The sequence below is a fragment of the Ferrimonas pelagia genome (assembly GCF_039543565.1).
Classification (GTDB): Bacteria; Pseudomonadota; Gammaproteobacteria; order Enterobacterales; family Shewanellaceae; genus Ferrimonas; species Ferrimonas pelagia.
The window spans coordinates 1-57,671 of record NZ_BAABJZ010000009.1; the positions used below are offsets into that span (position 1 = coordinate 1).

The window sequence follows — 57,671 nt, forward strand, 5'->3', positions numbered from 1 at the left end:
TTACGACGATTACAGAAAAGCTGGCGAGCACTGCTGCAGCTGGGCAGTTATCGGTGCAGCAAACGATACAGGGGGCGCTGTGAACATTTGCTCAAGGACGACGATATGGTGTGGACGTTCGCCCGCCTTGCCGAGTTGCCACTAACCAACAATGAAGCGGAGCACACCCTTCGAGGCTACGTACTATGGCGAAAGGGAAGTTATGGCGTTTCATCGCACCGTGGCGAGCTGTTCCGGCAGCGGATCCTGTCTTTAGTAGAGACAGCTAAGCGGCTGAAACTCAATCCACTGGAGTGGCTTCAACAGATCACTCGAGCCTGTATCGAGCAACGTCCGTATCCGATACCAGAAGGCCTCATGATCTAAGGTCAAGTCCACTCGGGTGAACAGTTACCCACATTCAGTCAGCACAAAGTCCAACCCAGTGTTATGTAAGCCAAACGCTGGCGGTGAGCAGAGTATGTGGGGCAAACAAAACGGACCGCCAATGCGGTCCATATGGAGGCTTAGAAACGGAAATTAAATCCGGCGTTGAAGCTGCTCAGATCAAACTGATCATCACTGAAGTATGAGACATACTCCAGATTGAGCGAGAAGTACCGGCTGGAGGAGAGGCTCACCCCGCCGCCGTAGGAAAAGTCGGTCTGAGTGCCAGAGCCATAGCCACTGGCGCTGAATCGACCGTTGGTTACCCCCAGCAAGACGTATGGGGTAAACGGCGTCGGATTGGCCCAACCGCCTTTGAGAAAGGCACCCGCATGGTAGGTCAGCTTGGCATTGTGATCGCTGTCGACATTGGTGCCGATCCGCCCTTCCAGCGAAAAGTAATCGTCGAACTGATAGCCGGAAATGAAGGTGACGGCTCCAGGATTGGCTGTGCGCATCTGGCGGTGATCGTACCGCATCCAGTTATATTGCAAGCCGTTATAACTACCACGATTAAGTGCTGGCGCTTGGCTCGGGTAATGCACCGCGCCTTGCGCAGGCACATAGACGTCCCCTTGAGCCGGTGCATTGATCTGGATATTGACTTGTGCCTGCGCGGCAGCACTGATCAGGCCTAAGGCCAGAAACGGAAGCGTGGTTTTCATCGACGAGCGATCCTCTGGAATATGAACAAGATATTCTATCGGAGCGGCCAAAGTCTGACCGTGATTGCCAAGACAGTTCCCACTGTTAAGCGGCTCCCACCAGACGCTTGCAGACATTCAAATAATCAAAAAAAACGCCCGCATCGTTCGATGCGGGCGTTTTCTCAATCGGGCAGGGGCTACCCCTTGTACCCGTGTGGGTTGTCGGATTGCCAACGCCAGGTGTCGGCAGTCATCTCGGCGATCCCTTTTTCGGCGGTCCAACCCAGTTCATTTCGAGCCTTGGCTGGATCGGCGTAGCAGGCCGCGATATCGCCCGGGCGCCGTGGCGCGACCTGATAGGGGACCGCTTGACCAGATCCCGCCTCGAAGGCTTTGACCATGTCCAACACGCTGTAACCGGTGCCCGTGCCGAGGTTGTAGATCACCACACCCGGATCGGACTTCAACCTGTCCAGTGCCTTAAGATGACCAATCGCCAAATCAACCACATGGATGTAATCACGGACGCCTGTGCCGTCATGGGTATCGTAGTCATCGCCAAATACAGACAACTGTTCGCGCTTACCGACCGCAACCTGGCTGATGAACGGCATCAGATTGTTGGGGATATCATTAGGATCTTCCCCGATAAGCCCGCTCTCATGCGCGCCAACCGGATTGAAGTACCGCAGGATGGCGATGTTCCAACGGGCGTCGGAAACATTGAGATCCTCCAACACGCGCTCGACCATGTACTTGGAGGTACCATAGGGATTGGTCGTGCCACCCACGGGCGAGTCTTCCCGGATCGGCAAGGCTTGTGGATCGCCGTAGACGGTGGCGGACGAGGAAAACACCAGGTTAAACACCCCCGCCTCTGCCATGGCTTCACAAAGCACCAAGGTGCCGCGTACATTGTTGTCGTAATAGCGCAGCGGTTGGGCCACCGACTCACCGACGGCTTTCAAGCCGGCAAAATGGATAACTGAGTCGATGTCATGCGAGGCAAACACCGATTGCAGTACCGCCTTGTCGCGGATATCGCCTTGATAGAACACCACTGCTCTACCCGTGATCTGCTCAACCCGCTTTAACGATTCTTCCGAGCTGTTGGAGAGATTATCCAACACCACTACTTGGGTACCGGCTTGCAACAACTCCACTACGGTATGTGAGCCGATATAGCCGGCACCACCGGTAACTAACACTGCCATGGTTATGCTTCCTTGCTTATTTCGATTGAGTCGCCGCCACAAATTCGGCGAATTCGGCACCAAATTCAGGGTGGCGCATGGCGTAGATCACGTTCGCTTTCATATAACCCAGTTTATCACCACAATCGTGGGACACACCGGTCATGTGAAAGGCTTCAACGGTCTGCTTATCCATCAGCATGGCGATGGCGTCAGTCAGTTGGATCTCGTCACCCGCACCGTGCGGGGTCTTCTCCAGCAGTGCCCAGATATCTGCAGGCAGCACGTAACGGCCCACAACCGCCATGTTCGACGGTGCGTTCTCCACCGCAGGCTTTTCCACCACGGCGGTCATTGCCGCGCTTTCACCGGCTTTGAACTCTGCGCCGTTGCAGTCGGCAACACCGTACTTGGACACATCCGCCATTGGCACCGGCTCAACCATGATCTGAGCCGATTGTGTCGCGTCAAACCGAGCCTTCATCGCCGCCAGGTTCTCGACTTTCTGATCGGCGGTGTATTCATCCAAGATCACGTCCGGCAAGACCACGGCAAAGGGGTTATCGCCGATCACAGGACGTGCACACAACACCGCGTGGCCCAAGCCTTTTGCTTCGCCCTGACGCACGTGCATGATGGTCACGCCTTTGGGACAGATGGCCTGGACATCCGCCAACAACTGACGCTTCACCCGTTTCTCTAGCGTCGCTTCCAGCTCGAATGAGGTATCGAAGTGGTTCTCGATGGCGTTTTTGGACGCATGGGTCACCAGAACGATCTCGGTGAAGCCCGCTTCTACACACTCATTGACGATGTATTGAATAAGCGGCTTATCTACCAGCGGCAACATCTCTTTCGGGATGGCCTTGGTGGCTGGCAGCATCCGTGTTCCCAATCCCGCCACGGGGATCACAACTTTTGTAAGTGACATAATTAACCTTTGCTCCCAGCAAACAAGCCACGCTGGGATCTAACAAACTTGGTGTGATTCTATCGCGAGAGACAAAAAAGGCCCAGAGCCGAACGCAACAAGTCACTAAGACGTCACATCAGCTAAGGGCCCTATATCTATCGTATGACTTAGTCTGAGCCAAACAGGTCGCGGGTGTAGACCATATCCGCCACATCTTTGATCTCATCCACCATGCGGTTGGAGATGATCACGTCGCTTTCGGCCTTGAACTGCTCGAGATCTTTGATCACGCGTGAGTGGAAGAACTCATCCTCCTCCAACACCGGCTCGTACACCACAACTTCAATGCCCTTGGCCTTAATGCGCTTCATAATGCCCTGCACCGCAGAGGCACGGAAGTTGTCCGAGCCTGACTTCATGATCAAACGGTATACGCCCACTTTCTGCGGGTTACGTTTGATAATGGAGTCCGCGACGAAGTCTTTACGGGTGGTATTAGCATCGACAATGGCACCGATGATGGCGTTGGGCACATCATCAAAGTTGGCCCGCAACTGCTTGGTGTCTTTTGGCAGGCAGTAGCCACCGTAACCAAATGACGGGTTGTTGTAATGACTGCCAATGCGCGGATCGAGGCCAACGCCTTCAATGATCTGTTTGGCGTCCAGCCCGTGAGATTCGGCATAGGTATCCAACTCATTGAAGTAGGCGACGCGCATCGCCAAGTAGGTATTGGAGAACAGCTTCACCGCTTCCGCTTCGGTCGAGTCAGTAAACAACACTTCGATGTCTTGCTTGACCGCACCTTCGACCAACATCGCCGCGAAACGCTCGGCACGTTCGCTGCGCTCACCCACAATAATGCGGGACGGATGCAGGTTATCGTACAGAGCCTTACCTTCACGCAAAAATTCCGGCGAAAAGATAATGTTGTCACAACCCATTTCTTGCTTGATCCGTTGGGTATAGCCCACCGGTACCGTCGACTTGATGACCATCACCGCGTCGGGGTTGATCGCCATTACGTCCTTGATCACCGCTTCAACCGACTTCGTGTTGAAGGTATTGGTTACCGTGTCGTAATCCGTCGGAGTGGCAATCACCACATACTCAGCGTCACGATATGCCGCTTCTTTATCTAGGGTCGCCGTCAGACTGAGCGGCTTATTGGCCAGGAAATCTTCGATCTCGGTATCGGCAATGGGGGATAGCCGATCGTTAATCAAATTCACTTTTTCGGCAATGATATCCACCGCCACCACTTCATTGTGCTGTGCTAACAGCACCGCATTAGATAAACCGACATAACCTGTACCAGCCACTGCTACTTTCATTTTTATTACATATCCATTAACTGAATCAAGAAAAGCGTTCATAAAGAGACTTCATTCTGGCTGTGTTTTTATCATACGAATATTTACCTGAAATTATTCGTTTGTTAACTTCCAGCCAACTATTACTCAGTGAAAATCTCTCAATGGACCTTGCGATAGCAACCTCAATCTGACTAGGCTCCCAACCTTCGATGAAAGTCGCGGTTTGGTCATCAAGGCATTCTCTATTGGCATCAATATCTGACACTATCGGATACAATCCAACCCCCATAGCCTCAAGCAAAGAGAGTGGAGTACCATCCCTTGTTGGGATACTTACAAAAATATCCATAGTAGATAAATCTTTGAGAAGCACATTGTATTCACAATAGCCTTTAACTACCACTTTATCCGTTACGCTAGCGTCATAGTTACTTAGGATAGTTAAAATTCTTTCTCTATCCGAAGCTCCTCCTCCGCCGTACAAATATAGAACAGCATCAACCTTGGAATTTTCAACAAACCTGCAAAACCCTTCTACAAGTTTATCGATGCAATAAAGATCTTGCCAATTACGGGTAGATACAAACCTTATCGGATGTCTCATTTGTGGCGAAGACTTTACGAGTTCGGTTGGTATAGTTACACCATACTGAAAGGTCTCAATCAACTCTCGATTTGCGCCTAAGGAAACAAGTTTATCTTTAATGTGCAATGCAGGACTATTAATACAATCAAACCTAGCCAATGCAGCTTTTATTACTGACTTTACAATCAGATTCTTCTTCAAGCTAAGGTTAACATCACTCCCCCAAGCTGACAAAATCCGACTAAAGCGACCTGGTATCAATGCGAACAACCCATAGGATGACAAAAAGTGAAAATGCACAATGTCAGGTTTCTGCTTAGCCAGAAGACGCCACACCGTAAATAAATTTAACAGGAAATCAAGTTTGGTACCAGTATACTTCCTTAGCGATATAACCTCACTTGCCGTAAACCTCGCCCCGCCAGGATGCAATGTAATAACAGTGGAATCAATTTCCTCCTCAAATGGACCGATCCATTTTTGGATGTGCTGACTTGAGGTGGGACCTAAGCTAACAACCTTAATTTTCTTCATTAATTCTGACTTTTTACCTTATCCAGTTCTTTGCTTCTCACAGCCGACTTTATGGCGCCTGCATTGTAACGTGCAATAACTTTAAAAATGGACAACAACTTAAAGTCTTTATCTGCCAAAGCCAGGCAGAATAACCTCACCGACCGACAAGCACGATAAAAAACACCTCTAAAATAACTAAACCTTGTGATATCCTTATCCGACAAGACGAAATTTTTTACATCTAGTTTACCGATACTATTGAAATGTTCAGATATTAGCTTCCTTGTCATTCTGGATTGACTATCTTTTTTAGTAGAAGTAATGCTCTGCGAGTTAATTCTGTAATAAAGGAGTCGTTCCCCTAGATTAAATACGGAATACTTTCTAGACAATCGAAGCCATAACTCAAAGTCTTCTGCGGTTTCAGCTGTTTCGGCATAATACAAATCATCACCAATCAAGTCTCTATTGAACATGATGGATGGATGGCACATTGGATTACCTATAATGAAGTAGGCAGTGATATCAGCGTGTTTACACAGAACGTCTCGATGCCCAATGTGATTCCCCTGCTCATCAATAAAGATGTACGAAGATCCGACTAGAGCACAACCTAAATTGTGCTCTAGCCATTCAACCTGGCGCTCAAATCTTTCAGGCCGACAAATATCATCAGAATCCATCCTGGCGATATATTTACCGGTGCAGTACTTCAGACCTTCATTAAGCGTATAAATCAACCCTCTATTTTCGCGAGAGTAGACCTTGATCCTAGAGTCTCTCTCCTGGTACTTTTTAAGCAGCTCTAAGCTATCATCGGTCGAACCATCATTCAGAGCTATGATTTCAATATTTTTATAGGTTTGCCCAAGAAGGCTTTCTAAGCAACATTCTAGATATTTGCCTGCATTATATACAGGCAAAAGAACAGATACTTTTTCTTTCATTTTCTGGTTAAACCCGTTCAGAACTATTAGGCTTCCAAGAAACCTTAAGCATGAAATATATTATTAAAGCAGGAATCAGAGACTTAATAATAAAAACCGCACGAAACGGTTCTGGTCCGCCGGCTCTCATAAATCCAACTATATCTGACAAAAATAAACACAGCAGAAGGAAATAAAAGAGCCTAAACCTTCCATTCCCAAAATATGACAGATAGTGTAAAAAGCACACTAAAAGTCCCAGAGAAAAGCCCCCAACAACAAGGCCAATTACACCTAGGTTAAGATACCAACCCGTCGGGTTACTAATGCTAAAACCTTTGAATGGGTCTGGCCTAACTCTTTCTATGTAATAACCATATATATCCTGAGATCTATTATCTAGAATAAATCTAGGTAACACCGTCGTACCTAAAAATAAAAAGCTATGGCCATAACTAGGTTCCACTTTATTCAATAGGACGCCATACATAGACATGTGAGAATAAACAAACTCAGACGAAGAGGTAATATTGATAACAGAATCTGAAACATGATTCCAGTCAACGTGCTCCAAGCTAACTTCCTTCATTTCTCTGATCACATATATTGACATCACCAAGCTTATAGCCAATACAAATGACAAGGTAGCCTTAATGTAAGTCGACACTTGAAATTTCTTTGCGTCAAAAAATAATAAAAAGGTAAAAATAATTGCCGATATTAGGATGTGTCTATTGCCCAATACAGTCGATGACGCAAAGATTAACAAAAGAAGAGCAAAAGATAGTAGTTTTATTTTTTTACTGCCGAGTGCGAAAGACAACAAACTCGCGATTAGCGCTATCCAAGATATTAATGTATATAATGGTTTTTCCGATCCTGTATTGAACCGGCTATACATGTAAGCCGACATTCCTGCACTTGCAGCATCACTTGCCATATTAATTGCAAATTTAGCGTAAACGAGTGTTGTCAGTACAGATATTGCAATTAATAAAAAGTTAGCTTTCATACCTTCAAAGCTAATATGTTTAATTTTCCTTTTCCTTAGAATGTACACATATAAAAAGGCGAACATTGCATACGAAAAAAAGTACAAAAAATACATAAGGTAAGAAATAGCATAATTACTATCTAACTTTACTGGAAAAAGCTCACTTTCATACCTTAATTGTATGCCATATTTGTGTGCAATGACAAAATCAATGCCCCCCTTAAAAAGCCAAAGCATCATTATCCAGCATGGGACTGCTAAGGAAAAGGTATTGACCGTGCGTTTAAAATATATAGTAAGTGCGATACAGCTGCTTAAAACCAATGTGAATACTGCTGTCACAAAAAACGACACTGTCATCTAATTCTCCAACTAATGACGGTTAGCTAGCGCATTGTTGCTCTATATGCATAGTTACAGAAGTAAAAAGCAGATTTAAACAATCCAATTTTTTCTATCTCTCGATAGATCTGCCACTGCCTCATCGCCTTCTTCACTTTGTTTCTAGAAATTGAATCTGAAACAATGCGATACTTAGTTAACGGTACCGGTAGGCAAAAAGCTCTGTGTCCAGACTTGAGTACATTAAGCCAAGTTGCATAATCTTGCCCAGTCCTTATCAAGGGCATTCTAATCTCTCCGACAACATTTTTATTGATCATTACGGTAGAGCATCCCAGCGTTGCACGCTTCATCAGCATGTCTTTGTATCCCAGGGAGTTAGGCACTGAATGGTCAATTATCTTGTCAGTACGATTTCCATTTTCATCCATAATTTCATATGATGTGAAGCTGAAAGCGATTTCAGCTTCATGCATGAATTTTATTTGCTTCTCTAACTTGCGGTTATCCCAGATATCATCTGCATCGATAAAAGCAAGATAATCCCCCCTCGCTCTACTTAAACTCGCGTTTCTCGAAGAAGCTGCCCCTTGATTCACATCTGATTTCTCTAGCTTAATCCTAGAATCCTTCTCAGCAAGTTCCCCTAGTATTTGCCAAGTATCATCAGTAGAACAGTCATCGGTAATCAACAACTCCCAATTTTTGTATGTTTGACCTTGGATTGATTTAACAGTTTCTCTAATAAATTTCTTTGAATTATATGTCGGGGAAATAATAGAGATTAATGGGTTATAACACACAGTATTTATAATTTTATGGTCATTCATCGAGCTTTACCTCTTAGCTTCTGTACAACATTAAATAGCCCTATGTGCTTCAGGAAACCGGCTGTAGAGTATTTCACCTTGGTTCTAGCGCGCAGGGTAACAACTCGACATTTATTAGTTGTATCTTTCCAAAAGGACCGGTCGCCGATCGTACCGATGAGTTCCAGATCTATTTTATCCTTTTGCTCTCCGCGATTGGCTTTAAAATCTTTGAGAAGCTCAATGGTCAACAATTTCACTCCCCAAAGTTTAACCCAGCAACGATCGTTTTTTACCAGTTCATCCACTGAGTATTTAAAAAATCCCGAATACTTGTTGTGGCTGTCCATCACTTCATTGTGTGGCGCACTAGTGCAATCCACTGATGAGGCATGGATGTAATCAATGTCATCAGCCTTTCGTAAGTTATACAATGATAGTGGCAAACTTCCCACGACCAAAAAATCATCTTGCTTCTGCATACATTTGGCAACTTCAGCTTTAAAACTGAAAATGTTAGATATTTCAGAGGATGACGATTCCATATTTAACTGATTGAGAATTTCTACTCCATCATCCTTCAAGAGCAAGTCCGAAATATCACGAGTTTCATACTCATCATCGGTCATATGAACTGAGTGCTTGCCCGTTCCAATGATACTTCTAAACTTTTCTTTTAACTCCACTAAGTCTCTGTCATTTCTTTCGAACCAATATACCTTTGTCTTGCCACCCTTTGCATAACATGGGATAGCCTTTCCAACTGATCCACTAAATCCAGAGCTCGGTGTACCAAGCCAAGGTTCACCCTGGTAAAATTGACATACTAAGTTTTTGACACCGTTTAAGCCTAACTCTAATTCTTTTTCGTAGACGACTGTGCCTTCAAGAAGTTTTAGCAACTTGTCACTGTGAGTACTAGCCGAAGGCCAAAGGCATGCAACTCTAATATTCTTAGAGTAAGAAGTCAGCTTTCTAACGCCGAGTTCTATTTTAGAAATGTCAACACCACGTTCAAGGAAGAAGTTATAATCGTAAGACTTGCTTTTTTCTTTTGTCTGTTCGATCACAACGGAGTCGCCCAAGTAAGCAGCTGATGAGACTCGGTGAGCTCCGTTAATTATGCTTCCATCTAAAGCAACCGGAACTTTAGATTTGGAATCATCAAATCCATGTTCCCGGATCGAGCTAAACGTTTCTTCAAAACTAGACTCAAAAGAATCATAACTGTTCTTCGATTCATTTCCATTTTCTAACAAAGTACCTTCAGTTATGGCAAAAATATGAGAGCGATAGGCTTCTTTGTAATATGTATCTTGATATTCTTGGCTAAGACTCTCAGCAAGAGCCATTTTGATGCCTAAGTCAAGACGATTCCAAGAAATAAGGTCGGATGCTTTAACTTTCACTTCTACACCATTCAAATCTATTAAAATTATTTCTTATGTATAAATGATTTGCCAATAGATAGGATATTTCAAAAGCAACATAAGATAGTACTGCAAACTTATAACCACTAGAAACTGCAAGGGTTAAGATAAAAACAATGAATGATATCAACACGGTCCTAAAGTATACACTCTGCTTACGCCAAATATTCAAGACCACACCGTCCGCACAGAACAAAATTGCCACTACCGGTACAAGTAATATAGATAACGAAGAACTAATGTACTCTGATTCACCAGGGAAAGCATGAATTATACTTTGGGAAAAATATAAAGCCATAATCACAAGGACTGATAATGGCACAAGCAACAAGTTTGTAACCCTTGTGAGCCTTAAGTAAAAGGCTGGCCCTGCTTTCACCAAAAGGATCGTAAGTGGAGATACTAATACATTCCTTAATGTCAAAAATACATTCGCAATTCTCATGTACAATGAAAAAGTACCCACGGCACTCAAACCATAACTTGTTCTTACATGGTGACTTAGAATTATAAGGGCGCCATTCTGTGTTATTTGGACGGCTAACATATTTAGCCCTTGAGACAAGCAGTTTTTACTAAAAGTAGGGCTATATCTTCCATTAATCACATCACGGATTATCCAACTGCCAAACGTAAACAAGCAAATGCCAGTTGTTATGATCTGTATAGTTCTAACACCGACTGCAGTGATGCCACCATAAACAGCAATCCAAAGATACACTAACAGCGCTGTAGTAACGAAAGAACATAGATAATAAGCAGATAGTTTTTTGGTCTTTCCCCTTCCAATAAAGTACCATTCCCATACTGAACTAATCAGCATTGTGAATGTGAAGTTTAAAACTAGAAGAAGACTAAAACCGTCCAACAAAAACAAATACAAGTGCCCAACCAAAGCCAGCAGAATTAAAGCAGGATACTTTAACGCTACAAATGTCCTAGCAACCAGTTCAGAATTTCTAGTTTGAAGTTCTTTTGTTAGAACACTAGACAGCCCAAGGTTGGATACAGAAAAGCAAAATAACGCGATGTAGTCATAGAAGGAAAATAAACCATATTCATCCACCGCCATATAGAATGCAAAAAACAAGTTTATGATCATCATCATAAATCTTGATGATATGATTATAGTACTGTCTGACAGGAATTTCTTCTTGTCTTTCTCCTCGACCAATTTAATATCCCCTGAAAAAATTTACATTAGATTTATGGAAATACTCGCTTTAGTCCCTGACTAAATTCTTTCGTCAATAGTACTTACGAGATATCCAATCAGATATGGGTTGGTCGATTTAGTTCATCGCACAAACTGCCTTGGCCCCCACTAATCTGAGCTAAGGCACAGCAGAGAGTTTACAAGATTCTAACGGCTTAAAGGTCACTGTATTAGAGGAGCAAACCACACGGCGGAAATGATCACTATGCCAACTCCGTTTTCGATGCCTAAGTGATGTATAAAGTGCTGTCCTTGAGACGCTCTCCACCTCAAAATGAAAGCCTCTTTAGGCTAAAGAGGCTCAGTAAGTCAGTCGCTTAGTCATTGTGTGGAGGACGACTGTGGCCTCCAACCGTAAAATCATCAATTATGGGCACGTAACCATTTCACTACGATCCAAATATGTTGGATCGCCCAAGCGTACACGGTAAATAGGGCAACAAATCCAGCCAGCATCAAATACTCAGGAATGGCAAGCAGGTGCCCTGCTATACCTATCCCAGCAAATAGGATGGCAATAGCTGTGATATAGCCTAATGCCTGCCTAGGGTTCAATCCGGCCCGCATAAAGATATGATGCAGGTGATCTCGGTCTGGCTTAAAAGGGCTTTGGCCCTTTTTCTTACGCCGATACATGATGGCGGCCATATCCATTAGCGGAACCGCGATTAACCAAAGCGCGATGACGGGGCTAAAGGCAACTTCTTCGTCGCTACCGCTCTGGCTTCCCAATACCAGCAACCAGACGATGGTGAGGCCGATGACCATGGAGCCCGCATCCCCCATGAATATCTTACGCAATTTACCAACCGGCCATCCCAGATTGAACATTAGGTAAGCACCGATAGCAGCGATGAACAGCAATGGCAACATAAACCATTGATTTCCGGCTATCGCCATTAAAATTGCGATGGCCGAAAAGCTAACAATACTCAACATGCCCGCCAAGCCATCGATGCCATCGACCATATTGAAAGCATTAATCGCACCGATCACCGCAATCAAGGTGATCACTGGGCCAAACCAGCCTAAGTGAACGACTCCAAACCCTAACAAGTTACCTAGGTCAGATAGATACTCGCCAGCACCGAAGATCATCATCGATGCGGCGATCGCTTGTGCAAATAGGCGATAGGAGACTTTTAAATCGTATCTATCATCTAAAACACCGATAAACAGCATCAGAATGGCAGACAGTAGGTACATTCGCAGGGTCATACTGGTCGGAAAGAACAACAGTGCAGAGCTCAGCACGGCTAGAAAGATAGCGATGCCACCGATCAGCGGGATCGCGCCTTTGTGCGTCTTTCGACCACCCGGCTTATCAACCAAACCCACTTTAACGGCCAACGGCTTACCCAAGCGGATAAACGAATAACTGGCAAAAAAAGCAAAAAGTAGCGGAATGATCAGCTGAAGTTGATGGCTGGCAAGGAGATCCATGAATTACCTTCTCAATCTTCTTTACGGGTGAAATAACGAATAAGCACAATCATGATACTGAGCATACCACCGAGCATGGTACCCAGTACGCAGATCAATGCACGCCCCGGCTTAGCTTTCAGCTCCGGTGCGATAGCCGGGTCGACGGTCTTAAATGCGTATTCATCGCGCACTTCGGCGAACATCATGGTTTTCGATTGCTCTTCGATTAATTGGTACAAGATGGCTTGCATCTCGGCAACACGTGTCTGTGCGATCTGACGCTCTAAGTAAGCAATACTGCGCTGAGCCTCTTCTAAATCACGACGCTTCATCTCTTCGTTAATCGCAAGGATGAGCCACTCGACCCACAGCTTAGCGACATGAGGCGAGTAGTGCTCCACTGATACCTTGACTAGGCTTGTTTGCTTGTCTTGAGACACACTGAAAATGTCTGAGAACTCTTTATAGGCCTCTTGCTCACTTGGCGCCGCACCTCGTGGTGGATTCGGCTCACGCACCCAAGCACTGGTGTTGGCATCATAAAGATCGGCATCAATCTCAAGCTCATTGCGCGTGACATTCCAGCCTTTAGCAGCCATCAGCGGCACCAGCAAATCATGCTGCTGCACAAATTTTCCGACAAACTCACGGGATTTCATCACTTCCATCGCCATGGTGGTTTTATCAATACCGCCGCCACCGCTTAGATTGATCCCCGCTAGGGAGGCCAGTCCACCAAACTGGCCAGCTAAGGCTCCCATGCCTCCGCTGGATTCAGTATGTGCTGGAGCCAATAGCGCTTCAGACTTATAGATATTGGGGAGGGAGATGGCGAATACCACCGAACCAATGGCGAACACGGCAGCTATCGCTGTAATGAGCCACTTGCCCGCCCAGATAGCTGAAAAGAGTTCACGTAAATCAATTTCATCATCCGCTGCAAACTTCGCGTCATATTGCGCAGTTTGAGGCGATGGGGAGGAGACGTTTGAGTTCATAGTTTTAATTCAAAAGTTGGTGTTGCATTCCAGCTACAGGGAAAACCAAAGCGAAGGTACTTGGAAGTGCCTGAGCTTAGCCGTGAGGAGTTAGGGTTAAGCTCATTCTTAAAACCTAGGCTCTATTCCTAGAGCCTAGGTTTCCCTCGCAATCGCGTTAAATCACATTCAGCGCAGAGATAGCGACGGCGGTATTGTAGATAATACCCGTGACTTGGCTCCACAACGTCAGGCCATCTTTGTAGCTGGTATCCAACGGCATGATGATGGTGTCACCCGGTTGTAGGCCCTGTCGGCCACCAAACCAGCCGGTCTTTGGCAACATCACCGAGCCATCGGCGCGGACGATATACATGCGCCCGGTATCTGCCCGTCGGGTGCTACCGCCAGACAACTTCAGGTAGTCTTTAACCGACAGTCGCTCATCAAAGCGATGTGAAGTTGGGTGCTGAACTTCCCCCATCACCGCAATGGTTTGACGCATCGGCGGGATGTAAACCAGATCGCCACGCTCGGCGATCAGGTTATGACGCGGGTTCTCCCCTAAGATCTGCTCAAAATCCACCACCATCCGACCAGTCGCTTCCAGCTCTTCAAGCTGGGCCAGCATCGTATTGGTATCAGCAACCGAGGCGTAGCTACCGGTTTCGGACAGAGTGCGATTCGCCAACTCCTTACGCAGCGCGGTAACAACGCGGGTGATCTCCAGTTGCTCCTGTCGGCGCACCGCTTCGCGGGTAAATACGCCACCATAAGGGTAGGCATACTCGGTAAAGCCACCAGCTCGCTTGATCACATCCGCTAGGGTTTCCCCTTTTTGAATGGCATAGACCCCAGGGAAACGCACTTCACCGCGCACTTCGATCGTTGGCGTATCCTGCCAATCCGGCTTGGCGAAGACATTGAGTCGGTCGCGCCCTTGCAGCGCAATATCTGCATCCCCTTCACCGCTTACCACTTGGGCTAGCTTCACAGGCAGGTGCAGTACACTGGTACCGGACACATCACTGGCATCGGTACGGGACAACTCCGCCTGGATCAGATAAGCACTCTCTTTCAAACCACCCGCCAGGCTAAGCAGATCAGAAACATTCGCACCTTGAACCAAAGGATATAAACCCGGGTTGGTCACTTCGCCGTCGATCGCCACCACACGAACGCCTTGATCGTGGCGCGATTGGTTACTGAGCTTGGCCAGAACCGGGAACAGCAACTCTCGACGATTCAGCTGGGGTGACATCAGGATCAGCGAGTCGTGCTGGAACAGCGCCAATAGCACCCGGAACTTAAGGCTGTTGTTCGCCTCCATGTCATCAACATCAGATCGACGGTCACTTTCAACCGCTACACCTGCGACTGAACTACGATTATTCAGCGTCGTATTGAGCGCCAATCCTCCAAGACCTGCATTGGTGTCGCCACCACTGGTTTGGCCACTCGACTGTAGCTCCTGCTCTTCCAACAGTGCAGCAAACATCTTGCCCAACTCGCGGCGATCCAGTACCTCATCGCGCTCGTTGAATACAATGATCTTATCTCGCGGCAACAGCAACAGATCCTGCTCTGATGCAGGGTGACGCAGCGCTTGCTCGAGATGGAAGCCATGAACCTCAATGTCACCGCGGAAATTGGTTTCACGCACCACTAGGGCATAGCTGATGTCCGAGTTCCAGATCAGATCCGCAGACAGCGAGCGCAGAACGCTGGAGATCCGCATGCCATCCTGCCACTGATAGTTACCTGGGCGCGCCACGGCACCCACCAAGGTCACCGCACCGTCCAACTCATTTGTTGTCGCACGCACCTGAACACGGTCACCGTCACGAGCTTTCATCGCCTTGCCGGCGGCACTGGTCAGATCCAGATTAACGATGCTGCGCTGATGGCGATCATTAAAACGTTCCACAACCGAAGCCGAAGGGTAAGCACCGGCCAATGCGCCACCCGCCATGGCAACCACGTCTGCCATGGTTTCATTACCAGCCAACTCATAGATAGCTGGACGACGCACATCGCCATCAACGGCCACGGTCGCATTCAGAGTCGGAATAAAGACGACATCGCCGGACTGCAATCGGATATCACCGGACGCATCGCCCTTAAGCAGTAGGTCGTACGCATCGAATGATCCCACCAGCTTACCATCGCGCTTTACCTGAATATCACGCAGCGAACCGATCTCTCTCAGACCACCCGCCATGGTCAGCGCGTGAGAAACGGTCGACAGAGCGCTTACGGTGTAAGAACCGGGTTGGAAAGCGTCACCGGCAACGAAGATCCGGATAGAGCGCAGCTCACCCATGCTGATCGTCGCAGACACGCCGATCATCTGCTCCTTAACGGTCTTTTGCAGTAGCGCTCGGGCTTCAGCAAAGCTCAGGCCCGCCACATTCATCGGCCCCACTTGCGGGACGGTAATGCTGCCATTGCGATTGACCAGCAAGGTGTGGCTCTCAACATCCTTACCAAACAACTGCAGGACGATCTCATCTCCAGGCCCCAACACGTAATGCGCCGGGATAGGTGCATCGGTCGTGGGTGCAAAGGTCGATGGTGTGCCTGCAAACAGATCGTAGCCAAAAGGCTTTAACTGCCCCTGCACCACTTGATCCTCTGCTGCCATATCCTCTACGGCACGCTCCTCTTCAACCCGCGGCGATACCACTGGCGCCGACGCGTTCTGTAAGGAAGCGTTCGCCGAACCGCCACCCAGAGTGCTTGGATCGATGCCGTATTGGCGCGCCAAACGCTGCTGCTCAGACGCAGGCAGGTTTTTAAACTGCTGCATCATTTGCGGAGAGATCGAGGTCGACTGAACGCCCACCGAAACCATCAGAGGCAAAGTGGCAGCCAAAGGCAGCAACCACCGCTTGAGTCGTTGATTCATAATGAAAGAGATGTCCATGGCTAAAGACGCCGCACCCGATAAGTTAGTGGGCACTAACAAGTATGCGGCTGATAATTAATGATAATTTATTTTTTGACGTCGAGTCTTAGGCAGGCTGCCGCAGGGAAGTTAACCCAAACGTTACAGCTTTAAAGCCCAAATACAGCAACGCGAAAGCGCCTCAGAGGATAAGGCGCATTCGTGAGAATGTGTGTTATGAGCGCTTGAATGAGAGGTTGTCTACACTCAAGCGTTGCTGTTGGCCCATCATTTCGAGCATCAACAGGCTACGGCGTTTCCCATCCGGCTCAGCGTATATCGCTTCCAGATCGACAAAAGGGCCATCCGTGATGGTGACCCGGTCACCGGCTTGTGGCAGCTCCGTCTCTTGCACCTGTTGCTGGTGCAAACGCTGTCGTAAGGCCACCACTATCGCGGTCTCGACCGGCAAGATCTGACCGTTAGTTCGCACTAACGAGGACACGCCCGGTGTACTGCGGATGCTTTGAACCGAAGTAATAAAGGGATCGAAACGGACGAACAGATAGTTGGGAAACAACAATTGCGTTTCCATGACCGGCTTGCCGCGTTTGAGCTTTTCCACCTGAAGCTCAGGCAAAAAACAGCTGACACCGCGCAACTCAAGGTGAGTGCGTGCTAAGGCTTCTTTGCGCCCCTTGCAATACAGCAAGAACCAACCCTGCATACTCACTCCCCAGTAAACCGTTATCAACACCGCGCCAAACCAAAGTCGTCAGCGTTGTGCATGATACCAGCGACCAATAAGGGTGCAAGCCTAGGAGTCACGCTCAGCGTATTTTCACCATTGATCCATTCAATATTCGATCAGCTTGCCGCATTTACAAACACCTCCCTCAGAGATCTCTTACGTCGAGGCGCTCATTCGCCCGCATGTCGTTACAAAACACCCGCACAAATCCGCATCCTCTCGCTTTCAATGGTGCAACAATCTGGTTAAGGTAGGCACAATCTCCATTCAGCCCAATCAAATGACAGAGGCTGAACTGGCGCAGACACAGCCGGGGTGGATGCCCGGACACACCAAAAATCAGAACGAATCAGGGTAGACTCGCACAATGACTTCACAAAACTTTGATCGTGGCGAATTTCTTGGCCACCCAAAGGGGCTATTTCTCCTATTTACGACCGAGCTGTGGGAGCGCTTCAGCTACTATGCGATGCGCGCCATTCTGGTGCTTTATCTGGTCGACCGCGTCTCGGCGCAAGGCGGCGCTGGGCTCGGCTGGACGCAGGCCGATGCCCTGTCACTGTACGGAACCTTTACCGGTTTGGTGTATGTGACGCCGCTTATCGGCGGCTGGTTAGCCGATAACTACCTCGGCCAACGTAAGGCCATTATGCTCGGTGGCGCCTTGATGGCCCTCGGTCAATTTACTCTGGGCGCGCCTCATGCCTGGGTCCCCGGTATGGAAACCACAATGTTCTACATCGGGCTGGGCACGTTGATCTTGGGCAATGGCTTATTTAAGCCCAACATTTCCACCATGGTGGGCGATCTCTACCCCGAAGGCGATCATCGCCGCGACGGCGCCTTCACCATCTTCTATATGGGGATCAACATCGGTGCAGCCATGGCCGGTTTCCTTGTTGCCTGGGCCTACACCAGCTTCGGCCATGACGCGGTGTTTGAAGGGAAAGAGGTGTTCGTCAATAACTGGCAGGCCGGCTTTATCCTAGCCGGGATCGGCATGGTGATCTCCATGATCATTCAGGCACTCTGGGCACAAAAACTGCTGGGCAATATCGGTACCATCCCCGCTGCTCAGTTAGACAAACAGAGTCAGGCAACGCCCCGCAAAGAACCGCTGACTGCGGTAGAGCGTGATAGGCTCAAGGTGATCCTGGTAATGGGCCTGTTCACCATTATCTTCTGGGCTGGCTTTGAGCAGGCCGGTGGCTTGATGAACCTGTTTACCAATGAGTTCACCGATCGCACCATAGGTTCGTGGCAGGTGCCTACCGCCTGGTTCCAATCATTGAATGCCATCTTTATCGTGATCTTCGCGCCGATCATCGCCTCTATCTGGGTCCGGCTGGGCAACAAGGAGCCGAACTCGCCGGTTAAATTCGGCTTTGGTCTGGTGCTACTGGCGGTTGGTTTCCTGTTTATGATCGGTGCCGTCATGGAGATGGGCGGCGATCCCACCATGAAGTCCTCCATGTGGTGGCTGGTGGGTGCCTACCTGTTCCACACGTTGGGCGAGCTGTGCTTATCCCCTATCGGTTTGTCGATGGTCACCAAACTGGCACCGCTGCGGATCGCCTCTTTGATGATGGGCGCTTGGTTCCTGTTTATTGCTGCCGCCAATAAGATCGGGGGCCTTGTCGGCTCATTGATCGGCCACGGTGGCGAGAAGGAAGAGCAACTGGCCAACGCCCTGTCGATCTTTGCCGGGATCGCCATTACCGCTGTGATCTCCGGGGTGATCCTATTCTTTATGGCCAACAAGTTAGTGGACTGGATGCACGGCGCAGAAGATAGCCACACCAAGGATGAACTTGAAGCCTTGGAAGAGGAAGTGGCAGTGACCGGCGAACACGAAGCGATGCCACGCAATTGATGCTCTCGGCTCACTCAAAGTGCTGACAAAGACAACGCCCCCGGACTGAGGTCCGGGGGCGTTTTTACATCCAGCAGGCGCAATCTGGTGCTAACCGGTGGCTTTGAGCTGCACGCATCCGCCTGTGCTTTTGCTGTCACACACCCCTTGGAACCGGTTATTCAATAGGTCGCGGCGAACGTGCTCTGCCCCTTCCAACAGTACCAAGGCCTGACCCGGCGCCAGATCGCGGAAGTGGCTGTGCGGCCGATTGTCACCTGCAACACCGATAGGGGGCGTTTCCGGCAGGATGATGCGAGACAGTTGATCCTCGTTTCTGAGGAACACCTTAATATCGGTTCCCGCACGGCCAATCGCCACCCGGCGCGATTGCAGATCAAGCACCATGTACGCCATCTCCAGCGCACAGCTGAGGCCGGACTTCACCAACTGCTCATTGAGATAACTGAGCATGGCATAGGGCTCCAACACGGCGGTACTGCCACCTTGGCGGAAACGTTTTAGCTTTTGATTAAGGAAGCTGCGCAACAATACGCTGACGAAGGCGCTGACGTTGCCGCTTGGCGAAACCTTGGCTAAATAGGCGCAATAGTGATGCTCGCCGCACTCAAAGCCGTCGCACAACAGGGCACTGACTGGCTCCGAACGATACAGGTTGTAGGTGAAATTGCAGTTAGCAAAGGTCTGGGAGGTCGCAGGAAACAGCTGGGCCTGCACCAGCTGCGCTGTTGCCGTATCGTTTTGCAACGCCTCGAAGTTTTCTGACATCACTAACGACTGCTCAGGACTTTCCCACTCCGTCCCTATGCTATTGGTCCGTTCGGGCGGCTCCAGTCCGCCTGACTCCCTTAAACAATCCACCATCGCATTATGAAGCACCTGCAGATCCGCCAAGGGCTTCATCAAATAATCCCAGGCACCATTACGCAGTGCTTCGACCACATCAGACATCGCCTTATTGGCGGTGATCACGATACTTGGTAGCTGTGGCGCCGTCTCCGCAAGCTTTTGCAGAAATTCCAATCCACCCATTCTGGGCATACACAGATCAACCAAGGCAATGTCCGGTCGGCTCAACGCGAATTGTTCGAGTCCATGCTGCCCATCCTCTGCCTCCGCAACCGTCATTCCTTGTTGGCGACAATAATCGCTAACCAGCTGACGAAAGACTGGATCGTCCTCGACAACCAATACTTTAATTCCTTGTAAAGCCATGGCTCACCCTAGCCCTTCGGACTTGTTGTTGTTGTTGTCAGTCAATCTCATCCAGATAATCATCAAGCCAATCGTCGTCCTCTTCCTTCAGTGGAGGATTGCCGTCGTACAGCTGAAACTCTATGTACTGAAAATACGCTTCTCTGGTGAAGGCGTAGGGGTCCAGCGAACTGTCCAATAACGCCTCCTGCTCAATCAGTTTAGACCGCGTCGCCAAACCGTCCAGAGTCCAGCGCCCAGCGGCCTGCCAAAAGTTAAATAGGCTATGTGGGAAATACAGCTTATCGACAACGTCGCCGGCCTCATCCCGAACCGAACTCGGCCCCAGTACCGGCAGCATCAAATAGGGGCCATCCGGCACGCCCCAATAGCCAAGCACCTCACCAAACTGATCCTGCTTGCGCTCCAAGCCCATCTCCGTAGCGACATCCATCAACCCCACGACGCCGATGGTGCTGTTGATGAGGAAGCGGGCCGTGGCATTGGCCGCCCAGGCTGGCTTGAGCTGCAACAGGTTATTCACCGCACTAAAGGGCTCATCCAGATTTCTGACAAAGTTCTCTACGCCATTTTGCGCCGGCCGCGGCACATAGTCCGCATAGACGTGTACGACAGGCCGGACAATATAGCGATCGAGATAAAGGTAGTTTAGATCCCAAACCCAACGGTTAAACGGCTCGATAGGATCCCGTGGATCCTTATAACTTTCCTCGATGCCGAACTCATCCATTTCGGCCCAAGCGGTAAAACTCACCGCCCAAGACAGTAGCAAGAGCAGAAGAAAACGGCATCCAACGGCAATCACTCTCAAAATTTATCCCCTACTGGCCGATATCCCTATTAACAGCAAACGGGTTGTGTCAACTGACGTTATTGCCCAAAAGTTTACCACCTCAACTGCGGAGTTAAACAATTATCAACCACTTACCGAACAGTGCGGCCACTCTGTGTTAACCATAGGTGCCCAATTACCAGTTAGCCAGCTCGGTCAGCGTGCAGCGACTGCTCCTTTACTGCCGCTGATCAGCGCTCGCCCGGTTGAGCATGCGTTGATCGTGGACCGATCTGGCCCGTCGCTCGCCTTCCAACGTCCCGCAACCGGGCTGGCTGGCCCCTACCTACTGCAACATCAGCAGGGCCAACCGGTACTCCATCAACTCAAAAGCCATAGCACCACGCTGGCACTGACGGCCTTGCCACCCGCCACAGCCAGTGCCATCCGTGCCTTATTGGCAGGCGGCCATTCGGTCGGCCAACTGCGGGCCGACCCACAAGGCCGGGCAATGCTGCTGACCCCCTCCAGTGGGATCCCCCTGCCTATCTCCCTGCCGCCCAATAGCGAATGGCTGGTGAGACTCCTAGAGCACGGCAGTTCGCGCCTGCAGCTGTACCAGCTGGCGCAGATCTTAAAGGCGCTGCCAAACACCCCGCAGCCCCATTCTGGCTCACAAAGCCAAGCTGCGCCCCCAGCCGCATCCGCTCATCGCCCATTCGATGGGTTCGGCCAAGCGACGACCGTGCCAAGTGATGGCAAAGATCCGCTCTCCGCGCTCGCCCGCAACCTGGCACCCATGATGGGCAACAGTCAGTTAACCCCGCTGCCATTACCCAGCCTGGCACAGCTGGCCAACCCCACGCTGCTGGCCATGCTGCTGACGCAGATCGGTCAGTTTCCCGCCAATAGTCGACTCGCGCCACCGCTCGGCCCCATCGCCCAGCTGTGGCAGCGCCTGTTGATGCAACGCCGCAGTCGGACAGAGGATGACAGCACGTCCGATGAACACTCGCTACTGGCGTCTGAGGCGCAGCTGAACACCTTGACGCCGATGATCCGCCAGCTGACCGACTTTCAGCAGCAGAGCCAAGCCGACAGTGAGCACCCACTACTTTTTCTGGCCCTACCTTATGGGCAACAACAGGAGCAGCGTGAGTTGCAGCTGTCGCTACAGCGCTATCAGTCCGAGCCACAAGCTCAGCAAAGAAGTTGGTTGTTGACGCTGCGTTTCGAATTGGACCCAGGGCCATTGCTGGTTAAGGCTCGCTACAGCGAAGGCACGCTGCGCCTGGATATGACCGCCAACAGCAGCGGCCTGTGTCAGCAAGCCGAGCGCTATGTCGATGCCTTGACCGAGCGATTGGAAAGTGCCGGGCTGCGGCTCAGCAGCGTGAACTGCCAAGTCGGCACCGTCCCCGACAAATTGACTCAAGGGAGGCCAATGCTGATCTATGGACGATAAACCCAAAAAAGCGGTGGCTGTCCGCTATGACGGCCAAGACGCCCCGCGGATCACCGCCAGCGGCGAAGGCCATGTTGCCGAGCAGATCCAAACCCTAGCGCAGGACGCCGGTGTCCTCGTCCACCACGATCCGCAATTGGCCGAACTGCTGGCTAAGCTGGAGCTGGGTGAGCAGATCCCACCACAGCTTTATCTGATCATCGCCGAGCTGATCGCCTTTGCTTACCTGATAGAGGGTCGCTTTCCTGAGCAATGGCACAATATCCATCAACGGCTCAATACGAAGGCCTAAAACTTCACATCAGACTGAGCTCGGTCGATCCAGAGCCCTTAGGAGAGTGTAAAGTTGATCCCGTAAAGACCCCGCCTGGCTCACACGAGCCTACTTTAGGTGCACAAATTGACTCTGCACCCCAAGCTGCTGCGCCGCCTCCGTCAGGGCCTCCTCCTGACTGTGGGCGTGCAGCTTGATGGTACTGCTGTGAAACAGATCATTGGTGTACTGATCCCAAAACACCCAACGCGCTTGCCACCCCTCAGTATCAACCACATTGCCATCATGAAACACTTCAACACTGGCATTTTGATGCGCCATAACGCCTCCTACAACCGGCTCAACCTCATATTAAGTATGACCCATTTCGTTTTAACCGCAGTGCCGCTGCCCACTCCGCAGGCTCGTTCTCGGGCACGCGCCGCCAGCCACTGCGAGTTCAAGCACCTAAGCCAATGGTTTAAAGGCTTTTGTGACTCAGACTCAGCGTTTACACTGAGACTCTCAAGGATGACTCTTGGCACCGAACATGGATAAAAAGCGGATCCTCATCGTCGAAGACAGCGCGACGGTCACCAAAGTATTGCGTCACCTGATCCTGCAATTTGGCCACTTTGAGGCCCTTTTTGCGCAAACATTGGCGCAAGCACAGCAGCTGTGCCTGCAACAGGCGGACGCATTGTTTGCCGCTGTGGTCGATCTCACCCTACCCGACGCCCCCAATGGTGAGATCGTCGAACTCACTCTGGCGCACCAACTCCCCACCATCGTCCTAACCGGCAACTTTGACCCCAAGCAACGTGCCCACTGGCAAGGCAAAGGCGTGGTGGACTACATCACCAAAGAGGGACGCTATAGCTACGAACTCGCCCTCAAACAGCTGCAGCGCCTGGGCAACAACCATGAGCACAAGATCCTGGTGGTGGAAGACTCCCGTCCGGTCCGCAAATTGATCGTCGCGGCGCTAGAGCGTCAGCACTATCAGATCTTTCAAGCCGAGCACGGTGAACAGGCACTGCAACAATTAGCGCAGCAGCCGGACATCAAGCTGATGCTGACAGATTATCAGATGCCGCACATGGACGGCTTTGAGCTGATCCAGCAACTGCGGCGCACGCGCGATCCCACCCAACTGTGCATCATCGGCCTCTCCACCAACAGCGATGCCGCCCTCTCGGCCAAATTCATCAAATATGGTGCCAACGACTTCCTACTTAAGCCCTTTCTGCATGAAGAGCTGTATTGCCGCGTCAACCAAAACATCGAGCTTATCGAGCGGATGGAAGCCATGCGCGATGCGGCCAGTCGCGATTATCTCACCGGCCTCTATAACCGCCGTCACTTTTTCGCCCACGCTGAGGCACACTATCAGAGCCTGAAGCAACAGAGGCACAAGGTAACAGTTGCGGTGATCGATCTGGATCACTTCAAGCAGATCAACGACCGCCATGGCCACCTGATCGGCGATCAGGTGCTCAAAGCCATGGCCGACGCGTTAACCACACACTTGGGTCGGTTTCTGATCGCGCGAGCCGGAGGCGAGGAATTTTTCCTGATGATGGCCGGGATCGGCAGCGAGCAAGCATTGCGCCTGTTGCAGCCTCTACGGCAAAGACTCGCGGCTGAGCCTATCATGACCGACGCAGGCCCCATCACCGTCCGATTCAGTGCCGGTGTGTCGGAGCGCATAACAGATAAGATCGAGCAGCAGCTGCACCAAGCCGATATCCTGCTGTATCAAGCCAAGCAAGGCGGGCGGGATCAAAGCATCGGCGATCACGGCGCTGTGACCATCAGCAGCGGCTAATCAATAGCCGATCCGGATCGCATTTCCTGTGCCCGAACTTTGACCCGTTCACCGGCGCTGCCAGAATGCCGTTTTGTCCCTGCCACAAGTGACTATGCGTAACTGGATCCTGCTTTTAACCTGCGGTGCCTTGATGCTGCCCGCCGCCTCTGCCAACTGGCGCATCGACGAAACGCCGCGGGGCGCACAACTCTCGCGCGTGCCTTACGTGATCCTCGCGGCCGATCACTTCAACATGGCCGATGGCGAGCTGTGGGGGATCACTCTGGCCCCACACCACTTTGATCCCAACTATCCGGAATGGGGCTACTACGGCGGCTTTGCTTGGGGTGGCTCGAGCAATGTCACCACCGAGGCACCCGGTCGCGCCAAAACCAGTCGCTATATGGGTCGGTTTGGCCTCAGCTATCGCATGCTGGCCGATCTCAGCCTGTATGGCGGCGTCGCCCGCCTCACCGATGAACTCAAGTCCACCGACGGCACCAGCCAATACTGCACCGAATGTGAGCCGGTATGGCGTACCGAAAAAGATCACCGCTGGGGCGCCGAGGCCGGGGTACGGTATGCGCTGCCCGGCAACATCGCCATCGGGATCGGCTACAACTGGGCCACCGACTCGATGATACTGACGCTCGGGTTGCATTAACCAGCATGATAAGCGCAGCCGCCGATCACGCTAGCGCGCGGCGATAGAGGGCTGCGCCCTTGGCCTTATGTTGCGAATGCGACGGCCGTACGGCCAACGCCTCGCGCTAAGCGCTGCGCACGTAAAAGCCAAAGCTAAACACGGCGCTTGCTCTGCCCGCCCTGCTCTTACTGATCGCTGACAGCTTAAAGCTTAAAGCTTAAAGCTGCTCTGCCTGCTCTGCCTCGGCGCAGCCGATACCGCCGCGACGAAGTCGCCTAAGCCCGCGCGCAGCGCATACCGCCGTGCCGAAGGCACATGCAGCCAGCGCTTTGCTTTTGCTTTTGCTGACAGCTGACCATCAATATCCCCGCTGTGTCGCAGCCGGCCAGTGGTCTTTCACCTGCTGCTCGATAAAGCGACGCTTCTCATCTTCCAGCTCAGGCAGGTGGATCCCCAGCGCTTGTTGCGCGCTTTGCTTACTGGACAGATCTGGATACGTCACCTCGTCAACACCGTACATCTCCAGCACCATTTCCAATCGGGCCCGCGCCATGTTGGCCTGACGGCGTGCGGTCGCTAACAAAGCCAAGCCTTCTTCCGGGTTATGGGCATAGGTGCCGTGAGACGACGTCGCGAAATCCCAACGCCACTGGGCATGGCGGATATCGGTCAGGGCCGGTTGCATCTGCTCCCACTGTGCGCCCGCCCCCCAGGCGGCTCCGGCCTCAAAGTGCGCCTGTACCAGCAGCGCTTCCACCTCGGTCCGCGCCGCATCGATGGCCGCTTTACTCTCGGCCAGGCGCAATTCCAACTGGCTTTGGCTGCTGTGACAACCGGCACAGGCGACATCAAAATTGGCCATGGCTGAGCCGATCTGATGATCCTGATACACCCGGCCGTTATCATCCTGACGCTCCGGCATATGACAGGTTACGCAGGTCACCTCCAACTTGGCATGCTGGCTGCGGCTCCAGTGCTCATATTCCGGGTGGCGGGCCTTGATCACGGCCACACCGGACACCGGATGAACCCAATCGTAGAAGCGCCGGGTATCAAGATATTTCTCAATATCATCGGCCGTACTGCCAAAGATCCAGGGGATATTCACCTTATTGTCTTCTTCCGGCTGGAAGTAATAGGTCACATGGCACTGACCGCACGTTTGCGCCCCCTGCATCGCCACACTTTGCTGCTCAAAAGGCTGCTTGACCTTATTCATCGCGTTGACGGCATGCGGCCGCGATAGAGCCAGCTCGCCGCTGCCAGGCGCATGGCAATCCGCACAGCCCACCGCATTACCCATCCCCTCACCCAGCTGGGCAAAGGTATGCGCGGCAAAGCCATTTTCGCCATGAAGATCCATCAAGCGTGGCACATCCGGTGTCTTACAGGTCCAGCACGCTGCATCGCCGCTACCATCCGCAGTCCGCAGCGTTTGCGTCACGTCCGCCACCGCGTATTGATGCCCTCGAGGCGTATGAAACTCTTTGGCATAAGGGCTCCCCGCCCATAGCGCCACTAAGGCCGGGCGCTGAGCCAACACGTCTTGCCGCGACTCCGTCAGTTCGGTCTTCGCCCAGCTGTCGTATTCCGCGGGAAAGCTCCCCTGCCAATCCTCGCTCACGCTGCCATTAGGTGGCTGGCTCGACCCAAAGCAAGCCGATAACAGTGGTAAAACAGCAAGTGCGATGAAACCCTGACTTCTTGTGCGCATAGATCCTCAATATCTGTTGGCTAAGGTGCGTGCGGCATTGTTGCGTTTAACTTACACCTTTATGGTTTCACATCCAGCCACCGAAACGCATTTCCCTCATGATAAAGTGTGACAGCCTTCGAGCGGAGCGAGGTAATATATCCCTAAAGGAGTAGTCATGTTCAGCACCATTGCTGCCATCTTGTTTCCCCTCTTCGCAGTCGTCCTCTGCGGTTATGGCCTGGCAAAAACCGTTGCGCCAGACTTTTCTCCGCTCAATCGCATCAACATGGCAGTGTGTGTCCCCGCACTGATCTTCACCTCCCTGCTGCAGCTGGATCTGACCCGTGGACTCTACGGCCCCTTGCTGCAAGCGGGGCTGATCGCACTCCTGCTACCCGGCCTGCTGTTGTGGCCACTATGCCACTGGTTGAACCAACCCTTTCGGTTGTGGGCACCGCTGAATATGTTCCGTAATGCAGGCAACTTGGCGATCCCCCTCTATGCCTTCGCCTTTGGCGAGGCGGCGCAAGACGCGGCGGTCCTGCTGTTTGCGGTCTCTGCGCTGCTGCATATGACCGTCGGGCTGTTGATCTACCAAGGCCGCTTCTCGATACGATCCCTATTCAGCTCGCCGTTGGCCCCTTCGGCCTTGCTGGCGATCGCCATCAACCTGCTGCAGATCCCGGTGTGGCCGCCCATCGTGCAAAGCGCCGAACTCGCTGGCCAAGCGGCGATCCCGCTCATGCTGATTGCGCTTGGCGGCCAGTTGAGTCAATTGCGCTGGTCCGGACTCTATCTCGGCCTGCTCGGCACAGGGATCAGCCTGTTGACCGGTGCCGTCAGCTTTGGCCTGATCTACTGGTGGATCCCCCTGCCTACGCTGCACCTGCAGATGATGTTACTGTTCGCCATGTTGCCGCCCGCAGTGATGAACTACCTGTTTGCTGAGCGCTACAACATCGAGCCACAGAAGGCCTCCAACATCATCTTGTTTGGCAATTTTCTCAGCGTGATCACCCTGCCCATCTTGCTGATGGTGGCTTTTGCGCTGGCAGGCTGAGCAACGAGACAAGGGGTGTTAACGCGCCCGCCACCGGTGCCTCTGTCCCCCTTTCCAGAGCGCCTCAGCGTCCCAAACTCAACCCGTTACCGCCCCGTCAGCAGCGTCTGAATGCCCCGCTCAAGCCCCTCCAGCGTCAGCGGATACATGCGAGCCGAGACGAGCTGCTGCACCATGGCAATGCTTTGGGTGTAACGCCACTGCGACTGAGGCTCCGGATTGAGCCAGATCACCCGTTCAAACTGCTCGGTCAGGCGCTGCATCCAAGCCGCCCCCGGCTCTTCATTCATTTGCTCGACACTGCCGTAGCGATGGCTGATCTCATACGGCCCCATTGACGCATCGCCAATAAAGATCACCTTGTAGTCCTTGGGGTAGGTGCGCAACACCTCCAGCAGCGGGATCACCTCCGCGTGACGGCGGCGGTTATCGCGCCAAACAAAGTCATAGATAAAGTTATGGAAGTAGTAATACTCCAGATGCTTAAACTCGCTGCGACAGGCCGAAAACAGCTCTTCGCACATCTGAATGTGCGGATCCATCGAGCCGCCCACATCAAAGAACAGCAACACCTTGATGGCGTTGTGCCGCTGAGGCACCAGCTTGACATCCAGCATGCCGCCATTGTTGGCGGTCGACCGGATGGTGTCATCCAGATCCAGCTCCTCCGCCGCACCGTTGCGGGCAAAGCGCCGCAGTTTGCGCAGCGCCATCTTGATGTTGCGGGTGCCCAGCTCCACCTCATCGTCGAAGTTACGATACTCGCGCTTATCCCACACCTTGGCAGCCGACTTGTTGCGACTTTCTCCCCCCACGCGAATGCCGCCCGGGTGATAACCGCTATTACCAAAGGCGGAGGTGCCACCGGTGCCGATCCACTTATTGCCGCCCTGATGCCGCTCTTTTTGCTCCTTCAGACGCTCATTGAACGCCGCCATCAACTTATCCAGCCCGCCCCAAGACTGCACTTGCGCCTTCTGCGCCTCGGTCAGCGCCTTAAGGAAGTCCGACTGGACCCACTCCGGCGGGATCGCCCCCTCATCCAGGCCATCGAGGCTGTCCAACCCATCGAAAAATGCGCCAAAGGCGCGGTCAAACTTGTCGTAGTGACGCTCATCCTTGATCAAGCAGGTGCGGGCCAGCAGATAGAACTCCTCCAGCGAGCCAAAGGCCAGATCCTGACTGAGCGCGTCTAACAGCAGCAACTGCTCGTTGATCGACACCGGCAACCCCGCGCGGCGCAAACAGCGAAAGAATCCGATCAACATGGGCTCAATCCCGGCGAGTCATAAAGGCCAGACGTTGCAGCAACTGCACGTCCTGCTCGTTCTTCACCAAGGCGCCATACAGCGGTGGAACCGCCTGGCGCAGATCCCCCGCCAGCGCCTCGACGGAGATATCATCTGCCATCAGCAACTTGAGCCAATCCACCAGCTCGGAGGTAGAGGGCTTCTTCTTCAGGCCGGGGATCTCCCGCAACTCAAAGAACCGCTCCAACGCGCGCCGGGCCAGATCGCGTTTCAGCTGAGGAAAGTGCACATCCAAGATCCGCTGCATGGTGGCTTCATCGGGAAAACGGATGTAGTGGAAGAAACAGCGACGCAGAAACGCATCCGGCAGTTCCTTTTCGTTGTTGGAGGTGATGATCACGATCGGCCGATGCTTAGCGCGGATCACTTCACCGGTCTCGTAGACTGAGAAGGCCATCTTATCCAGCTCCACCAGCAGATCATTAGGAAACTCAATGTCGGCCTTGTCGATCTCATCGATCAGCAGCACCACCTGCTCATCCGACTCAAACGCCTGCCACAAAGCGCCTTTTTTCAGGTAGTGACGCACATCCTCCACCTCGGCTTTGCCCAACTGGGAATCCCGCAAGCGGGACACCGCGTCATAGTCATACAGCCCCTGTTGTGCCTTACTGGTGGACTTGATGTGCCACTGTAACAGACGCTTGCCCAACGACGCCGCCACCTGCTCCGCCAGCATGGTTTTACCGGTGCCCGGCTCACCTTTGATCAACAAAGGCCGCTGCAGGATGACGGCGGCGTTCACCGCCATCTGCAGATCGTCCGTCGCAATGTATTCCGAGGTGCCTTCAAACTTCATCCGTGATCCTCCGCAAAGATTTGCCCGCAGCATGACATAAAGCCAGTAAGGCCTCCATCGTCGATTTGAACGAGCGTTTTAACTTGAGCCGGTTCAGACAAGGAATTTCGAGATCGCAACCGACAAGCTATGATCGATCAGGTATAATTTGCGCCCTTAATTTTCAGTCGGTCAGGAAATCACCATGAGTTTTGCATCCCAGGGCTTTGGCCCCGAAATTGTTCGTGCCGTTACCGAGTGCGGGTACGACAAGATGACGCCCGTTCAGCGCAAAGCCATCCCCGCCGCCCGCAAGGGTCGCGATATCCTGGCCAACGCCCAAACCGGCACCGGCAAGACCGCCGCCTTTGCCCTGCCTATCCTGCAGCAACTGCAGGATAGCCCCAAGATGCAGCAAGGCCGACAGGTTCGCGCGCTGATCCTCGCACCGACCCGAGAGCTGGCCGCACAGATCGCCGCAAACTGCCGTGACTACGCCAAGCACACCGAGCTGAGCGTCGCCGTTGTCTACGGCGGCACCAAGATGAGCAGCCAAACCGCTGCGCTGCACGCCGGTGTCGATCTGCTGGTTGCCACGCCGGGTCGCTTGCTGGAGCACGTCGCCGAAAACAACGTCAGCCTCAGCCAGGTGGAGCACCTGGTGCTGGACGAAGCCGATCGCATGCTCGATATGGGCTTTGCCAGCGAGCTGACCCGCATCATGAAGTTGGTGCCACCCAAGCATCAAACCATGCTGTTCTCCGCCACCTACCCACCGAAAATGAAGCAGCTGGCCACCCAGGCGCTGAGCAACCCGGTTGTGGTGTCCGTCGCCGCGCAAAACAGCACTGCAGAAACCGTGTCCCACGTGATCTATCCGGTGGATGAAAACCGTAAGTTGGATCTGATCGTCGAGCTGATCGGCCGTAAGAACTGGCGCCAGGTGCTGGTGTTTGCCAACTACAAAGAGAGCGTCGATGCGGTCGTGGCCGAGCTCAACAAATACGGCGTACCTGCCGACGCCTGCCACGGCGACAAGACCCAAGGCGCTCGTCGCCGCGCCTTGCGTGAATTCAAAGAGGGCAAGTTGCGGGTGCTGGTGGCCACCGATGTTGCCGCCCGCGGTCTGGATATCCAAGGCCTGCCCTACGTGGTCAACTTTGACGTGCCGTTTCTGGCGGAAGACTATGTCCACCGTATCGGCCGCACCGGCCGGGCCGGAGAGCGTGGCCACGCCATCTCGTTTGTTGGTCGCGACGAAGAGCTGTCCATCGCCCAGATCGAGAAGCTGATCGAGCAAAACATCCACCGCATCAACCAACCCGGTTATGAGGTCAAGGATCGCACCAACCTCATCTACGAGGTGCACAACAAACAGCGCTATACCCGCAAGCGTGCCCGGGAAAACAACCCGACCGACCAATCCGCCGGCGAGCGCCAACTGCGCGCCCGCAAGGTGGCCAAAAAGTCGGGACGTTAAGCCCAAACGCCAAAACAAAAGAGAGCCTTTCCGGCTCTCTTTTGCTTTCTGGCCCATGGCGCTTTACGCACCCACCTGTGGATTGATAACCTGAGCGCTCAATAATTAAACGGACGTTTGAAAATGGAACAGTTCAAGCAAGACTACCCGGTATGGATGGAGCAGCAGGTGGCTTGGGGCGAGATGGATGCCCTCAACCACATCAATAACGTGGTGTATTTTCGCTATTTCGAAAACATCCGTATTCACTTCTTCCGCCGGTTTGAGTTTATGGAATCGCTGATGGGCCAGCGGTTGGCGCCGATCCTCAGCGAAACCCAATGCCGTTATCGCCGTCCTGTAACCTTTCCCGATCAGCTCCTGCTGGGCACCCGGATCACCCAACTGAGCGATGACCGCCTCAGCATGGAGTACGCGGTGTACAGTCAGGCGCAGCAGTGCATCACCACCTTAGGCAGTGCGACCGTGGTTTGCGTCGACACCCAAACCGGTCGTCCCAGCCCGCTGCCAATGCCACTGGCCTCGGCCCTCAAAGCCAGCCCAGCTTGTCGCTGCTAACGCTGAGCCGGCGGCGCTAGAGCTGAAACCGATCCAACTTCGCCCCCCTTTGCGGTCGCGTCCTGCTGGAGTTGCCCGGCGATCGTCAGCTGTTGTTGTACACAGCTGACTCGAACGATCGACGCCAGCACGCGCCGGCATCGCCATAAAGTTACTCATTTGCGAGTCCGCCGCCCGCCAAAAGCAGGCCAGACTGCCCAGCGCCGTCAGCCTGACCGAAAGCGATCCCAGCTTGTTATTGCGCTCCATCCCTCTGCCCTTTCATCCCGGTCGTTGTCGGCGAATGTCCAGCCACAGGGTCAAACACCCCCACGCCCGGTGCCGACAACGCCCTGCCCATGTCGCCGATCACGATTGCCTGGTTCGGCAGCCCGTTGCATACGTTTTTCGATGAATACGTATGCAGCACAGTGAAACAATCACGATCCTTTGACTGTTAACGACCAACGCCGCTCTCGGAGCGGCGTTGGTCAAACACAATCGGCATGGAAGACGGACTTAGAAGCCCAGCGGAATGCCAAAGCTGAAAAAGCCGATCAGCAGCAGCGACCAGGCCATCAGGAAGGCGGCCGAGTAAGGTGCCATCATGATGATCATCTCGCCGATGGTGAAGTCCGGCTTATATTTGCGCATAAAGGCCAAGATCACCCCGGCATACCCCATCATTGGCGTAATGATATTGGTGCATGAATCCGCCACCCGATAGGCCGCAGCAACCATGTCCGGTGTCATATCAGGATTCACCTGATACAGCATGGGGATGAAGATGGGGCCCAGCAGCATCCACTTGGACACCAAGCCGCCGACAAACAGGTTGATCAGCGCCGTAACCACCACAAAGCCGATGATCAGCGCCACCGGGAACGACTCGAGCCCCAACCCGCCCAAGAAGGTCGCACCCAGGTAGGTGATGTAGGTGCCCAGCTCAGAATGCTTGAGCAAGCCCAAAAAGTTGTAGCAGAAGAAGGTCAGCACCATGATGTAGCCTAGGCTGTTCATCTGCTTCACCATCGCCTGCACCACATCCGCCAGCTGAGTAAATTTGCCGGTACGGTAGCCAAAGGCCAGACCCACCATGGCAAACATTATGGCGATCAAGATAATGACATTATCTAGGTAGGGAGTGACCGTACGCCCGGCCTCATTGGTGTAGGGCGCCAGTGGGCCAGTCGCCAGAGCAAACAACAAACCCAGACTGACGAGAAAGGCGATCCCCGCCGCCTTCAGTCCCTGTCGCTCGACCGGCTTGAGCTGGAAGTCGGACAGATCGATCTCTTCCGGCAACTGATACTCCATCTTCTCCAGCCGCGGCTGAACAAAACGCCGGGTCACCCAACCGCCCACCACAACCAACATAAAGGTTGAGGCCAGAATGAAGTAGTAGTGCATGGTCGCGGGCGTTAACGCCTGCCCGGTGCTGCTCTCAAATGGCACGCCTTGCGCCTCGGCGAACGCCTGCGCATTGACCCCGATGATCACATCCACCGGCGTGGCGGGCAGCAGGTTGGCGCTGAATCCGGCCGAGACACCGGCAAACGCCGCCGCCATGCCGATCAGCGGATTCTTGCCCAGTCCGGCATAAAGCAGGCCCGCCAGGGGGATCAACACCAGATAGCCGGCGTCCGTCGCCATCGAGCTCATGATCCCTAAGAAGATCACCGCCGGCGCCATCATTCGCTCGCTCAGACGACTGCCCAGTCCCTTGATCACCGCCGTCAAGAAACCGGAATGTTCGGCGATCCCCACCCCCAGCATGACCACCAGGATCACGCCCAGCACGCCATTGCCATAGCCCAGCCAGTTGGCCAGAATGGCGTTATCAAACATCCAGCGAACGTTTTCCGCCGCCAGCATGTTGTTGATGGAATACTCGACCATGCCGCCATCTTTACCGAGCGTCTCAAAGGTGTGGCCGCCGATCAGGCCAGTGAGCACCATGGCGAAGGCCAACAGGAAAATAAAGATGATGACGGGATCGGGGATCTTCTTACCGATCGCTTCGATGCGATCCACCAGCGTCGACGGGGTTCGTTGGGTCTCACTGAGACTCATGAGCAAATTCCTTTTTTATCGTTATCGTTGGGCCACACAAGCTAACAGCACGGCTTAACACTGTAAATTACACAACCACTTGCGATCGGCACATCGACCGACGATGACACTGCCATAAACCGTTACAGCCATGCCGACGCGCTGTGCAACCACCTAATATTCAAAGAAATAGCTCCTTTAAAAGCCAAGCCATACACGATCCCCCCCCCGGCGCGGCGCGCGCTATTTTTGAAATAATGCACATTTTTCCGCTGCCCCCCTTTAAAACCGAGAGACGGGATCCCACATCCTTGTTGCGGGGGCCTGAATAGGATCCGCACATCAAACCCAGCCGGTGCTCACGATGAGGCCGGTGAATAAAACCTTTAGTTGCTCAATCGAGGACACACATTATGCGTACGTTAGATCTCACCCCACTGTACCGCTCCGCCATCGGTTTCGACCGCTTCGCCCAACTGATGGACGAAGCCAATCGCAATGAACAGCAAGGCTTTCCGCCCTACAACATCGAGTTGATGGAAGAAAACCAGTATCGCATCACCATGGCCGTGGCCGGGTTTGCCGAGGCCGACATCGATATCGAGGTAGAAGGCGACACCCTGCGGATCGAAGGCCGGGTTGAGCGCTCCGAGCAAAAACGCCAGTTCCTGCATCAAGGCATTGCCGAGCGCAGCTTTAAACGCCGCTTCCGCCTGGCGGATCACGTCAAGGTGCACAGCGCCGACTTGACCAATGGCTTACTGAGCATCGATCTCATCCGTGAGATCCCCGAAACGCTCAAGCCACGCAAGATCCAGATCGGCGGCGCTCAGGTGCTGCAAGCCAAGGCCAGCTGATCCATTAAGGCGCGCCCTGACACCCGGCGCGCCCTGACACCCGGCGCGCCTCAAACCGCCAACCGGAGATCCCTGCTTCGGTTGGCTCACGCAGCGCATGATGCCCCCGCAAACCGTACCACTTGCCCCTTTTTCTCCCTCCCTATTGTTATCCCCCAATAAATTAAAGATTTGCCGCGACAGGGGCGATCCCGATCACTATAATCGGCGCCAAAACTCCCTGGAGGATCTCCCATGTCTCAAGATCAGTTGAAAAAAGCCGCCGGTTGGGCCGCACTGGAGCACGTTGAAAAAAATACCATTGTCGGCGTTGGCACCGGCAGTACCGTCAACCACTTTATCGACGCGCTGGGCACCATCGCTGATCAGATCAAAGGGGCGGTTTCCAGCTCAGAGGCCTCCACCGAACGGCTCAAAGCCCTGGGCATTGAAGTCTTCGACATGAACAGCGTGACCGAGCTGTCGGTGTACGTCGATGGCGCGGATGAGATCAACCATCAGATGGAGATGATCAAAGGCGGCGGCGCCGCCCTGACCCGCGAGAAGATCGTCGCCTCCATCGCCAAAACCTTCGTCTGCATCGCCGATGGCAGCAAGTTGGTCGACGTCATGGGCACCTTTCCGCTGCCGGTTGAGGTTATTCCAATGGCCCGCGCCGCTGTGGCCCGGGAGATCGTCAAGCTGGGCGGCGATCCTATCTACCGCGAAGGCTGCATCACCGACAACGGCTGCCAGATCCTCGACGTGCATAACCTGAAGATCACCGAGGCGAAGGCCCTAGAGCAGGCCCTCAATAACATCCCAGGCGTTGTCACCAACGGCCTATTTGCCCAACGCGGCGCCGATGTCCTGATCCTCGGTAAGCCCGACGGCGTCGAGACCCTGACGCTGTAACGGTATGGCGGTCAAAGTCGCCGCCCTCCCCCACAAGCCCAATTGGGTGGCATACTTAACAAGGCGAAGTGAACCAACACTTCGCCTTGTTCGTAATGGAACTAGCCCTTAACGCACGGAGCCTCTTATGACACGTATGCAATGGTTGGCGACCAGCCTGATCTTTGCCAGCACCACCACCCTCGCGGCTTGCCCGGACTGGCTCGACACCGAAAAACGCCGACTGCACAGCAAGGAGCAGGTCGATCTCTGTGCCCTTACCGACGGCAAACCCGTCCTTATCGTCAATACCGCCAGCCATTGCGGCTTCACCGACCAGTTCAAACAGCTAGAGGCGCTGCACCAATCCTATGGTGACAAAGGCCTGGTGGTGCTGGGCTTTCCCTCTGACGACTTTTTCCAGGAATCCGACGACGAGGCGGAAACCGCCGACGTCTGCTACGTCAATTACGGCGTCACCTTCACCATGCTCAGTACCACGTCGGTGCGCGGCAGCAAGGCCGATCCCATCTTTGCTGAGCTGGCCCGCCAGGGGGGATCGCCCAAATGGAATTTCTATAAATATCTGGTCGATGCCGACGGCACCCTGGTCGACTACTGGTCGCCTCGCACTCAGCCTGACGACGCCAAAGTCCTCCAGGCCATTGAGCAACTGCTGAAGTAAACTCGACTCAGATCCACACGGCCCTTGTCGGGCCGTTTTTTTTGGCGTAAGTTCTGATTAAAGAGTGACCGACTAATCAGTCGGTTTCAGATCTCCCCGTCAATCACGTGCCGCCTATTGGAGCCATTATGGATCAGAGCCCATCCCCTACCGTCGATCATCACCCTATCGATGACGATCTCCAATCCCTTCTGGAAAGCCAGCGCAAGGCGTTTCAGGCGCACCCTTATCCGACTCTGGAAGAGCGCCAGAACAAACTGGAGCGTCTGCACAAAGGGCTGATCACCCATAAAGACGCACTGGCCAGAGCCCTTAGCGAAGATTTTGGTCACCGCAGCGAATTTGATTCCATTATGGCGGATATCCTTCCCAGCCTGAATCAGCTCAAATACACCAAGAGTAAGCTGAAGAAGTGGCTCAAGCCCACCGCCCGCCATGCTGGCATGATGGTCGCGCCAGCCAAGGTAAAGGTGCACTACCAGCCTCTGGGCGTGGTCGGCATCATCGTCCCCTGGAACTTCCCGGTGTTTATGACCCTCTCGCCGCTGATCACCGTGCTGGCGGCGGGCAACCGAGCGATGATCAAACTGTCAGAATTTACTCCCGCCACCAACGGCGTACTCAAAACTCTGCTGGCCGAACAGTTTGACGATACCGAAGTGGCGGTGATCGAGGGAGAAGCCCAGCGCTCAGCCGCCTTCAGCGCACTGCCGTTTGATCATCTGTTCTTTACCGGCTCTACCACAGTCGGCCGCCATGTGATGCGCGCCGCCGCCGATAATCTGGTGCCGGTGACGCTGGAGTTGGGGGGCAAATCGCCGGTACTGATCGCCGATGACATGGGGATCGACGACGCCATCAAGCGGATCTTCTTTGGCAAAAGCCTTAATGCCGGGCAGATCTGCGTTGCCCCCGACTACATCCTGCTGCCCGAAGGCAAACAAGACGCCTTCATCGACGCCTATCGCCGCTACTTCCAAACGTGCTACCCCGCAGGACTCGCCAGTCAAGACTACACATCGGTGATCAACCCCCGCCAGTATCAGCGCCTGATAGACACCCTGGCCGAGGCCACTGCGGCCGGCGCCCAAGCGCATCCCGTATGCGATCACCCAAGAGACGATGCCAACCACAGATTGGCCCCACACCTGTTGACCGGCGTCACTGACACCATGCGGATCATGCAGGAGGAGATCTTCGGCCCGCTGCTGCCGGTGATCACCTACACCGACATCAACGACGCCATCGCCCAGATCCAGGCCCGCCCACGCCCCTTGGCGTTGTATCTGATGAGCTTCAATGCCGAACTGCAACAGCAAGTGATCCAGCAGACTCATGCCGGCGGTGTGGCCATCAACGAGACCCTGATGCACGTTGCTGCAGACGATGCCCCCTTTGGCGGGATCGGTCCTTCCGGTATGGGCCATTACCATGGCTTTGAAGGCTTCCAAACCTTCTCCAAAGCCAAGACCGTGCTTACTCAGGGCCGATTCGCCAGCGGGGCGTTGGCCCATCCCCCCTATAACCGCTTTATCCATAAAATGATGCTCAAGCTGCTGGTACGCTAGGTCGGACACCAGCCATGACAAGTCAGACAATGACAGCAGATCCTGGGCTCGGAAAAAACCGGCCCAGCAAGAAGCAGCAGATCCTGGATGCGGCGCTGAACCTCTTTGTCCAGCAGGGGATCGAGGCGACCGCCACCGCGCAGATCGCCAAGCGCGCCGGCGTCGCCACCGGCACCCTGTTTCATCACTTCGCCAGTAAAGAGGCGTTGATCCAGGCGCTCTACTGGCAGATCAAGCAGCAACTGGCCGACGCCGCGTTGGCGGCTGAGCCGAGCAAGGAAGAGGACGATCTCAAGCGCCAGGCACGACACTACTGGGACTGCGCACTGGGGTGGGCACTGGCCCACCCCGATGCACTCAAATTCATCGGCCAGCTCTACCACAGTCCAGCCCGGGATGAGCACCTGGAGCAGCAAGCGATGACGCAGCTCTTGCACTTTGTGCCAAGGATGCTTGAGCAAGGCAGTGCCCTAGGCTTGCTGCGATCTGCACCGATGGATCTCACCTTGGCCCTCTGCCACAGCCATTTTCTCGCCAGCGCGCATTACTTTATCCTTCATCCGCAAAAAGCCACGCAAAGCACTTACCTGGACAGCGCCTTCGAACACCTCTGGAATGGGCTTCTACACTTCCCTCTACATGAAGAACTAGTTCTTTCGCACTAGCGCCCCCTTGGAAACTGTCCATTTGGGGGATAGGCGTTAGATACCGTGCGAAATTACCTTATAACTCCGTCACTTAAACTAACGGCGTGCGAAGTATGCAACCGAGCGTTCGACATCGTCACAGACAACCCAAAGGCTGGATCGGCGCAGCCCGCCTGATCGCCGTTTTGCTGTGCGCCCTGCTTAGCGGCCCGGCTTACAGTGACGACATTGAGCTCGATGGGATCCTAGTCGATCGGACTCTGACCCGTTTCGGTAAAGACTTTATCTACTACTACGCCAGCTATTGGCGTGATCTGCCCGGTACCACCGGCTTTAACGTCACCGTATTCGAAACCGTTTATCCCCAGGCCGGAACCCGGCTGTGGATAGAGGTGAACAACACCAAAGTTTTTGAAACCTATTTCGGCCGCCGCTACAACGACGTCAAAGAACGGGCCGATCAAGCCATGTTGCGCACCATCGACCACGTGGCCCAAGTCAAAGCCAACATCATGCTCGGCACTCAGGAAGAAGTGTGGTAACCCCAACAGTAAGAGAAGGGAGTTCTCTATGTTTACGCCCCGCACCAACAAGTTCATCTTGATGATCAGTGCACTTTGCTGTGCTGGTACCGTCAGCGCATCGCAATTGGTCTACCAACCCATCAACCCAAGCTTTGGTGGAAACCCGTTAAACGGCAGCTTTTTATTGGGTAAAGCTCAGGCACAAAACGACCACGAAGCGGAGCGCACCGAAACCAGCTTTGTCGAACGCTTTCAGGATTCACTGGAACGGAACCTGCTTTACAGCCTTACTCGGCAGATCTCCAATGGCGATTTTGCCGCTGGCCTCTACAACACCGGCGATTTCATCGTTGAAGTGTTTGATGACGACCCACTGAACATCGTGGTGCACATCACCGATATCGCCACCGGCGAAGTCACCATCATCACCATGCCAAGGCTGGAGGGGTAAGATGAGGTCGCTGTTTACACTGTTTTTGATCGTCTCACTAGCCGGTTGCGGCATGATCCCCAAACCACAGTTTGGCCGGGATGCGGAGATCGACCCCCTAACCGAGCTGATGGAAGAGTTTCATGAGCAATCCAAACCCGCCTTCCCCATTCCCGTGGCGGTCTACGCCTTTCGCGATCAGACCGGACAATACAAGCCCCAGGCCAACGTCAGCTCCTTCTCCACCGCCGTCACGCAGGGCGCGACCGCCATGCTGACCCAAACCCTGATGGACACGGGCTGGTTTACTCCGGTGGAGCGGGAAGGCCTGCAAAACCTGCTGACCGAGCGAAAAATCAATCGCCAGGGCAAGGGCAAAGACGCCGAGGCGCTGCCGACCCTGACCGACGCCCGGCTGCTGTTTGAGGGCGGCATCGTCGCCTACGACACCGACGTGTCCACCGGTGGTATTGGCCTGGAATACTATGGCATTGGGGCGTCGGAGCTGTATCGCAAAGATCAGATCACCCTCTATCTGCGCGCCGTAGACGTCCATACAGGCAAGATCCTGCTGTCAGTGTCGGCCACCAAGCACATCTTCTCGCAAGAACTGCGCGCCGGATTTTTCCGTTACTTAAGCCTGAACCGTCTGGCAGAGGCTGAAATGGGCTACACCACCAATGAGCCGGTTCAGCTGTGCGTCAAACAAGCGTTGGAAACCGCCGTGATAGAGATCATCAATCGCGGCGTCGACAAGGGCTTCTGGACCGCCGCAGACAGCTAAACCCCCGGTTTTTCCAAAGCGTCACATACAAAGTACAACGCAAACGCAGCCCATCGGCTGCGTTTTTGTTTTATGTTGCCGTCAATGTATCGGACTAGCCCATAAAGCCAGGCGCTACCCCAAAAGAACTAGCCCCACCTCCCCCGCCCACTCCCTATTTGAATGCAGCTCAACCATTTCAACGACTTAGCGTTTTTAAAGCCTTTTCAAAACCCCTCAGAGAGGCGATATGGCCCCCGCCGCGCCTCCGCCAACATAGGGGCAACTCAAGGACGAGAGCCACTGATGAAACGGATTGTCGCCACGTCGGCCCTGCTGCTGAGCTCCTACGCAGCCTCTGCTGACCCACACACATTGCTATTGCAGAACCTGCTTGAACGCACCGGGCTGCCCGCGCTGCTGGAAGCGGAAGGCAATGCCGTGGCACTGGCGCAATCCGGACAGGGACACCTCGCCCAGCTGAATCAAAGCGAAGGCACACAAAATCGCATTGCCCTTGCGCAAGAGGGCAGCGTCCAAACCGCACAGATCAGCCAACAAGGCGATGCCAATACCGTTCATCTGGTGCAGGGCATGTCGCCCCACAGCAGCCAAAACCACGCCACCATCAGCCAAAGCGGCAGTGACAACCGCGTCCTGGCCACCCAGCTCGGTGGCAACAACGTATTGAGCATTGACCAACACGGGACCGGCAATGAAGCCCACATCCTGCAACCGGGCTACGGCAGCGATGTCCAAATCATCCAGAACGGCAGTTACAACCACACCGATGTCGTCAGCTTCGGCCAAACCCCCATCTCCATTGAACAGATAGGGGATCACATGCAGTCCTGGACCATGCGCTTTTAGTAAGAGAAACGATTCAAATTGTGTTGCAAGCCCAGCGTTTGCGGCACAGACAACCACCGCCGGTCATATTGCCGGTAAAACTCGGCCAGCTACTGCGGCCACTATGGAGAGAGAATGATGAAAAAGGAAATCAAACTGTCACTGGTCGCCGCCGCTCTGATGAGCACCGGCTTTGGTGTTCAAGCTGCAGAGATCGTTGCCAATTCAACCGGTGACAACAACGTCGTGAAGGCCACTCAAACGGCCCCGGCATCGAATGGCACCACCATGAACATTGAAGTGGTTGCCAATGGTGCCGAAGTCACCGCAACGCAAACCACGACCAGCGGCATCAACACCATGGACATCGATGTCCTGCGTCCACTCATGAATGGTGAGCCACAAGACAACCACCCTGGCGATCACACTGTCAACGCGACCCAAACCGGTGGCGACAACGGCCTGACCATCAGTGCATCCGGCAACCACAGCCTCATCAATGCCGAACAGGATGGTCTCGACAACACCGCGTTTATCTACAACGACCGTGGCAACGCCTACAAGGTAGGCGCCAACCACAACAACGTTGATTTGAGTCAAGTCGGCGATAATAACTACGCCAGCATCGACAACGACGGCTCCGACAACCTTGGCGATCCCGACAGCGACACCCTTGTGGGCTTGGGCATCAACCAGCTGGGTAACGACAACTACGCCACCATCACCAACGGAGGCTGGAACGAGCACAACACCCTGACCATCGACCAAAGCGGCGATTTCCATAAAGCAGAGATCGACAACCGTTTCAACGAGTCCAATAACACGTTATCTATCTCCCAGCGAGGCGGTAGCGCGGAATCCCAGTGGGGCAACGAAGCCACCATCATCAATGGCCGAGGTTACGACTGCTGCGGTATCACCTACGATGCCAGCAACAACACCATCAGTATCGATCAGACCGGCGATAACTTTGCCAGCGTGACCAATGAGCATGCCGGTGGCAATACCATCCTGGTCACCCAAGACGGTATGAACAGCGCGAATGTCGTCACCGATACCCTGAGCAGCAGTCACGTCACCGTTGATCAAAAGGTTGGCGGCGAAGGCGATGCCATGAACACCATCGACCTGTTGGTTGGCGGCGACGGTCTGAGCATGGCAAGCCTGATGCAAGATGGCAGCGGTAACCAGATCGGCGGTTCCGATGCCCGTGCGACCGCCTATGACGGTGATTTCGCTGGTGGTGACTTTGTACTTAACGCAGACAACAGTGACTTTGATGCGGCTCAATATGGCGACGACAACGTGATTGTCGGCTCAGTCAATGGCAGCGGTCATAACATCGACATCACTCAGGACAGCACCCTCGCCGCAGAAGGCAACTTTGCCTACTTCAATATTAGTGGCACTGGCCATACCGCCAACATCAGCCAAACCGGCTCGGCCAACCAAGCCTTCATCACACAGCAGTAATGACAACAAGGCCTCTGACGATGGACGCCAGAGGCCTGATTTGGTGCATGTAAAAAGGATTGAACAATGAAACCCAATTTTCGCTACTCCGCCCTAGCCCTGGCTCTGAGCATGACCGGCTTTAGCGCTGTCGCTGGCAACTCAGCCACAGTAAATGACCAAGGTACCGGCAACACCCTGACCATCAACCAAACCGGTAACAATACTGCCGAGATCCTGGCCCACGCCGACAGCTCAGGCAACACCATCACCTATAACCAAGATGGTGATATGAACCAAGTGGTGGCTGAGATCTATCAAGGTGACAATAACGACGTTCTGGTGGATCAGACCGGCGATGAAAACGTTGTTGAACTGGAAGTGACCGACGCCAGCGACGTCGGCAACTCTGTGGTATTAACCCAGGTTGGCGAGGAAGGTGCGACCGCAGCAGCGCAAGACAACCAGCAGATGGTCGTCGATGTCGATGGCGCCAATAACGTCATCAATGCACTGCAACAAGCCGGCGATGGCACCAATGACGGCGGCAGCCGCAATGGCGCTGGCATCGTTGGTAACCGTCTCTCCATCACCGTCGATGGCGACGGTAGCACGGTGGCCGATGTCAAACAGAGCGGTGACGGTAACAACCTGCTCATTGACAGCGAAGGGGATGATAATGCCATTGCAGCCGATCAGATCGGCGACAACAACGTGGCTGAAATTCAAAACAACGGCGGCCGGCGCTCTCAGGCTGACGACAACCACGTTGCAGTGATGCAAACCGGCAACGACAACTACGCCCGCATCACTAACGACGACGGAAGTGATGATAATGGCGATACCAGTACCCGCACAGGCGGCTTTACCATCACGCAAAACGGCGACCACAACTTCGCCAGCATCGACAATGGCGCGCTGGCTGAAGAAAACAACATCAGCATCCTGCAGAGCAATGGGATGGGCAACAGTGCCGTGGTGAATAATGGCTGGGGCGGCGACGCCAACACCATTGACGTCAAGCAGCTGGACGGCAGCTCAAACCAAGCGACAGTGAACAACACTGGCAGCAGTGGCGATCGCAACAGCTTCACCATTTTGCAAAAAAATGGCGATGGCAACATCGCCCGCATCGCCAACAACGGTGGCGATGACAACAAGGACGTCGGCTTTGCCATCACCCAGGACGGGGCAAGCAACCAAGCTTACCTGACACAGGAAGATGGCACCGACTTTAACGACGTTTCTGCTTACCAGCAGGGTGACAGCAACCAGGCCACCATCAACCTGGATGGCCAAAAACCCGCTTGGTACAACGACAATACCTACGTTGACTTCTCTGTATCCCAGATGGGGAACGGCAACATCGCCACCGTCGATGGCAATGGTGTCAACAACACGACGGTCATGGTCGATCAGTACGACAACGACAATAAAGCCAACTTGGTGCTCAATGGCGTGACCAACAGCACCATCACCACTGAGCAGAAAGGTGCAGCCGATGCCGATCAGGGCATGAACAGCATCGATCTCTTGGTCAGTGGCGACAATGCCTACGCCATGCTGACGCAAACCGGTTTCGATAACACCATCGGCGGAGAGTTGGATGGCTCCGGCGCGTTTGAGATGAATGGCAATGACTTGAGCCTGACTGTGACGCAAACCGGTGACATGAACGCCGTCGCCGGTTCACAGTCTGGCACCGGTTTTTCGGCCACCGTCACACAGTTGGGCAATGGCAACCTGACCACCATCAATCAGGGCATGTAATACCCGGATAAATGGCCACAAAAAAGGGCGTCGCTTTTGCGACGCCCTTTCTGTTTGTCTCATAGCCGTTTTATGGTTAGGCCGTCATCCCCAGCTTGCCAATCATCTCCACCCGATTACGGGTCTCGGTTTTGCGAAATATCGAGGCCAGGTGTGCTTTGACGGTGTACTCACTGATAAACAGCCGAGCGGCGATCTCCTTGTTGCGCGCCCCTTCGGCGACCAAGCGGGCCACACTCTGCTCCCGACTGGTGAGACGTTCCGTACTGGCATCCGTTTCCACGCGATGCTGCTGAAACAGCAACTGCTCAATGGTCTGCTCCAAGGTACTACGCGAGTACCATAGCTCGCCCATTAAGATAGCTCGAACGGCAACCAGCATGTTGTCAACCCGGGCGTTGTTAAAGATCAACCCGCGGATCCCGAGCTTCAGGGCATAGACCGGATCCGTCACTTTTTCCGACACATCAATCAGTATCAGGTTACGCATTGGCAACTTCCGCTCCAACCACACCGGGATCCCACGACTGGTCAAGTTTTCGTTGGATACTGAAACCAAGATCAGCACCTTAGGGTCATTGAGCAACACCGATTCAACGTCACAAAAACGACGGTATAACTTCATTTGATAGCCCATCGGGGTGCACAACAGCTGCAGCGGTGACGGCGTATCATCATTGCGCACAAAGCAAAGGGTTTGGAACGGATTACCCATGAGTGGCCTCCACAAAAAACCTTACACTAACAAATTATTAACACAGGCAAGTGCATTTCAGCAAGACGTCTCAATAGACTGTTAATTAACAACAAGCTTCTAAAAGACTAGGGAAGGCAGAGTTTCGATTGGCATTCACCCAACAAAACTGTTAGGTCTGCCTTCACCTTTTGATGGTAACCGTTCACTAGGTGTGAATAGACCCCACTTTCCTAGACACCCTGCGCGGGCCCAACAGCCCCAATATCAAACGCTGGCCTTTGCACAGCTTTGGCAAGGCTTAACCGCACGCTAGTGCCGCAGTCATTGTCGCGTCTCACCGCTTCCTCTAGTGGCATCATTCCCATTGCGAATACAAGGATTTGGCGTTCGAATAGACGCCAGAAATTGTCCCCTTTCTTGGCCCATTATCGGGTATTCTGGGTGGCTCTTTAGGGATCTGAGAACGGAAGTCCATGAACCAATTATCGCTGCATAAAGATAAGATCAACGTCCTGCTGCTGGAAGGGGTTCACCCCCGCGCGCAGGAAGTCTTCACCAACGCGGGCTACCGCAATGTCGAAGTGTTGAATGGCTCGTTGTCCCAGTCCGAACTGAAGGAAAAGATGCGCAATGTGCACTTTGTCGGCATTCGCTCCCGCACCCAACTGACCGCCGAAGTGCTGAGCAGCGCCGAAAAGTTAGCGGCGATCGGCTGCTTCTGTATCGGCACCAATCAGGTCGATCTGGGCACGGCCGAGCTGGCTGGCGTGCCGGTGTTTAATGCCCCATTCTCCAACACGCGCTCCGTGGCTGAGCTGGTGCTGGGCGAGATCCTGTTGCTGCTGCGCGGCATTCCCGAGAAGAATGCGCTGGCCCACCGCGGCGTCTGGAAGAAATCCGCCGCGGCCAGCTTTGAAGCCCGCGGTAAGGTACTGGGCATCGTCGGCTACGGCCACATCGGCACCCAATTGGGCGTGCTCGCCGAAGGGCTGGGGATGCGCGTGAAGTTCTACGACATCGAAAACAAGCTGCCGCTGGGCAATGCCGAGCAGGTGTCGACCCTGGATGCGTTGCTGGGCCAATCCGACGTCATCAGCCTGCATGTGCCGGAAACCGACGCTACCAAGAACATGCTGTCCGGACCACAGCTGTCTGCCATGCGCGACGGCAGCATCCTGATCAACGCCTCGCGCGGCACCGTGGTCGATATCGACGCCTTATGTCAGGTGCTGCAAAATGGAAAATTGGCCGGTGCTGCCGTCGATGTTTTCCCCACCGAGCCCAAATCCAACAGTGAGGAGTTCACCAGCCCACTGCGCGAATTCGACAACGTGTTGCTGACTCCGCACGTCGGCGGCTCAACCCAGGAAGCGCAGGAGAACATCGGCCTGGAGGTCGCCTCCAAGTTGGTGAAATACTCCGACAACGGCTCCACCCTGTCGGCGGTCAACTTCCCAGAGGTCTCCCTGCCACTGCATACCCACTGTACCCGCTTGCTGCACGTTCACCGCAACGTGCCCGGCGTGCTGAATCAGATCAACCAAGCGTTCGCCGCCAAGGGGATCAACATCAGCGGTCAGTACCTGCAAACCACGGCTGAGATCGGCTATGTGGTGATGGACGTTGAAACCCACCACGCCGAAGAGGCTTTGATCGAGATGAAGCAGATCGACGGCACCATTCGCGCGCGGATGCTGCACGGCTAAACTTGGATCAGCCGGATCAAAAACGCTCTAAACCTGACGGTTTAGAGCGTTTTTTGCATTGGCCGAACCGACCATCACGCCGTTAGAATTTGTAACCGACGGAGAGCATGTAGACCCAAGGATCGATGTCGGTCTTGATCGTCACAGGAACAGAACCTCCAATACCATTCGGTGTGTAATCGAAATTCACATCGGTGCCGATATCGATATACCAGACTGAAGCGTTGAGCAGCCAAGTGTCATTCAATTGGTAGTCCAAGCCCGCCTGAGCCGCCCAACCAACCGAAGTATCCAGATCCAAATTACTCAGTCGCCCGTCAACATCATTCGTAATTTTTTCATCAAAGAAGATCGTCACGTTCAAACCCGCGCCGATATAGGGACGCAGCTGACTGCCGCTGTCACCAAAATAATATTGCGCCATTAAGGTTGGTGGCAGGTGCTTCACCTTGGCGATTTCAATATCAGCCACGCTAACATCGTGACTGAACGGCGTTGCTGCCAACAATTCAATGCCAATATTGTCGGTCGCCATATAGGTGAAATTCAGGCCCAGTTGCGTGTTATTTCCTACACTAAATTGTCCCAGATCATCGAGATCCGGCGTGACAACATTTTGAGAACTTTCATCCGGCGCAACGGTGGCCGAGCCGGCCCGAACTATGATGTCACCGGCTTGGTGGGCAAGCGCAGGAAGGGCACACGCTGCCAACAGGGCAGCAGACAACAGACGCAGTTTCATTCATCACTCCTTGAGAACAACGTGCCGCTCAATCTGCGGCAGCTAAGAATTGCCCTCACCCTATAGCAAGCCCCGATAGAATATTTGATCGAGGGCAAGTTTCTTGTCAAAGCGTGATCTTTCAACGGGGTTAAATGAGCAAGATCAATCTTTTCGAATGGTTTTCGCTGAGATCGCACAACGCTACCTGCGCCGGATCTCATCATCAGCTCCCGCTCAGATGCGATATCCTTAGGGCTCAACAGGATGGAGAGTTTCATGATTCACGCGGATCTACACGGATTGACCCTATCCCGGTTCATCGCTGGTTACTGGCGCCTGCTTGACTGGCAAATGAGCCCTCAGCAGCGCCTGCGGTTTTTGCAGCAGCATCTTGAGCTGGGGATCAGCAGCTGCGATCACGCCGATATCTATGGCGATTACCAATGTGAGGCTGCGTTTGGTGAAGCCTTGCGGCTCAAACCGGCCCTGAGGCAACAACTTCAGCTGATCAGTAAATGTGGGATCTGCCTGCCCGGCCGCAAAGGCTATGAACTGCCGCACTACAACACCGGCGCGGGTCATATCCTGCACCAAGCCGAGCGTAGCCTGAACAAGCTCAACACCGACTATCTCGATCTGCTGCTGATCCACCGGCCCGATCCCTTAATGGACGCCGATGAGGTTGCACAGGCGCTTGAGCAGTTGCACCGGGATGGTAAGGTCCGTTATTTCGGCGTCTCCAACTTTACCCCGTCGCAGTTCGATCTGCTGCAATCACGCCTATCCCTCCCCCTGATCACCAACCAGATCGAGATCTCGCCGCTGCGCATGGCGCCACTGCACGATGGCACCTTAGATCACCTGCAGCAGCAGCGGATCCGGCCGATGGCCTGGTCCTGTCTCGGTGGCGGTCGCTTGTTCAGTCCTGAGGATCCACAGGCCCGCAGCATCCGCATGGAGTTGCAGCACATCGCCGAAGAGATCGGAGCGGTAGGGATCGATCAGGTGCTGTATGCCTGGCTGCTGGCGCTGCCGAGTCAACCCTTGCCGATCTTGGGCAGCGGCAAGATAGAGCGGCTGCAACAGGCCTTGGGCGCACAGCAACTGGTGTTAACCCGAGAGCAGTGGTTTCGGATCTGGGTCGCGGCCACCGGTCACAACGTTCCCTAGCCCAACCAATACTCGGGCTCTGCCGGTTATTTTTCGGTCTCAGCCTTCAGCCCCGAAGCCACGCCGCATCCGATCGGCACACATAAGAAAAACGGGCGCCCCATGGGACGCCCGTTTCTGTTTGTCTGTAACGCGCTAGCGCGCCGCTTCCACCAATACCGTGGCGGTCAGCGCCCCATTGTTGATCACCGGGAACTGGCGCTGGGTATGCAAAATGGTTTGGCCCTGCACCCGGACCGACGCCCACACCACATAATTGGCGCGCTTATCGATCTGGTCCTTGGGGATCGCGAAAAAGAACGGCACCGGCAATTTACCGACTTCGTAATCTTTCTGATCCAGCACCATGCCCGGCTTATCGGCGTCGATCACCGCCACCATAATGCTGGAATTCGCCGGCAGCAGGGTCGCTTCCTTAAACGTCACCACGCCACTGAGACGAACCACATCCTCTTTCGACTCGTCCACCGTCACACAGGCGGTCAACAATAATGACAATAACGCAGCGGCAAACGCCCTAAACATAGGTTCGATCCTTCATTCTCTTTGCCGCCTGTTATAGCAACTGCCCCGCGCCAGAACAAGTCCGGCCCACTTAGCCCGCGGTCGCAGTCTCACCTTTCCAGTTCAAAGTGGCCAGGTATGCCTTGGTGTCACCGATGATCTCTTTGCGCAGCAGCAACAGCGCGATCAGGTTCGGCACTGCCATCAGGCCATTCACCACATCCGCCAGCAGCCAGATCATATCCAGTTGCAGCAAGCCGCCGACGGCCACCAAGGATACGAAGACCCAACGGTAAGGAGTGCGTCCGCGCTCACCCGCCAAAAACAACACTGCGCGCTCACCGTAATAACACCAACCCAAAATGGTGGTAAAGGCGAAGAACAGCAGGGCAACGGTCACCACCTTTTCACCGATGAAGGCGGACAGACCCGTCGCAAACGCCGAGGAGGTCATGGCCGCGCCAGCAAACTCACTTTGCCAAGCGCCGGTCATCACCAGCGCCAAACCGGTCAGAGTACAGATGATCAGAGTGTCAAACAGCGGACCGGTCATGGATACCAGCCCCTGCTCCACCGGTGATTTGGTCTTGGCCGCAGCGGCAGCCATCGGCGCGCTGCCCAAACCGGCTTCGTTGGAGAACACCCCGCGGGCAATACCCATCTGAATGGCGTACATCACGGTCGCACCGGCAAAACCACCACCGGCGGCGACCGGATTGAAGGCACTTTCGAAGATCAAAGCAAAGGCCGCAGGCACAGCCGACGCGTTCAAACCCACCAAGGTCAGACAGGCCAGGACGTAGCCAATCGCCATGGTCGGTACCAAGGCACTGGCCACCTTGGCGATGCGTTTCACCCCCCCGATGATCACCGCACCGACCAGCAGAGTCAGGATAACCATGGTGGCTTCACGAGGCACAGAGAAGGCGATATTGGCGCCATCAACAATGGCATTGACCTGGGGGAAGGTACCGATCCCAAAGAAGGCCACCATCAGCGCAAACACGGCAAAGATCTTCGCCAGCCACATGTGGCCAGTCCCTTTGGCGATGTAGTACATCGGCCCACCGACCTTCTCGCCACGATCATCGGTTTCCCGATATTTCACCGCCAACATACACTCGGCGTACTTGGTGGCCATGCCAAACAGGCCCGCCATCCACATCCAGAACAGCGCTCCGGGGCCGCCCAGCTTCACCGCCGTCGCCACACCGACGATGTTACCGGTACCGATGGTGGCCGCCAAAGCGGTACACAGAGCCGCAAAGCGACTGACGTCACCCTGTTCATCGTCTTTGCGGAACATCAATTTCAACGCGAGAGGCAGCTTCATAAACTGCATAAAGCCAAGCTGAACAGTAAAGTAGATCCCGGTGCCGACCAGGAGAATAAGGACGGGAGGTCCCCAGACCCAACTGCTTAAGGTATGTAGAATGGATTCGATGGCTTGCATGTCAGTTTTCCTCTTGTGCGACAGCATAAACAGCAAAAGAGGAGAAACCATGATGGACCGGGCGCGAGATGGCGGCGTGCCTTCCCACTGCCCGCAGTAAAGCAGCAGTGCGATCAACAAGTCAAAGCGATGGGATCCATCCTATGGCTTGTCTTAACACCTCTGTCCTTTGTGCCTGAGCGTTTCACCCTTTCCCCTATGGGGAAAAGGGCTTGCGCCTTCGGCGTCCAAATCAATGGAACTCTCCAGAGGCTCGTCCAGTACCAGTCCTCGTCGGTCAAAACCGACACCTGAAAGATTTACTTCTTCGGCGGGCGTGCTGTGCGATCAGCGTGCCACTCTCCTGATACCTTCATCCGAGTTTCCCAAGCTTGCGCCGGGGAGCAGGCACTTTAGCAAACTGAGCCGACGGCGCTAGCGGTTAAGCACGATCCCGATCACACTTGCCCAAAGGACTCAGCGCCGAGATAACTTCGAGCGATGATCCTATCGGCGACAGGCACACCGCTGATGAGGACAAATCGGCCCTAGCAAAAAGGCCACCCAAGTGGTGGCCTCCTCATCAACGGCGTCGCATCAAATACAGCCAACGCTCGCACCGTCTATTCGCTGTAACGGCTATTGGCCACGATAGCGGATCAAGCCTTCCTGCTGGGCACTGGCGACCAAATTTCCTTGCTGATCAAAGAACTGACCCCGCACTAGGCCACGGGCATTGACCGTGGTTGGACAATCGATCTCAAACAGCAGCCAATCATCAAACCGGAACGGACGGTGATACCACATGGCATGATCGATGGTCGCCAACTTCAGCCCCGGCGTAAACGGCGTCAACCCGTGGGGTTTGCACGCCGTCGCAAGGAAATTAAAGTCCGAGGCGTAGGCCATCAGATAACGATGGATCTGCGGATCATCCGGCAGTGGCCCGTTCGCCCGCATCCACACCTGACGCACCGATGAGCGATCCTTGCCGATCTGGGTCGGATCCTCAGCCACCCGGATCTCGATCGCCAGGTTCTCCAAATATTGGCTAACCAGACTCGGCGGCAGCTTGTCGCGCATCAGCTCAACCAGCTCATGCTGGCTCATGTAGTCCATCGGCGGCTGAGTGGTGGGCATGGCCACCTGATGCTCAAAGCCCGACTCCGGGGCTTGAAATGAGGCGGTCATAAAGAAGATGGGCCGGCCATGCTGGATCGCACTGACCCGGCGGGCACTGAAGCTGCCGCCGTCACGTAGGTTTTCCACGTCGTAGATCACCGGCAAAGAGAGATCGCCGGCGCGCAAGAAATAGGAGTGGAACGAATGCACATCACGCTCAGCCGGCACGGTCGCCTGTGCCGCCGACAGGGCCTGTCCCAATACTTGGCCGCCAAACAGGTGGCCAAATCCCAGATCCTGGCTTTCGCCCCGATACAGATCATCATCCAGACGCTCTAAGGCCAAGAGATTGACCAGGCGCTGCAACACTTCAGACATGCGAATGCTTCCCAAAAACCGCGAGATAGGGAGCATACGCTACCTGTGACGGCAGGGAATTTCCAGACTTTAGGCCCGCTGCTTGATTAACCAACGAATGATCATCCCCAAGCGCTCCTTAAAATGCTCGTAGTGACGCACTTTCGGCATGAGTTTAAGCCGCGACCATTCCTGTATAAAACGTTCGGGGCGCTGTTGTGACAACGGCAGGAAGATCCCATCCGTTTCCAGCAATGCCCCCAAGGAGTAATGCCCGCCGCCAGCCACCACCATCTCACCATTGGGCGCCTTACTGGACATCAACCATAAGACGGCGGGCACGATCAGATCCGGCGTCATCTCATCGGCCCCCTCCGGCAGACTCACCTGCCGCGTCAACCGGCTATAACAGGAGGGGCAGATCATATTGATGTGGATCCCATCCTCCTGACTGGTACGCGATAAACTGAGCGCCAGACCAATATTGGCAAGGTTGGCGCAGGTGTAACCGGTCAGGCGTTCATCGCCATACATCGCAGAGATCGATCCCGTCACCAGGATCCGGCCAAACTGCTGCGCCTTCATCTGCGGCCAGACCGCTTGCACCGCCTCTAGGGTGGAGTAATGCACACTCTCCATCTGTATGCGGTACTGCTCCGACGAACTGCCGATCCCATTTTGCGCCAACAAGGTGCCGGCATTGCAGATCAGGCCGTCGATGCGGCCAAAGCGAGCCACCGTATCGGCCACCAGCCAATCCAACTGCTGCCTATCCCGCGCATCCAGACAATGCCCCACCGCCTGATAGCCCATATCCCCGATCAGATCGACGACATCATCGACATAGACTGAATCCTGGCCCTGTCCCTGAATATCACAGCCCAGATCCACCGCAACCACCGTGGCGCCTCGTGAAGCCAATGCCAGACTGTAGGCACGTCCAAGCCCTCGACCGGCACCGGTTACGATCACCACCTTACCTTCGAAATTGAGCATGGTTACCTCCACCAAGATTGTTTAATGCTTGTTACCTTGACGCAAAGAAACAAAAAAATCTGTGACCAAGATGTAAAACACCAATCGTCACCTCATTTAATTTAAAATATCCGACAAAGCAACCTAACGGGAGACCCCATCGGCGAGCCCGTGAACTCCATCCTGCAATGCATCAATGAAACGCAGTACAATAATCCCTTCTTTAGCAACACCTGCACACAGATATGAACATCAAATATTGGGTCATGGCGATCCGCCCCCACACCCTACCCGCTGCGATAGGCCCACTGTTACTGGGCAATATGCTGGCCTACACCCACGGCCATTTCAGCCTGTGGATCGGGGTAAGCTCCATGCTCTGCGCTATCTTGCTGCAGGTGGGGGTCAATCTGGCCAACGACTATTTCGACGCCAAAAACGGCGTTGATACCGACGAACGCTTGGGCCCCACCCGGGTCACCCAGTCTGGCCTGCTCAGCGCCAACGCCGTTCGTAACGCCATGATCGGCTCCCTAACCGCGGCAGTGCTGGTCGGTCTCTACCTGATCTTCGTCGGCGGCTGGCCTGTGCTGGCCATGGCGGTCTTCGCCGTCACCGGAGCCTTGTGCTATTCCGGAGGCCCCTACCCGATGGCCTCCCATGGTCTGGGTGAAGTCGCAGCGTTCATCTTCTTCGGTTTGCTGGCGGTGGTCGGTGTCTACTACATCCAGGTTGGCCACACCACGCTGTCGGCTTGGCTGCTGGCCAGCACCCTAGGCCTGTTCAATGCCGCCATCATGCTGGTCAACAACACCCGCGATATCACCACCGACGCGCAAGCGGGTAAGCACACCCTGGCAGTGCGGATCGGCCAGCACAATGCCCGTCTCCTCTACCGCGCTCTGGTGATGCTGCCGTTTCTGATCCTCACGTTGATGTGGCTGCTGGGTGGCTTGCCCGGCATGGTGGTGCTGCTGGCCGGTTGCGCCTTTCCGATGGCGCGCCTGCTCGCCGGTAAGTTTGCCCAAACCGAAGGCGCGGCCCTCAATCCACTGCTTGGGCGCACCGCCCAGTTGACCCTGCTCTACAGTGTGCTGCTCTCCGCCGGCCTGCCGCTGGCACAGCTGGCCTGATCAAGCGCGCGATCCGACGCGCCAGCGCCGAGCAACGACAAAGGCCCCAATGGGGCCTTTGTTCGCTCTGGCGCACGGAGCATGACGTGCCGCTCAGTCGATGCGCTCCTCTATCTTGGCATGGCCATAGCCCATGCGATTGAGCGCCGCGCGGATCAGATCCAGCGTCTCGGGATCCTCAATGGTGGCAGGCACCACGTATTCCTGACAATCGGCCATCTTACGCATGGTGCCGCGCAGGATCTTACCCGAGCGGGTCTTGGGCAGCTTGCTCACCACCGACACCAGCTTAAACGCGGCCACCGGACCTATCTCGGCCCGCACCAGCGCGATCAGCTGCTGATACAGCGTCTCTTCCGCCAGACTCACCCCGGACTTGAGCACCACCATACCCAGCGGCACCTGACCCTTGAGCTTATCGGCCACGCCGATCACCGCCACCTCTGCCACGGCGGGGTGCTGTGCCAACACCTCCTCGAAGCGCCCGGTCGACAAGCGATGGCCCGCCACATTAATGATATCGTCGATGCGGCTCATGATATAGAGGTAGCCATCCTCATCCTGATAACCGGCATCACCGGTCAAGTAATAGCCGGGGTAACGATCCAGATAGCCGGCGTGATAGCGCGCATCGTTCTGCCACAAGGTCGGTAGCGTGCCCGGCGGCAGCGGCAACTTAATGGCGATCGCGCCGCTGCTGCCTGGGGCCACCGGCTCACCTACCTCATCGAGCACCTCAACCTGATAACCCGGCACCGCCAACGCTGGCGAGCCCGGTTTGATCTCAACCGGCTCGATCCCCATCAGATTGGCGCAGATCGCCCAGCCGGTTTCCGTCTGCCACCAATGATCGATCACCGCCACACCCAGCTGTTCGGACGACCAGTTGAGGGTATCGGGATCACAGCGCTCCCCCGCCAGGTACAACGCCTTGAGGCAACCAATGTCATAACTGCGCAAATAAGTGGTGTCCGGATCTTCCCGTTTGATCGCCCGCATCGCCGTCGGCGCCGTGAAGAAACTCTTCACCTTATACTGCTCGATGACCCGCCAGAACGCGCCGGGATCCGGCGTGCCGACCGGCTTGCCTTCATACAATACGGTGCTGGCTCCCACCAACAGCGGCGCATACACAATGTAGGAGTGGCCCACCACCCAACCCACGTCGGACGCAGCCCAAAAGCAGTCGCCGGGCTCAATGTCGTAGATCGCCTTCATCGACCAAGCCAGCGCCACCGCATGACCGCCATTATCCCGCACCACCCCTTTGGGCGTGCCCGTGGTGCCTGAGGTGTAGAGGATATAGAGCGGATCGGTGGCGGCGACGGCAACACAAGACGCCGGCTCAACGCCCTGTTGCGCCTGATACCAGTCCAGATCCCGCCCTAGGGTTAACTCGGCTTCGCACTGGGGCCGCTGCAAGATAAGACAGCCCTGCACCTCATGCTTAGCCTGGTTCAGCGCCTCATCGAGCAACGGCTTATAGGCCACCACCCGGCCCGGCTCAACCCCACAGGAAGCCGACATCACCCACTTGGGCTTCGCATCGTCGATGCGGGTGGCCAGCTCCGCGGCGGCGAAGCCACCGAATACCACCGAATGCACCGCACCAATGCGTGCGCAGGCCAACATGGCAAACACGGTTTCCGGCACCATCGGCATGTAGATCACCACCCGATCCCCCACCGTCAAGCCTTGGGCCTGCAGGGTACCGGCCAGCCGCGCCACCTTACTCTGCAACTCGGCGTAGCTGATCCCATACGCCGTCCCGGTCACCGGGCTGTCGTAATGAATGGCGATCTGCTCGCCGCGCCCCTGTGCCACATGACGATCCACCGCGTTGTAACAGGTGTTGAGCGTCGCCCCCTCAAACCACCGATACAACGGCGCCTGCCGGTCATCCAGTACCCGTTGCCAGGGCCGCTCCCAGCTGATCGCCTCGGCTGCCTGGCCCCAAAATCCCTCGGGATCGGTCTTAGCCTGTTGCTGCAAGGCCTGAGTGCGCATCACCATATCGCCTCCAATCACTGTTCAATACTTACCCAAGTGAATTCATTTCTAGCACGGGCCCAACCCACCCCCAATTAGACCTATGGCTAGACCCCGCGCGGGTTTAGTACCAGCCTCCTGAGCTATCCACTTTTCGTTACAGCTTGCCGACGCAACACAACCGCTACAAACTTTACCTTTACGTAAACTTCCTTTATGTTGCCAATATGTTCTATTGATGGAATTTTCACCATGCCAGCCCAAGACACCACCTACTCCATCAGCGATCTGGCGCGGGAGTTTGATATCACCACCCGCAGCATTCGCTTTTACGAAGATCAGGGCCTGCTCAAACCCAAGCGCCGCGGCCAAACCCGGATCTACAACCTGCAGGACAAGGTGCGACTCAAGCTGATCCTGCGCGGCAAACGTCTGGGCTTCTCACTGGCGGAAACCGGCCGTTTGTTCGATCTGTACGACGCCGATCGCTCCAGCCGCAAACAGCTGCACACCATGCTCGAGTTGATCAGCGACAAAAAGCAGGATCTGCAACAGCAGATGGACGACATCAAGGTGATCATGATGGAGCTCTCCTCCGTCGAAGCCCAATGTCAGCAAGCGCTGCAAACCCTCCTCAACGACTAGGAAGACCCATTCATGTATCTCAATACGTTTAATTTTGGCCTAGGCGACACCGTCGACATGCTGCGCGACGCGGTGCGAGATTTTGCCCAGGCTGAGATCGCCCCACAGGCGGCGCAGATCGACCTCGACAACACTTTCCCCAACGCCCTGTGGCCCAAATTCGGCGAGATGGGGCTGCTCGGCGTCACCGTCCCGGAGCAGTATGGCGGCGTCGATATGGGCTATCTGGCGCACGTGGTCGCCATGGAGGAGATCTCCCGCGCCAGTGCCTCCGTCGGCCTCTCCTATGGCGCCCACTCCAACCTGTGCGTGAATCAGATCGCCAAGAACGGCAACGCCGAGCAGCGCGCCAAATACCTGCCCAAGCTGGTGTCCGGCGAGCATATCGGCGCGCTGGCGATGAGCGAGCCGGGCGCCGGCTCCGATGTGGTCTCCATGAGCCTCAGCGCGCGCGAAAATGGCGATCACTACCTGCTTAATGGCAACAAAATGTGGATC

The 57,671-nt window shown here is 54.3% G+C and carries 52 protein-coding genes, 1 pseudogene and 1 riboswitch (1 of these 54 running past the window's edge); of the genes and pseudogenes, 25 read left to right on the plus strand and 28 right to left on the minus strand.

Features of this window, described 5'->3' with window-relative positions:
* A pseudogene (locus ABEA08_RS04175) lies at positions 1–366 on the plus strand (IS66 family transposase); the annotation flags it as partial.
* Positions 367–506: 140 nt separating this feature from the next.
* On the opposite strand, the gene ABEA08_RS04180 reads toward ABEA08_RS04175, so the two are convergent.
* The 14 genes from ABEA08_RS04180 to rfaH form a co-directional block, all read right to left on the minus strand.
* Complete coding sequence (locus tag ABEA08_RS04180) at positions 507–1,091, minus strand: outer membrane beta-barrel protein (protein WP_345333599.1); 585 nt, start codon at positions 1,089–1,091, stop codon at positions 507–509.
* A gap of 179 nt (positions 1,092–1,270) precedes the next feature.
* Positions 1,271–2,287: a UDP-glucose 4-epimerase GalE gene (gene galE / locus ABEA08_RS04185; RefSeq protein WP_345333601.1), complete on the minus strand. Its 1,017-nt coding sequence runs from the start codon at positions 2,285–2,287 to the stop codon at positions 1,271–1,273.
* A 16-nt stretch (positions 2,288–2,303) separates the two neighbouring features.
* Entirely contained in the window at positions 2,304–3,197 is an 894-nt protein-coding gene (gene galU, locus ABEA08_RS04190; protein WP_345333603.1) for a UTP--glucose-1-phosphate uridylyltransferase GalU, read from the minus strand.
* 149 nt (positions 3,198–3,346) lie between these two features.
* Positions 3,347–4,513: a nucleotide sugar dehydrogenase gene (locus tag ABEA08_RS04195; protein WP_345333605.1), complete on the minus strand. Its 1,167-nt coding sequence runs from the start codon at positions 4,511–4,513 to the stop codon at positions 3,347–3,349.
* 25 nt (positions 4,514–4,538) lie between these two features.
* A complete protein-coding gene (locus tag ABEA08_RS04200) occupies positions 4,539–5,615 on the minus strand; it encodes a glycosyltransferase (RefSeq protein WP_345333607.1) in 1,077 nt (358 codons plus the stop codon).
* Positions 5,615–6,544: a glycosyltransferase gene (locus tag ABEA08_RS04205; RefSeq protein ID WP_345333609.1), complete on the minus strand. Its 930-nt coding sequence runs from the start codon at positions 6,542–6,544 to the stop codon at positions 5,615–5,617. Before ABEA08_RS04205 ends, ABEA08_RS04200 begins: the two co-directional genes overlap by 1 nt.
* A gap of 7 nt (positions 6,545–6,551) precedes the next feature.
* Positions 6,552–7,877: an oligosaccharide repeat unit polymerase gene (locus tag ABEA08_RS04210; RefSeq protein WP_345333611.1), complete on the minus strand. Its 1,326-nt coding sequence runs from the start codon at positions 7,875–7,877 to the stop codon at positions 6,552–6,554.
* A gap of 26 nt (positions 7,878–7,903) precedes the next feature.
* The gene (locus ABEA08_RS04215) at positions 7,904–8,689 is read right to left on the minus strand and encodes a glycosyltransferase family 2 protein (protein WP_345333613.1); all 786 of its coding nucleotides are present in this window, start codon (positions 8,687–8,689) and stop codon (positions 7,904–7,906) included.
* Positions 8,686–10,077: a hypothetical protein gene (locus ABEA08_RS04220; protein WP_345333615.1), complete on the minus strand. Its 1,392-nt coding sequence runs from the start codon at positions 10,075–10,077 to the stop codon at positions 8,686–8,688. Before ABEA08_RS04220 ends, ABEA08_RS04215 begins: the two co-directional genes overlap by 4 nt.
* Positions 10,067–11,203, minus strand: coding sequence for a polysaccharide biosynthesis protein (locus ABEA08_RS04225; protein WP_345333617.1), 1,137 nt, complete (start codon positions 11,201–11,203; stop codon positions 10,067–10,069). The genes ABEA08_RS04220 and ABEA08_RS04225 overlap by 11 nt, the downstream gene beginning before the upstream one ends.
* Positions 11,204–11,677: 474 nt before the next feature.
* Positions 11,678–12,757, minus strand: coding sequence for a UDP-N-acetylglucosamine--undecaprenyl-phosphate N-acetylglucosaminephosphotransferase (wecA, locus tag ABEA08_RS04230; protein ID WP_345333619.1), 1,080 nt, complete (start codon positions 12,755–12,757; stop codon positions 11,678–11,680).
* An 11-nt stretch (positions 12,758–12,768) separates the two neighbouring features.
* On the minus strand, positions 12,769–13,737 hold the full coding sequence (locus ABEA08_RS04235; RefSeq protein WP_345333621.1) for a Wzz/FepE/Etk N-terminal domain-containing protein: 969 nt from the start codon (positions 13,735–13,737) through the stop codon (positions 12,769–12,771).
* A 157-nt stretch (positions 13,738–13,894) separates the two neighbouring features.
* Complete coding sequence (locus ABEA08_RS04240; protein WP_345333623.1) at positions 13,895–16,624, minus strand: polysaccharide biosynthesis/export family protein; 2,730 nt, start codon at positions 16,622–16,624, stop codon at positions 13,895–13,897.
* A gap of 214 nt (positions 16,625–16,838) precedes the next feature.
* A complete protein-coding gene (gene rfaH / locus ABEA08_RS04245) occupies positions 16,839–17,330 on the minus strand; it encodes a transcription/translation regulatory transformer protein RfaH (protein ID WP_345333625.1) in 492 nt (163 codons plus the stop codon).
* Positions 17,331–17,721: 391 nt separating this feature from the next.
* Between rfaH and ABEA08_RS04250 the strand changes: the two genes are divergently transcribed.
* On the plus strand, positions 17,722–19,227 hold the full coding sequence (locus tag ABEA08_RS04250) for a peptide MFS transporter (RefSeq protein WP_345333627.1): 1,506 nt from the start codon (positions 17,722–17,724) through the stop codon (positions 19,225–19,227).
* 90 nt (positions 19,228–19,317) lie between these two features.
* Here ABEA08_RS04250 and ABEA08_RS04255 read toward each other — a convergent pair whose 3' ends face one another.
* Together ABEA08_RS04255 and ABEA08_RS04260 are read right to left on the minus strand one after the other, a co-directional pair.
* A complete protein-coding gene (locus tag ABEA08_RS04255; protein ID WP_345333629.1) occupies positions 19,318–20,442 on the minus strand; it encodes a response regulator in 1,125 nt (374 codons plus the stop codon).
* 37 nt (positions 20,443–20,479) lie between these two features.
* The gene (locus tag ABEA08_RS04260) at positions 20,480–21,247 is read right to left on the minus strand and encodes an MlaA family lipoprotein (RefSeq protein ID WP_345333774.1); all 768 of its coding nucleotides are present in this window, start codon (positions 21,245–21,247) and stop codon (positions 20,480–20,482) included.
* Between the two features lie 142 nt (positions 21,248–21,389).
* Here ABEA08_RS04260 and fliK point away from each other — a divergent pair, with 142 nt between their 5' ends.
* Together fliK and ABEA08_RS04270 are read left to right on the plus strand one after the other, a co-directional pair.
* Positions 21,390–22,679: a flagellar hook-length control protein FliK gene (fliK, locus tag ABEA08_RS04265; protein ID WP_345333631.1), complete on the plus strand. Its 1,290-nt coding sequence runs from the start codon at positions 21,390–21,392 to the stop codon at positions 22,677–22,679.
* Positions 22,669–22,971 carry an EscU/YscU/HrcU family type III secretion system export apparatus switch protein gene (locus ABEA08_RS04270; protein ID WP_345333633.1) on the plus strand — a complete coding sequence of 101 codons (303 nt, stop codon included), beginning with the start codon at positions 22,669–22,671 and terminating at the stop codon, positions 22,969–22,971. The genes fliK and ABEA08_RS04270 overlap by 11 nt, the downstream gene beginning before the upstream one ends.
* Before the next feature lie 90 nt (positions 22,972–23,061).
* On the opposite strand, the gene ABEA08_RS04275 is transcribed toward ABEA08_RS04270, so the two are convergent.
* A complete protein-coding gene (locus ABEA08_RS04275) occupies positions 23,062–23,274 on the minus strand; it encodes a hypothetical protein (protein WP_345333635.1) in 213 nt (70 codons plus the stop codon).
* Between the two features lie 196 nt (positions 23,275–23,470).
* Here ABEA08_RS04275 and ABEA08_RS04280 point away from each other — a divergent pair, with 196 nt between their 5' ends.
* Together ABEA08_RS04280 and ABEA08_RS04285 are read left to right on the plus strand one after the other, a co-directional pair.
* A complete protein-coding gene (locus ABEA08_RS04280) occupies positions 23,471–24,760 on the plus strand; it encodes a GGDEF domain-containing response regulator (protein ID WP_345333637.1) in 1,290 nt (429 codons plus the stop codon).
* 94 nt (positions 24,761–24,854) lie between these two features.
* The gene (locus ABEA08_RS04285; protein WP_345333639.1) at positions 24,855–25,406 is read left to right on the plus strand and encodes an outer membrane protein; all 552 of its coding nucleotides are present in this window, start codon (positions 24,855–24,857) and stop codon (positions 25,404–25,406) included.
* 340 nt (positions 25,407–25,746) lie between these two features.
* Here ABEA08_RS04285 and ABEA08_RS04290 read toward each other — a convergent pair whose 3' ends face one another.
* Positions 25,747–27,012 (minus strand): ammonia-forming cytochrome c nitrite reductase subunit c552, encoded by a 1,266-nt coding sequence (locus tag ABEA08_RS04290; RefSeq protein WP_345333641.1) that lies wholly within the window; start codon positions 27,010–27,012, stop codon positions 25,747–25,749.
* Between the two features lie 247 nt (positions 27,013–27,259).
* Here ABEA08_RS04290 and ABEA08_RS04295 point away from each other — a divergent pair, with 247 nt between their 5' ends.
* Complete coding sequence (locus ABEA08_RS04295) at positions 27,260–28,144, plus strand: AEC family transporter (RefSeq protein ID WP_345333642.1); 885 nt, start codon at positions 27,260–27,262, stop codon at positions 28,142–28,144.
* Positions 28,145–28,230: 86 nt separating this feature from the next.
* Here the strand turns inward: ABEA08_RS04295 and ABEA08_RS04300 are convergent, their stop codons facing one another.
* Together ABEA08_RS04300 and ABEA08_RS04305 are read right to left on the minus strand one after the other, a co-directional pair.
* Positions 28,231–29,412: a vWA domain-containing protein gene (locus tag ABEA08_RS04300; protein ID WP_345333644.1), complete on the minus strand. Its 1,182-nt coding sequence runs from the start codon at positions 29,410–29,412 to the stop codon at positions 28,231–28,233.
* A gap of 4 nt (positions 29,413–29,416) precedes the next feature.
* A complete protein-coding gene (locus ABEA08_RS04305; protein WP_345333646.1) occupies positions 29,417–30,253 on the minus strand; it encodes an AAA family ATPase in 837 nt (278 codons plus the stop codon).
* A gap of 184 nt (positions 30,254–30,437) precedes the next feature.
* Here ABEA08_RS04305 and ABEA08_RS04310 point away from each other — a divergent pair, with 184 nt between their 5' ends.
* Both ABEA08_RS04310 and ABEA08_RS04315 read left to right on the plus strand, forming a co-directional pair.
* Entirely contained in the window at positions 30,438–31,712 is a 1,275-nt protein-coding gene (locus ABEA08_RS04310) for a DEAD/DEAH box helicase (RefSeq protein ID WP_345333648.1), read from the plus strand.
* A gap of 123 nt (positions 31,713–31,835) precedes the next feature.
* The gene (locus ABEA08_RS04315) at positions 31,836–32,270 is read left to right on the plus strand and encodes an acyl-CoA thioesterase (protein ID WP_345333650.1); all 435 of its coding nucleotides are present in this window, start codon (positions 31,836–31,838) and stop codon (positions 32,268–32,270) included.
* Between the two features lie 498 nt (positions 32,271–32,768).
* Here the strand turns inward: ABEA08_RS04315 and ABEA08_RS04320 are convergent, their stop codons facing one another.
* On the minus strand, positions 32,769–34,322 hold the full coding sequence (locus ABEA08_RS04320) for an AbgT family transporter (RefSeq protein ID WP_345333652.1): 1,554 nt from the start codon (positions 34,320–34,322) through the stop codon (positions 32,769–32,771).
* Positions 34,323–34,714: 392 nt separating this feature from the next.
* On the opposite strand from ABEA08_RS04320, the gene ABEA08_RS04325 reads away from it, so the two are divergent.
* From ABEA08_RS04325 to ABEA08_RS04375, 11 genes are all read left to right on the plus strand, one after another.
* The gene (locus tag ABEA08_RS04325) at positions 34,715–35,158 is read left to right on the plus strand and encodes an Hsp20 family protein (protein ID WP_345333654.1); all 444 of its coding nucleotides are present in this window, start codon (positions 34,715–34,717) and stop codon (positions 35,156–35,158) included.
* Between the two features lie 234 nt (positions 35,159–35,392).
* Positions 35,393–36,052, plus strand: coding sequence for a ribose-5-phosphate isomerase RpiA (gene rpiA / locus ABEA08_RS04330; protein WP_345333656.1), 660 nt, complete (start codon positions 35,393–35,395; stop codon positions 36,050–36,052).
* Positions 36,053–36,179: 127 nt separating this feature from the next.
* On the plus strand, positions 36,180–36,716 hold the full coding sequence (locus ABEA08_RS04335) for a glutathione peroxidase (protein ID WP_425557324.1): 537 nt from the start codon (positions 36,180–36,182) through the stop codon (positions 36,714–36,716).
* Between the two features lie 128 nt (positions 36,717–36,844).
* On the plus strand, positions 36,845–38,284 hold the full coding sequence (locus ABEA08_RS04340; protein ID WP_345333658.1) for a coniferyl aldehyde dehydrogenase: 1,440 nt from the start codon (positions 36,845–36,847) through the stop codon (positions 38,282–38,284).
* Between the two features lie 14 nt (positions 38,285–38,298).
* Positions 38,299–38,949: a TetR/AcrR family transcriptional regulator gene (locus ABEA08_RS04345; protein WP_345333660.1), complete on the plus strand. Its 651-nt coding sequence runs from the start codon at positions 38,299–38,301 to the stop codon at positions 38,947–38,949.
* Between the two features lie 95 nt (positions 38,950–39,044).
* A complete protein-coding gene (locus tag ABEA08_RS04350) occupies positions 39,045–39,473 on the plus strand; it encodes a curli production assembly/transport protein CsgE (RefSeq protein WP_345333662.1) in 429 nt (142 codons plus the stop codon).
* A 28-nt stretch (positions 39,474–39,501) separates the two neighbouring features.
* Positions 39,502–39,906: a curli assembly protein CsgF gene (locus tag ABEA08_RS04355; RefSeq protein ID WP_345333664.1), complete on the plus strand. Its 405-nt coding sequence runs from the start codon at positions 39,502–39,504 to the stop codon at positions 39,904–39,906.
* Between the two features lies 1 nt (position 39,907).
* Complete coding sequence (locus tag ABEA08_RS04360; RefSeq protein ID WP_345333666.1) at positions 39,908–40,669, plus strand: CsgG/HfaB family protein; 762 nt, start codon at positions 39,908–39,910, stop codon at positions 40,667–40,669.
* A gap of 285 nt (positions 40,670–40,954) precedes the next feature.
* Complete coding sequence (locus ABEA08_RS04365; RefSeq protein ID WP_345333668.1) at positions 40,955–41,518, plus strand: hypothetical protein; 564 nt, start codon at positions 40,955–40,957, stop codon at positions 41,516–41,518.
* A gap of 117 nt (positions 41,519–41,635) precedes the next feature.
* On the plus strand, positions 41,636–42,970 hold the full coding sequence (locus ABEA08_RS04370; protein ID WP_345333670.1) for a hypothetical protein: 1,335 nt from the start codon (positions 41,636–41,638) through the stop codon (positions 42,968–42,970).
* A 66-nt stretch (positions 42,971–43,036) separates the two neighbouring features.
* Entirely contained in the window at positions 43,037–44,719 is a 1,683-nt protein-coding gene (locus ABEA08_RS04375) for a beta strand repeat-containing protein (protein WP_345333672.1), read from the plus strand.
* A gap of 76 nt (positions 44,720–44,795) precedes the next feature.
* Here the strand turns inward: ABEA08_RS04375 and ABEA08_RS04380 are convergent, their stop codons facing one another.
* Positions 44,796–45,434, minus strand: coding sequence for a response regulator transcription factor (locus ABEA08_RS04380; protein WP_345333675.1), 639 nt, complete (start codon positions 45,432–45,434; stop codon positions 44,796–44,798).
* Positions 45,435–45,889: 455 nt separating this feature from the next.
* On the opposite strand from ABEA08_RS04380, the gene serA reads away from it, so the two are divergent.
* Positions 45,890–47,122 carry a phosphoglycerate dehydrogenase gene (serA, locus tag ABEA08_RS04385; RefSeq protein ID WP_345333677.1) on the plus strand — a complete coding sequence of 411 codons (1,233 nt, stop codon included), beginning with the start codon at positions 45,890–45,892 and terminating at the stop codon, positions 47,120–47,122.
* Positions 47,123–47,204: 82 nt separating this feature from the next.
* Here the strand turns inward: serA and ompW are convergent, their stop codons facing one another.
* The gene (gene ompW, locus ABEA08_RS04390) at positions 47,205–47,864 is read right to left on the minus strand and encodes an outer membrane protein OmpW (RefSeq protein WP_345333679.1); all 660 of its coding nucleotides are present in this window, start codon (positions 47,862–47,864) and stop codon (positions 47,205–47,207) included.
* A 258-nt stretch (positions 47,865–48,122) separates the two neighbouring features.
* Here ompW and ABEA08_RS04395 point away from each other — a divergent pair, with 258 nt between their 5' ends.
* Positions 48,123–49,016: an aldo/keto reductase gene (locus ABEA08_RS04395; protein ID WP_345333681.1), complete on the plus strand. Its 894-nt coding sequence runs from the start codon at positions 48,123–48,125 to the stop codon at positions 49,014–49,016.
* A 135-nt stretch (positions 49,017–49,151) separates the two neighbouring features.
* On the opposite strand, the gene ABEA08_RS04400 is transcribed toward ABEA08_RS04395, so the two are convergent.
* The 4 genes from ABEA08_RS04400 to ABEA08_RS04415 form a co-directional block, all read right to left on the minus strand.
* Positions 49,152–49,541 (minus strand): YbaY family lipoprotein, encoded by a 390-nt coding sequence (locus ABEA08_RS04400; RefSeq protein WP_345333683.1) that lies wholly within the window; start codon positions 49,539–49,541, stop codon positions 49,152–49,154.
* 70 nt (positions 49,542–49,611) lie between these two features.
* Entirely contained in the window at positions 49,612–50,973 is a 1,362-nt protein-coding gene (locus ABEA08_RS04405) for an alanine/glycine:cation symporter family protein (protein WP_345333685.1), read from the minus strand.
* A gap of 152 nt (positions 50,974–51,125) precedes the next feature.
* A riboswitch (glycine riboswitch) is annotated at positions 51,126–51,232 on the minus strand.
* 359 nt (positions 51,233–51,591) lie between these two features.
* Positions 51,592–52,452 carry an acyl-CoA thioesterase II gene (gene tesB, locus ABEA08_RS04410; RefSeq protein ID WP_345333687.1) on the minus strand — a complete coding sequence of 287 codons (861 nt, stop codon included), beginning with the start codon at positions 52,450–52,452 and terminating at the stop codon, positions 51,592–51,594.
* Between the two features lie 69 nt (positions 52,453–52,521).
* Positions 52,522–53,427 (minus strand): SDR family NAD(P)-dependent oxidoreductase, encoded by a 906-nt coding sequence (locus ABEA08_RS04415; protein WP_345333689.1) that lies wholly within the window; start codon positions 53,425–53,427, stop codon positions 52,522–52,524.
* 224 nt (positions 53,428–53,651) lie between these two features.
* Here ABEA08_RS04415 and ABEA08_RS04420 point away from each other — a divergent pair, with 224 nt between their 5' ends.
* On the plus strand, positions 53,652–54,539 hold the full coding sequence (locus ABEA08_RS04420; RefSeq protein WP_425557326.1) for a 1,4-dihydroxy-2-naphthoate polyprenyltransferase: 888 nt from the start codon (positions 53,652–53,654) through the stop codon (positions 54,537–54,539).
* 93 nt (positions 54,540–54,632) lie between these two features.
* Here the strand turns inward: ABEA08_RS04420 and ABEA08_RS04425 are convergent, their stop codons facing one another.
* A complete protein-coding gene (locus tag ABEA08_RS04425) occupies positions 54,633–56,552 on the minus strand; it encodes a propionyl-CoA synthetase (protein WP_345333691.1) in 1,920 nt (639 codons plus the stop codon).
* A gap of 228 nt (positions 56,553–56,780) precedes the next feature.
* Between ABEA08_RS04425 and ABEA08_RS04430 the strand changes: the two genes are divergently transcribed.
* Positions 56,781–57,173 carry a MerR family transcriptional regulator gene (locus tag ABEA08_RS04430; protein ID WP_345333693.1) on the plus strand — a complete coding sequence of 131 codons (393 nt, stop codon included), beginning with the start codon at positions 56,781–56,783 and terminating at the stop codon, positions 57,171–57,173.
* Between the two features lie 12 nt (positions 57,174–57,185).
* Positions 57,186–57,671 carry the start of an isovaleryl-CoA dehydrogenase gene (locus tag ABEA08_RS04435; RefSeq protein ID WP_345333695.1) on the plus strand. 678 nt of this gene lie beyond the right edge of the window, so the window shows 486 of its 1,164 coding nt (coding positions 1–486); its start codon is at positions 57,186–57,188; its stop codon lies beyond the right edge, outside the window.

Bases quoted from the DNA above. Each gene is read 5' to 3' on its own strand.
- ABEA08_RS04235 (WP_345333621.1), bottom strand. From the start codon at position 13,737: ATGAACTCAAACGTCTCCTCCCCATCGCCTCAAACTGCGCAATATGAC.
- ABEA08_RS04285 (WP_345333639.1), top strand. From the start codon at position 24,855: ATGCGTAACTGGATCCTGCTTTTAACCTGCGGTGCCTTGATGCTGCCC.
- ABEA08_RS04365 (WP_345333668.1), top strand. From the start codon at position 40,955: ATGAAACGGATTGTCGCCACGTCGGCCCTGCTGCTGAGCTCCTACGCA.
- galU (WP_345333603.1), bottom strand. From the start codon at position 3,197: ATGTCACTTACAAAAGTTGTGATCCCCGTGGCGGGATTGGGAACACGG.
- ABEA08_RS04225 (WP_345333617.1), bottom strand. From the start codon at position 11,203: ATGATGATCATAAACTTGTTTTTTGCATTCTATATGGCGGTGGATGAA.
- ABEA08_RS04310 (WP_345333648.1), top strand. From the start codon at position 30,438: ATGAGTTTTGCATCCCAGGGCTTTGGCCCCGAAATTGTTCGTGCCGTT.
- ABEA08_RS04415 (WP_345333689.1), bottom strand. From the start codon at position 53,427: ATGCTCAATTTCGAAGGTAAGGTGGTGATCGTAACCGGTGCCGGTCGA.
- ABEA08_RS04350 (WP_345333662.1), top strand. From the start codon at position 39,045: ATGCAACCGAGCGTTCGACATCGTCACAGACAACCCAAAGGCTGGATC.
- ompW (WP_345333679.1), bottom strand. From the start codon at position 47,864: ATGAAACTGCGTCTGTTGTCTGCTGCCCTGTTGGCAGCGTGTGCCCTT.
- ABEA08_RS04240 (WP_345333623.1), bottom strand. From the start codon at position 16,624: ATGAATCAACGACTCAAGCGGTGGTTGCTGCCTTTGGCTGCCACTTTG.
- ABEA08_RS04205 (WP_345333609.1), bottom strand. From the start codon at position 6,544: ATGAAAGAAAAAGTATCTGTTCTTTTGCCTGTATATAATGCAGGCAAA.
- ABEA08_RS04400 (WP_345333683.1), bottom strand. From the start codon at position 49,541: ATGTTTAGGGCGTTTGCCGCTGCGTTATTGTCATTATTGTTGACCGCC.
- ABEA08_RS04335 (WP_425557324.1), top strand. From the start codon at position 36,180: ATGACACGTATGCAATGGTTGGCGACCAGCCTGATCTTTGCCAGCACC.
- ABEA08_RS04405 (WP_345333685.1), bottom strand. From the start codon at position 50,973: ATGCAAGCCATCGAATCCATTCTACATACCTTAAGCAGTTGGGTCTGG.
- ABEA08_RS04370 (WP_345333670.1), top strand. From the start codon at position 41,636: ATGAAAAAGGAAATCAAACTGTCACTGGTCGCCGCCGCTCTGATGAGC.
- ABEA08_RS04315 (WP_345333650.1), top strand. From the start codon at position 31,836: ATGGAACAGTTCAAGCAAGACTACCCGGTATGGATGGAGCAGCAGGTG.
- ABEA08_RS04305 (WP_345333646.1), bottom strand. From the start codon at position 30,253: ATGAAGTTTGAAGGCACCTCGGAATACATTGCGACGGACGATCTGCAG.
- ABEA08_RS04275 (WP_345333635.1), bottom strand. From the start codon at position 23,274: ATGGCGCATCAAAATGCCAGTGTTGAAGTGTTTCATGATGGCAATGTG.
- ABEA08_RS04210 (WP_345333611.1), bottom strand. From the start codon at position 7,877: ATGACAGTGTCGTTTTTTGTGACAGCAGTATTCACATTGGTTTTAAGC.
- ABEA08_RS04195 (WP_345333605.1), bottom strand. From the start codon at position 4,513: ATGAAAGTAGCAGTGGCTGGTACAGGTTATGTCGGTTTATCTAATGCG.
- tesB (WP_345333687.1), bottom strand. From the start codon at position 52,452: ATGTCTGAAGTGTTGCAGCGCCTGGTCAATCTCTTGGCCTTAGAGCGT.
- ABEA08_RS04425 (WP_345333691.1), bottom strand. From the start codon at position 56,552: ATGGTGATGCGCACTCAGGCCTTGCAGCAACAGGCTAAGACCGATCCC.
- ABEA08_RS04340 (WP_345333658.1), top strand. From the start codon at position 36,845: ATGGATCAGAGCCCATCCCCTACCGTCGATCATCACCCTATCGATGAC.
- ABEA08_RS04255 (WP_345333629.1), bottom strand. From the start codon at position 20,442: ATGGCTTTACAAGGAATTAAAGTATTGGTTGTCGAGGACGATCCAGTC.
- ABEA08_RS04270 (WP_345333633.1), top strand. From the start codon at position 22,669: ATGGACGATAAACCCAAAAAAGCGGTGGCTGTCCGCTATGACGGCCAA.
- ABEA08_RS04295 (WP_345333642.1), top strand. From the start codon at position 27,260: ATGTTCAGCACCATTGCTGCCATCTTGTTTCCCCTCTTCGCAGTCGTC.
- ABEA08_RS04355 (WP_345333664.1), top strand. From the start codon at position 39,502: ATGTTTACGCCCCGCACCAACAAGTTCATCTTGATGATCAGTGCACTT.
- ABEA08_RS04180 (WP_345333599.1), bottom strand. From the start codon at position 1,091: ATGAAAACCACGCTTCCGTTTCTGGCCTTAGGCCTGATCAGTGCTGCC.
- ABEA08_RS04375 (WP_345333672.1), top strand. From the start codon at position 43,037: ATGAAACCCAATTTTCGCTACTCCGCCCTAGCCCTGGCTCTGAGCATG.
- wecA (WP_345333619.1), bottom strand. From the start codon at position 12,757: ATGGATCTCCTTGCCAGCCATCAACTTCAGCTGATCATTCCGCTACTT.
- ABEA08_RS04250 (WP_345333627.1), top strand. From the start codon at position 17,722: ATGACTTCACAAAACTTTGATCGTGGCGAATTTCTTGGCCACCCAAAG.
- ABEA08_RS04325 (WP_345333654.1), top strand. From the start codon at position 34,715: ATGCGTACGTTAGATCTCACCCCACTGTACCGCTCCGCCATCGGTTTC.
- ABEA08_RS04380 (WP_345333675.1), bottom strand. From the start codon at position 45,434: ATGGGTAATCCGTTCCAAACCCTTTGCTTTGTGCGCAATGATGATACG.
- ABEA08_RS04200 (WP_345333607.1), bottom strand. From the start codon at position 5,615: ATGAAGAAAATTAAGGTTGTTAGCTTAGGTCCCACCTCAAGTCAGCAC.
- ABEA08_RS04420 (WP_425557326.1), top strand. From the start codon at position 53,652: ATGAACATCAAATATTGGGTCATGGCGATCCGCCCCCACACCCTACCC.
- ABEA08_RS04360 (WP_345333666.1), top strand. From the start codon at position 39,908: ATGAGGTCGCTGTTTACACTGTTTTTGATCGTCTCACTAGCCGGTTGC.
- ABEA08_RS04345 (WP_345333660.1), top strand. From the start codon at position 38,299: ATGACAAGTCAGACAATGACAGCAGATCCTGGGCTCGGAAAAAACCGG.
- ABEA08_RS04300 (WP_345333644.1), bottom strand. From the start codon at position 29,412: ATGTTGATCGGATTCTTTCGCTGTTTGCGCCGCGCGGGGTTGCCGGTG.
- galE (WP_345333601.1), bottom strand. From the start codon at position 2,287: ATGGCAGTGTTAGTTACCGGTGGTGCCGGCTATATCGGCTCACATACC.
- ABEA08_RS04395 (WP_345333681.1), top strand. From the start codon at position 48,123: ATGATTCACGCGGATCTACACGGATTGACCCTATCCCGGTTCATCGCT.
- rfaH (WP_345333625.1), bottom strand. From the start codon at position 17,330: ATGCAGGGTTGGTTCTTGCTGTATTGCAAGGGGCGCAAAGAAGCCTTA.
- ABEA08_RS04320 (WP_345333652.1), bottom strand. From the start codon at position 34,322: ATGAGTCTCAGTGAGACCCAACGAACCCCGTCGACGCTGGTGGATCGC.
- serA (WP_345333677.1), top strand. From the start codon at position 45,890: ATGAACCAATTATCGCTGCATAAAGATAAGATCAACGTCCTGCTGCTG.
- ABEA08_RS04430 (WP_345333693.1), top strand. From the start codon at position 56,781: ATGCCAGCCCAAGACACCACCTACTCCATCAGCGATCTGGCGCGGGAG.
- ABEA08_RS04215 (WP_345333613.1), bottom strand. From the start codon at position 8,689: ATGAATGACCATAAAATTATAAATACTGTGTGTTATAACCCATTAATC.
- rpiA (WP_345333656.1), top strand. From the start codon at position 35,393: ATGTCTCAAGATCAGTTGAAAAAAGCCGCCGGTTGGGCCGCACTGGAG.